Below are 47,890 nucleotides of genomic sequence, written 5' to 3'. Positions count from 1 at the left end.
CCTCGACCACGCGGGCCGACACCTCGACCGGGATGCCGCTGTCATCGCATCTGCGCGAGGCGCGCACGCGCTCTCTCCGCGCGGTGGCGGCGCTCCTGGTCGGAGTGGCGGTCGGCTATCTCCTCTCCGACCAGGTCATGGAGATCGTGCGGGCGCCGATCACGGCTCTCGCCGAATCCCGCGACGCGAGCCTGAACTACGACAGCATCACCGGAGCCTTCGACCTCAAGCTCAAGATCGCGCTCTTCGGCGGCATCGCGCTGTCGAGCCCTGTCTGGATGTACGAGCTGTTCGCCTTCCTCGCCCCCGGACTGAACCGGCGGGAGAAGAAGTACACATTCGGGTTCCTCGCGGCGTCCGTCCCGCTCTTCGCGAGCGGGTGCGTCACGGGCTTCCTGCTGTTCCCGCACATGGTGGAGATGCTCGCCGGCTTCGCCTCGACGGAGGACAGCACCCTTCTCCAGGCCTCGTACTACGTGGACTTCATCCTCAAGATCGTTCTCGCCACCGGTGTCGCCTTCGTGCTCCCCGTGTTCCTCGTGATGCTGAATCTGCTCGGCATCCTGTCGGCACGGGCGATCGCGCGCAGCTGGCGGATCGTCGTCGTCGCGATCGTCCTCTTCAGCGCGATCGTGACACCGGCCGCCGACGTGCTGTCGATGTTCCTCATCGCAGTGCCCATGACCGCGCTGTTCCTCGTGGCGCTTCTCATCGCCTGGCTCCACGATCGGGCGGCGAGCCGCCGCCTCTCCGCGATCTCCGCAGACATCTCGCGCAGGGAGGAGGAGTGACGATGTTCGGACTCACGATCGAGAAGCTCTTCCTCGTCGCACTGCTCGCCGCGGTCATCATCGGTCCTCGGCGGCTGCCGGAGTACGCGGGGAGGCTGGGCGCGCTGATCCGTCGACTCACCGTGCTGGCCGGAGACGCCGCCCGTCGCGCGGAGCAGGAGACCGGAGTGGCGGCCATCCGAGAGGACTGGACCGCGCTGGACCCTCGACAGTACGACCCTCGGCGCATCATCCGCGAAGCGTGGGCCGCATCCGACGCGGAGGGTTCGACGGTCGAGGCGGCCTCTTCACCGGCCGAGGTGCCGGTGCCTGCGATGAGCCCCCCGGATGCTCCGGAGGGCGAGCCCTCCGCGCCCGCCGGATCCTGGGTCATGGCGGGATCGTCGGGGCATCCCCGTCGCGTGTGGGTGCCCGAGGAGAGCTGAACCGCGTTCGGAAGACGGCGATCTGTTAGACTGATGGAGCAACGTGTGTTCTGGCCCCCCTCTAGGCCACCACGGAGCCACTGATCAGGGCCATCACGGACCAAGCGCATCGATGCGCGCGGCATCCGCCCTCGATCTCATCATCTTGCGGGTCGCGACAGCGCGTGCCCGTCACACAGCAATGAGTATGACCATGAGCATGACCACTTTTCCTCCTTCTGATCCGTTGACCTGGAAACAGGCCGACACCGACGTGCACGTCGCGACCCGCGCCGGTGAATTCGCCGGTTTCGTCGAGTTCGACGGCACCACCCACCTCGCCCGCGATCAGCGGGGTACGGAGCTCGGCTCGTTCGAGTCCCTCGACGATGCCCGCGACGCCCTGGAGGGCGCGAACACGCCTGAACGGCGCCCGTCGGCGTTCTCGCGGCGGCTGCGTCAGGTGCTGCGGCGCGGCCCGCATCGGGCGCGCGCCTGACCATCGCCTGTGACGTGCCACAGAGTCGTCACAGAGTCCGCGACGTATTCCCCACAGTGCATGTGCGGGGGGTTATGTTGAGGTAAGCGTTGGGCGATCTGCCTTGGGCTTTCCACAGCTCAAGGGCTCCAATCGACAGGAGAGCATCATCTCCATTGCACAGGTCGAAAAGACCGCAGCCACCCTCGGCCCCGTACGTCAGACGTATTCGGGCAACGCAGACATCCCGCCGATGACCCACGCCTACAAGCAGGTGTCGCAGGTCATCCGCGAGACCGGCCTGCTGCAGCGCGCCGGATGGTTCTACATCTTCGTCGCAGCCGGCCTCGCCGTCGCCCTCGGCGGTGTCGTCACCGGCTTCATCCTGCTCGGCGACAGCTGGTTCCAGCTCCTGATGGCCGGGGCGCTCGGCATCATCCTCACTCAGGTGGCGTTCCTCGCCCATGAGGCCGCCCACCGCCAGATCCTCTCGACGGGCCCGGCGAACTTCCGCCTCGCCCGCATCCTCGCCGCAGGCGTGGTCGGTATCAGCTACTCCTGGTGGGACTCCAAGCACACCAAGCACCACGGCAACCCGAACCAGGTCGGCAAGGACCCCGACATCGAGGTCGACACGATCTCGTTCCTCGAGACGGATGCTGCGCAGTCGCGCGGCCTGGTCCGTCTCATCACGCGCAAGCAGGGATGGTTCTTCTTCCCGCTGCTCACGCTCGAGGGACTGAACCTGCACTACCTCGGCGTCAAGCACCTCGTGACCAGCAAGAAGGCCAAGGGCCGCTGGATCGAGCTCGGGCTCATCGCCCTCCGCTTCGCGATCGTGCTCGTCCCGGTCTTCCTGATGCTGCCGCTCGGCATGGCTTTCGCCTTCATGGGCGTCCAGCTCGCGGTCTTCGGCGTCTACATGGGCGCGTCGTTCGCGCCGAACCACAAGGGCATGCCGATCATCGACCCGAGCGCCCGCCTCGACTTCTTCTCGAAGCAGGTGCGCACCTCGCGCAACATCCGTGGCGGATGGTGGGCCACCTGGCTCATGGGCGGACTCAACTACCAGGTCGAGCACCACCTGTTCCCGAACATGCCCCGCCCGCACCTCTCGAAGGCCCGCGAGGTCGTCCGCGACTACTGCGCAGCCAACAACGTGCCGTACACCGAGACCAGCCTCGGCCGGTCGTACGCGATCGTCATCCAGTACCTCAACCGCGTCGGTCTCGCCGCCGGTGCCGATCCGTTCGACTGCCCCGCAGCCGCACAGTTCGTCCGCGCGTAGACACCCGGCGCGAGTCGTCGAAAGGCCCCCATCCTTCGGGATGGGGGCCTTTCGCGTTGCGAAGCGAGGTGTCAGTCGCGTCGGATCCAGCGGAAGGTCGCGCGGCTCAGGATGATCCCGGCCACGAGCCAGACCGCGAGGGCGATGGCGACGAGTCCGAGCTCCCACCCGCCGTTCGGCTCCGCCGCCCCGAAGGAATCGGGGAGGATGGCTGCGCGCATGCCCTGGGCGATCCACTTGAGCGGGAACGCGGAGGCGACGTTCTGGAGCCACTCGGGGAGCGAGGAGAAGGCGATGTAGACGCCGGAGATGAACTGCAGCAGCAGCACGACCGGGATCACCACGGCTGAGGCGGTCTTGCCCGAGCGAGGCAGGGCCGACAGCGCGATCCCGAGCATCGTGCAGGTCAGGAGCCCCAGGACGAACACCCAGGCGAACCGGCCCCAGGCGTCGGCATCGGAGGGAAGTTCGACACCGTAGAGGACGACCGCGACGATCAGCAGCAGCGAGATCTGGAGGATGGCGGTGACGAAGACCTCTCCGATCTTGCCGATGAAGTACGTCACGGGCGAGATGGGCGTGCTGCCGAGACGCTTCAGCGTGCCGTCGCTCTTCTCGACCGCGATCTCGATCGACAGACCCTGCATCCCGGAGAGGAAGATCCCGCCGGCGACGAGGCCCGGAAGGTAGTAGGTCGCCATGCTGATCTTGTCGGTACCCTGGCCGACGTCTCCGGTGAAGATCGTCGCGAAGATCAGGTACATCAGCGTCGGGAAGAGGAACGTGAAGAAGACCTGGTCGCTCGCGCGGAAGTACTGGCGCAGTTCGAAGCCGATGCGCCGGATGCCGAGGCGCACCGTCCGTGACGGGCCGAAGGCGACGGGTGTGCTCTCGGCGTTCATGCCGGCTCCTTCACATCGGCGCGCAGATCGTCGGTCGGATCCTCGTCGGCATCCGCGCTGTGCTCGCGGATGAGACCGAGGTAGATGTCCTCGAGCGTGGGCCGCACCACTTCGAGGCCGTCGGGCTCGCCTCCGGCCTCGTGGAGCGCCGACACGACCGCGCCGGGAGTCGTCGTGCGCCGCTCATGACGGGTGCCCTGCGCATCCAGCCAGCGCACCACCGGCGTTCGGGCGTCGGTTCCGCCGATCTCGTCGATCGGCCCGATCGCGACGATGACACCGTTCGTGATCACAGCGGCACGGTCGCCGAGCTGGGCCGCCTCATCGAGGTAGTGCGTGGTGAGCAGTATGGTGGTGCCCTCAGCCTTGAGCGTGCGGATGAGTCCCCAGAACTGACGTCGAGCTTCCGGATCGAACCCCGTGGTCGGCTCGTCGAGGAAGAGCAGTTCGGGGCGACCGATGATCCCCAGTGCCACGTCGAGGCGGCGCTGCTGACCGCCCGAGAGCTTGCCCGCCCTCGCTCGTTGCTTGGTCTCCAGGCCGACCGCGGCGATCACCTCGTCGACGTCTCGAGGATTCGGGTAGTACCCCGCGAACTCGGTCAGCAGCTCGCGCACCGTGAAGTTGCCGGCCTCGCCCGTCGACTGCAGCACGATGCCGAGGCGCGCCTTCCACTCCAGGCCGCCGCGCTGCGGATCCACACCGAGAACTCGCACATCGCCGGACGTGCGATGCCGGTATCCCTCGAGGATCTCGATCGTCGTCGACTTGCCGGCGCCGTTGGGTCCGAGCAGCGCGAAGGTCTCACCCCGGCGGATGTCGAAACTGATGCCGTCGACGGCGGTGAACCCGCCGTAGTCCTTGCGCAGGTCCCGCACCGCGATCACGCTGTCTGTCATGAGTACAGCGTGCCCTGGGCGGCGCGTGAGCGGAAGCCGTGGAACGGCGAAGCGGTGCATCCACCGGGCGGCAGATGCACCGGAGACGGCTCGGGGCGCAGACGGATGATCCGCCTGCGCCCCGAGATGTCAGGAGAGGATGCTCAGCGCGATGCCTTCTCGTCGCTCTCGACGACCTCGATCGTGATCTTGCCGTCGATGGTCTCCGCGTCGTCGTCGAGAAGCTCGTCATCGAGTGCCTCGTCGCCGCGGAATCCCTCGTCGCCGTGGAACTCCTCAGCGGACTCGGTGTCGTCGGACTCGTCGATCAGCTCGGCATCCACGGTGTCGAGCTCGGCGTCCTCGTCGGCATCCGCTGCCTTCGTGACGGCTCCGAGTGTCGACGCCTCGTCGCTGAAGATGCCGTCGGGGCGGATCAGCTCGCGCACCTCGGCCATGAAGCTGGCGAGCTGCTGCTGCTGCCACCGCAGCTGACGGGCGTGGTCCTCGGCGTCGCGGAGCACCGTCGAGGTGTGGCTCGTGACGGAGTCGACGATCTTCTGCGACTTCACCCGAGCGCGGTCGAGCGTGTCGCGCGCGCGCACCTGAGCATCCGCCTCGATGGTCTGCGCCTGCGAGCGCATCAGGCGCTCGTAGTCGTCGGCCTTGCCGGAGATGCGCTGCGCGTGCTCGAGCGACGCCGCGACCTGCTCGTTGGCGTCGGTGGTGATGCGCTCGGCGTGGGCAACGGCCTGGTTGTGCAGCACGAGGAACTCCTGCTGCGCGTCGTCCTGGCGACGGGTGAGCGTCTCTTCGAACTCGAGCACTCGGGCGTTCATCTCGCGTACCTCGCGCTCGGCGTCCGCGCGCAGCTGGGTGGTCTCCCGTGTGACGAGGGAGCGCAGCGCCGCAGCGCCCTTCTCGGCCTCGGTGCGGATGGCCGTGGCCTCCTGCGTCGCCTGGTGCACCTTCTCAGCGGCGTGCGCGGCTTCGCGTTCGAGCGTCGCCTCATGCGCGGTGTACTCGGTGTCGATCTTGAGGCGCACCTGGTCGGCGTCGTGCTGAGCCTGGGCGATGATGCGCGTGACATCGGCATCCGCCTCGGCGCGCTGCGTGGTGACCTCTTCGCGAGCGGCGGCCATCAGCCGGTCGGCCTGCACCGCCGCGTTCTGGATCAGGACGTTCGCCTGCTCCTCGGCGACACGGAGGATGGCCTCGAACTGCTCGCGCGAGGGGGCGTCCTGGCCGTCGGCGCGGGGAGTGTCGACGAGCTCGTTCGTGAGCGTGGCGACCTGCTGCTCGGTCTCGGCGGCCTTGGCCTTGGCGGCGAGCAGCTCGGCCTCGAGCTCCTCGCGAGCGATGCGCTCCTCGTCGCGGAGAGCCTCGACCGCGTCCTCATGACGTGCCTCTGTCGCGGCGAGATCGGCCTTCGCCTGCTTCAGCTGATTGCGCAGGGTGCTGAGAGCCGAGTCGACCTCGGCCTTGTCGTAGCCGCGGAACGAGGCCGTGAAGCCGGACTGCTCACGCGGGTTCTCTTCGATCAGCTTGTCGAAGAAGTCGGGGGTGCGGTCGTTCTCGGGAGTTTCACTCATGGGTCAGCCTTTCCGGCGCAGGTCACAGGGACTGAGGACTGTGATGAGAAGTGATGCCGCCGCTGCCCGCCCGAAAAGGGGGCCGGACGCGTCGTTGGCAATACCACAGCCTAGTTGCGCCGGCTGTGAGATGCACCCGGTTCGCCGACTACTGCAGGGTCCAGGATCCGGTGGTGTCGTCGCGACGGTGACGGACATCTCGTCCTGCCTCCGCCACGATGCTCCGAGCGGTCGCCGCAGCGACGACCTGCGAACGCAGCTCCGCCCAGAACTGAGTGGTCTTCGGCGCTCCCAGGTATTCGCGGAACCCCTCGACCTGAAGATGCGTGCCGTCTTCGGCCTCGATGAGGCGCACGACGGTGTCGTCGGGTTCGACGAAGCGGATGCCGTAGCCGCCGTCGGGCAGCACAGTGAACTTCCGCGGCTGCTGCAGCACGATGCCGTCGACGATCTCGCGGGTCACGGCCTCGGGCGCGTGGAGCACGATGGTGGTCCCGAGCTCGCGGAGGGTCTCGTCGAGCCGGGATGTGCTGATTCGCCGGCTCTCGCGGTCTCCGGCCGAGCCGCTCGACCGCCGGACCCACCGGGGCAGGAAGACCGCCAGCACGATGACGGCGATGATCACCACGATGAAGAAGAGCGGGTTGTCCACGGCTCCAACCTACGGGGCGCTCATCGAGAGAAACTCATTGGAGTAATTTAGCTACAGTGCTAGATTCGGAATATGACGATCATCCGCGATGTCCGAGCCCAGCTCCGCAGGCGACTCCTGATCAGCTACCGCGTCGACCCCGAGGTGGCCTCTTCGCTGCTCCCCGAGGGGTTCCGCCCCCAGCTGGTCGGCGGATCCGCGCTCGCCGGGGTGTGCGTCCTCGGACTGGAATCGATCAGGCCGAGCCGGATGCCGCGTCGCTGGGGCCTTCGTTCCGAGAACGCCGCTCATCGGATCGCCGTCGAATGGGACGGCCCCGACGGCGTCGAGCGCGGCGTGTTCATCGTCGGGCGGCACAGTTCGGCGTGGCATCCGGTGCTCTTCGGTGGGCGACTGTTCCCCGGGGTGCATCGCAAGGCGCGATTCCGCACTGAGGAGTCGGGCGACCGGTACGCCGTCACGATGCAGGCGGGGGAGCACAGCCTGGACGCGGATGTCGAAGTGAGCGGTGACTGGTCGAGCGGGGTCTTCGAATCCCTCGATGCGGCATCCGCCTTCTATCGTGCGGGGCAGATCGGGTGGTCACTGGGGCGAGACGGGCGCAGCGTCGAACCCGTCGCACTCGAGACCGACGCCTGGAACGTCGAGGCGGCGCAGCTGCACCACCTCCGGTCGTCGTTCTTCGACGCCCTCCCCGAGGGATCCGCCGTCTTCGACAGCGTGGTCGTCATGCGCGACCTTCCGCTCGTCCTGTCAGACGCGGGCAGACGGCGTGAGTCCGGGAGCCTCAGCCCAGCAGGAACATGATCAGGACCAGCACGGGAAGGCATCCGAGCGTGGTCAGGAACACGGTGTCGCGTGAGATCGTCTCGCCGATGTCGTAGCGCTGCGAGTAGTTGAACACGTTCTGCGCGGTCGGGAGAGCGGCGAGGATGACGACGATCAGCACCTCGGAGGGCGAGAGGCCGAAGACGAGATCGGCCACGACCCAGGCGACCACGGGCATCGCGATGAGCTTGAGCGTCGTCGCGAGGATGATGTCGCGGCGATGCCCCGGGGCCCCGAGGACCCGCTGGCCGTGCAGCGAGATGCCGTAGCTGATGAGCAGCACGGGCACCGCGGCGTCCGCGATCAGCTGTGCCGGCTGCATCACGATCGGCGGCAGGGTGATGCCCAGCACCGACACGAGCGTCCCGAGCAGGGAGGCGATGATGATCGGGTTCGTCGCGGTGCGCACGAGCGTCCTGCGCAGGGAGACGCGGTCGCTGGTGACCGCGTCGAGGATCGTCAGCGAGATCGGCGTGAACACCAGCAGCTGCATCAGGACGACGGGAGCGGGGTAGGCCGCGCTGCCCAGAAGGTACAGCGACAGCGGGATGCCGATGTTGTTCGAGTTGACCTGGCCCGCGGAGAGTGCGCCGATCAGCGTCTCACCGACGGAACGCCTCCACCACAGCCGGGCGATGAGCGCGTAGACGGCGATGATGGCGACCGCGGCGATCGCCGAGACCGGCAGAAGGGAGGAGAAGAGCATCTTCGCATCGGCGTGGGCGAGCACCGTGAACAGCAGGAAGGGGGAGAGCACGAAGAAGATCAGACGACCCAGCACATGCCGGGCGTGCGGACCGAGCAGATCGATCCGCCCGAGCACATAACCCAGGGCGATCGCGACACCCACGACGGCGAATCCGGTGAGCGTGTCGAGCATGATTCGAGCGTATACATTCGGTCGGATGTTTGCGGATCACGAGACTTTCCATACGTTTGTACTCATGAATCAATCGAATCGCCGCTCAGGGACCTCTGCGCCTCGCTCGTCCCGGCTGCTCGTGGGGGCAATCGCGGCGATCGCCATCGTGGTCGGGTCTCTCATCCCGGCGCCTGCGGCGCAGGCAGCCTCTCAGTTCGTCACCCCCGTGAGTGGGCGGGTCGCGGACATCGTCCGGGGGTGTCCTGCAGGGGCTCGCCCCACCCATGCCGGCGTCGACATCAATCAGAACGCCAACGCCAACGTGTACTCGACCGCTGCGGGAACGGTCACCACTGCCGTCAACTCCAACGCGACCACGGGCTACGGGAGCCAGGTCGTGATCACGCACGCCAACGGCTACACGACGCGCTACGCGCACCTCGTCTACGGAACGGTGAAGCTGAAGGTGGGTGCGACCGTGGCGCAGGGGGCGCTGCTCGGGAAGGTCGGGAGTACCGGCAACAGCACGGGTGCGCACCTGCACTTCGAGTTGCTCCGCAACGGCGTCAACCTCACCAACACCTACTTCTCGTGCGGTCAGCGCAACGTCACGGCTCTGGCCCCGCTCACTCCACGGCCGTCGACCTCCGTGAACGCCGACATCAACGGCGATGCCAAGGCCGACCTCATCGCCCTCTCCTCAGCGGGACGGATGTCGGTTTACAACGGCAACGGCAAGGGCGGATGGGCGACCGTCACGCTCGGCACCGGCTGGGGCTCGACGAGGGCGATCGTGCACGGAGACTTCAACGGCGACGGCAAGGGCGATTTCGTGGCCGTGCGCACGGACGGGAACCTCTGGTTCTACCGTGGTGCGGGGAAGAATTCCTTCACGGCCACGCTCGTCGGTGCCGGCTGGAACAGCGCCAGGATCGTCGCCGGCGGCGCCGACTTCAACGGCGACGGGCGGATGGACCTCGTCAGCATCGCGGCGGACGGATACCTCTATCTGCACTCGGGCAACGGCGACGGGACCTTCGCCTCTCCGATACAGATCGACTACGGCTGGGGTGACATCGACACGATCGTCGTCGGCGACTTCGGCCTGGACGGGATCGCGGATGTCGTCGGGCGCGACGCGGGCGGCAGGCTGCTGCTGGCTTCGGGGAACGGCTCAGGAGTGTCCGCGCGGGTGCAGATCGGGAAGGGCTGGAGCAGCCTGACCGCTCTCACCGGCGGCGCCGACTACAACGGCGACGGTTACCCCGACCTCATCGCGCGCGACGCCGCGGGAGTCCTGTGGCTCTACCCGTGGCGTGGATCAGGGTTCGGTGCGAGGGTGAAGGCCGGCACCGGCTGGAACGGGCATCGCCTCATCCACTGACACGGCGAGGATCTCGTCCTGGCAGCTCGGGATCGAACGGCGCTCGGCGCGTATCAGTCTGAGCGGGCCCGCGTCAACGGTCGAGCGCCGATGAGCGTGAATCGGGCGGCCGCCTTACGCTGGCAGTACAGACGAGCCGCGTCACGCCGCTCTCCGTCGGTCGAACCAGACGGTGCCCTCGAGTTCTCTCGGTCTTGAGCGCCCACATGGGGGTGGGTGCGCTTGCGGACCTTCTCATCGACTGCTCCGGTCCTCCCCGTTCGGGCGCGGGAGGACCGGAACTACGTCTTCGATTCTGCTACTTGAAGCGGAGCATCCGCTGGACAGCCTTCACGCCGGCGTTCGCGCTGCGGGCGCGCATCGCCGATTCGAGCTCTTCGAGCGATTCCCTCGTGTCCACGCGGGGTGCGCCGAGGTAGAGGTCGCGGAACACGAGGTACCAGAAGTCGCTCAGCATCAGGCGGTACAGATCGTTGAGGGCGCGGTCGGTGAGGAACTCGAAGAGTTCGACGTGGGCCTCGATCCACCCTTCGCCCGACTCGACAGACTCGATCGCCTGTTGGATCAGGTCGCAGGCGATGACGAGGTCGCTGTCGGACAGTGCGAGGGCGGCCTCTCGGATGATCTCGCCGCCCTGTGACGCCGCGAACTCACGCGTGATGCGCGAACGCTCGTCGGTGATGTCAGTGACCATCGAGTAGCGATTCGCGTGCACCTCCATGAGGCCTGCGCGCGCGAGGCGCTGCACGGCTTCGCGGACCGGAGTGCGCGTGACGCCGAGATCGTCGGCGATCGCCTTGTCGCTCAGCTTCGCGCCGGGGGCGTACGTGCCGTCCGCGATCGACGTCGCGAGGCGACGGAAGAGCTCGTCCGGCCCCAGGTTCCGCTGCGCCCCAGGCGCAACGGGCAGTTCAGGTCCCATATCGATATTTTAGGGTGCTTAACAAAGAAATCGCTGAGGATACGGTATGCGTCTTCGTGGTCGCCGTTGCCGGGCGGCTCTGCGGAGGGCGTCACACGGCCGGGGCGGGATGGCGCGGGGAGTGGCTCAGACGCAGTCTTCGCCCGGGCAAGGCAAAACCCCCGCCATGTAGAAGCTAGGCGAGGGTTTCTGGGACCGTTGTAACGACGGTCCTTGTGGCTCCGACGGGCGTCGATCCCGTGACCTCACGATTTTCAGTCGTGCGCTCTACCAACTGAGCTACAGAGCCGTGCGACCGGCGAACCTGTCGCACCTAGGCGAAAGGCCCTTCTCGAAGAAAAGGGCCCGTCGCTTAGAGCGACCCTGACGGGACTTGAACCCGCGACCTCCGCCGTGACAGGGCGGCACGCTAACCAACTGCGCTACAGGGCCATACTTGTTTTCAATTGTACCGGAAGGAGTGACCCCAACGGGATTCGAACCCGTGCTACCGCCGTGAAAGGGCGGCGTCCTAGGCCGCTAAACGATGGGGCCGAAGTCTGTCCCGGGGGACTTCCTTGCCGACGCTCAAGCATAAGGGACGATTCGGGCAAAACGCGAATCGAGGGCGAGCCTGCTGTCTCCCGGGCGTGTTCGGGAGGACGATGGAGTCGTATCACTGTGCCCGTGAACACTGTCCGCTGCCTGGTGCGGATGTGAAGGATGTTGTTAGTGTGGCATTTGTGAAACCGGCGGAAGGGGCCGTGTGAACGACAAGCACTCCACGACGGATGCTGCTGCGGCGGCATCCGACGATTGCGGCTGCGCGCCCACGGCCGCGGAGAGTCGCGGCTTCTGGAAGAACGGCTCGGTCAGCCGTCGCAGCGCCATCACTCTCGGCGCCCTCAGCGTCGTCGCGCTCAGCGCCTTCGGCGTCTCCTCCGGCGTGACCGCCGCGTACGCGGCGTCGTACCCCAGCTGGGACGACGTGCAGAACGCCATGAAGAACGAGTCGGCGAAGGCATCCGAGGTCACACGCATCGAGGGGCTCATCCAGTCGCTCAAGCAGCGGGTGGCCGATGCGCAGGCCAAGGCCCAGCTCGCGGGCGAGGAGTACAACGCCGCGCAGCTGGCGTACTTCGACGCGATCGCCGTGGCAGAGGAGCTGCAGGGCCAGGCCGACGCGCAGGCCGTCGTCGCAGATGACGCCACCACGAAGGCTGCGCAGCTCGCTGCGCAGATCTATCGCAACGGCGGCGACGACACCGCCCTCGAGCTCTTCTTCGCCGGGTCCGCCGACAACGCCGACGAGCTGCTCTCGCGCCTCGGCACGATGGACAAGGTCTACCAGTACAACCAGACGGTGCACGACAACGCGGTCGCCGCGCGCAACTCCGCGCAGTCGCTCAGCGATCAGGCCGTCGTCGCCCGCACCGAGCGCGACCGCCTGCAGCAGCTCGCCGAGCAGAAGATGATCGAGGCTCAGGCCGCCGCCGACGCCGCCCAGGTGGCCCTCGACGAGCAGTCGGCGAACCTCGCCACGATGCAGGCGCAGCTCGCCGCGCTCAAGAGCAAGACGGCGACCACCGTCGCCAGCTACAAAGAGGGCGTGCGCAAGGCCGAGGAGGAGCGCAAGCGTCGGGAGGCGGCCGAGGCCGCAGCCGCCGCGGCAGGGAACGGCGGCGGAGGCGGAGGCGGCGGAACCGGAGGGTCGGCCGGCACCGGCGGCTGGGTCCGCCCGCACGGTGGGCACCGGAGCGCGGGCTTCGGATCGCGTCCGCGGCCCTGCCCGGCCTGCTCCGCCTTCCACTACGGCGTCGATCTCGCCAACGGCTGCGGTGCGGCGATCTACGCGGCCCACGCGGGCACGGTCGACTACGCGGGGCCCAACGGCAACTACGGCAACTACATCCGCATCCAGCACGGTGGCGGAGTCGCATCCGGCTACGCGCACATCAGGGACGGCGGATTCGCGGTGCGCAACGGCTCACGGGTGAGCGCCGGTCAGGTCATCGCGTACGCGGGCAACACGGGAGCATCCGTGGGCTGCCACCTCCACTTCGAGGTCTACATCAACGGGGCGTACACGAACCCGATCACGTTCCTCGCCAACCGCGGGATCTCGGTCTGAGATCTCGCCGTCGGAACGAGAAAGACCCCCGGCCGCTGAGCGGAACCGGGGGTCTTCTTCGTCGTCAGAGGGTCAGTGACCCTGCTCGCCGAAACGGACGATCGCCTCGTCGAGGATGCGCTGCGCCTCTGCGGCGTCGCCCCACTCGTCGACCTTGACCCACTTGTTGGGCTCGAGGTCCTTGTAGTGCTCGAAGAAGTGCGAGATCTCCTTCTTCGTGTACTCGGCGATGTCGTCGATGTCCTGGATGTGAGCCCAGCGAGGGTCCTTCGACAGCACGGCGACGAGCTTGTCGTCTCCGCCGGCCTCGTCGCTCATCTTCAGCACGGCGACGGGGCGGACCTCGACGACGACGCCCGGGTAGATGGCGTGGTCGAGGAGCACGAGCACGTCGAGCGGATCGCCGTCCTCGCCGAGCGTGTTGTCGAAGTAGCCGTAGTCGGCGGGGTACCCGAAGGTCGTGTAGAGCACGCGGTCGAGGTGCACTCGTCCGGTCTCGTGGTCGACCTCGTACTTCACGCGGCTGCCGCGCGGGATCTCGATGACGGCGTCGTGTGCGCCCATGCGTGTGCTCCTCAGAAATGACGGTTGGATGCCGCGCACTAGCCTAGCCGGGGGTGGCCGAGCACCTCGGACCTCTTCCGCAGCGAGACGGTCATCCCACTGTGGGGCGGCGCCGCGCGACCCGGTCCAGCAGCTTCGTCACCACGCCGCTCAGGAGCAGGACGAGCAGTCCTGCATACCCGTAGGGCTGGACGAAGACCGCGATCGCGAGGGCGACGAGGAACAGGATGATGGCGGCAAGATCGCCGATGACTCCCGCCCGCAGCGTCTCGACCGGGGTGGTGGTGAAATCGGGGTGGCGCAGCAGGAACACCCAGCCGGCGAGAGTCGTGACCTGGGTGAGGATCAGGGTGCCGATGTAGACCACCGGCTGCAGCAGGTCGGTGTCCATCTGGCCGATCATCGCGGTCGGCACGGGCAGCCAGACGATCGTCGCCATCCACGCGACGTTGATCCACAGCAGGGGGCTCGTGATCCATTCCACGTCGCGGTACTGGCGGTGATGTCCCATCCAGAACGTCGCGATGAGGACGAAGCTGAGCCCGAAGCTCAGCAGTTGGCCGGAGTGCTCGTCGAAGAACTCCGCGGTGCTCAGCCTGTTCGACGCGGCATCCGACACCGACTCCATGAGCGGCAGGATCAGCAGCGTCATCGCGATCGCCACCACCGCGTCGACGAACGCCTTGAACCGCTCGGTCCGGAACCGCACTGTGTGATCAGTCACGGCGTCAGGTTAGAACCACACGAGTGCTCAGCGCGACCGTCACGCCGCGATCCCTCGTGGTGATCTACCGTGGAGCCGTGCCCTCGCTCTCACCTGTCATCGCCGAGATCCGACTCGCCGTGCGCACCGCGCTCGCCGACCTGCCCGAGGGGTCGACCGTCGTCGTCGCTCTCTCCGGGGGCGCGGATTCTCTCGCGCTCGCCGCGGCGGCCGCATTCGAAGGACCCAAGCTCGGGGTGCGTGTGCGGACCGTCACGGTCGACCACGGTCTGCAGGCCGACTCGGATGCCGTCGCCGCGCGTGCGGCGAGCACGGCGACCGCTCTCGGGGTGGAGGCCGGCATCGTCCGCGTCGAGGTGGGGGGCGAAGGCGGGCCCGAGGCCGCGGCGCGAGACGCCCGCTACCGGGCACTGAAGGACGCCGCGACGGATGCCCGTGCTGTCGCCGTGCTGCTCGGCCACACACTCGACGACCAGGCCGAGACGGTGCTGCTCGGCCTCGCCCGCGGCTCCGGTGCCGCCAGCCTGCAGGGGATGGCCCCGGTGCGCGAGGACGACGACGGCGTCCGTTGGGTGCGTCCGCTGCTCGGAGTCCGGCGCGCGACGACCCGGGCATTCTGCACGGCATCCGCTCTCGACTTCTGGGACGACCCCCACAACTCCGAGGAGCGCTTCGCTCGGGTGCGCGTCCGTGACCGTGTGCTGCCGGTTCTCGAATCCGAACTCGGACCGGGCATCGCCGAGGCGCTCGTGCGCACGGCGGAACAGCTGCGCGAGGATGCCGAGGCGTTCGACGAGATGATCCACGAGACCATCGAGGACATCGTCGAGCACGCCGAGGCGGGGATATCCGTCAGCGTCGCGGCGCTCGCCGCCAATCCCGCGGCACTGCGCAACCGCATCATCCGCCTCGTCGTCGACAGTGAGTTCGGCGTGAGTCTGACGCGATTGCAGACCCTCGAGGTGGCCCGTCTCGTGACGGACTGGTCGGGTCAGGGACCCATCGATCTTCCGGAGTGCTCCGCCGCTCGACAGGGCGGGCGCATCGTCTTCACCGCGCGCTGAATCGCGGCCTCTGGCGGCTACTTCTTGCCGCCGCCGAGGAGTCCGCCGAGCAGGTCGCCGATTCCGCCGCCGCCCGAAGAGTTGCCGCCGCCGAGGAGTCCGCCGAGCAGGTCGCCGATTCCGCCGCCGCCCGAAGAGTTGCCGCCGCCGAGCAGTCCGCCGATCACATCGCCGATGCCGCCGCCGCCCGACTCCGCCTCTGCCGTCCCGGACTTCGTGGAGGTGCCCTTGTTCGCGTTGGCGATCAGGCCCATCACGATCGGAGCGAGGATCGGGAGGAGCTTGCCGAAGTCGATGCCCGCGGTCTCCTTCGACTCGGTGAGCTTCTGAGTGACCTTCTTCTCGTCGGCGCCGAGGATATGCGAGACGATCTTGCCGCCGTCGGCCTGGTCGATGTCGTCGACCTTCGCTGCGCCGGTCGTGCCTTCGTGGCGCTTGAGCGCGTTCTCGATCGCGGAGGAGCCCTCGGCGGTGGACGCGTTCTTCGCCAGGCCGCCGAGCAGCACCGCACCGCCCTGCTCGACCGCGGACTTGGCGACGTCGGGGGAGACTCCGAGCTTCGCGGCGATGTCGTCGATCGGCACCTGCTTCAGGATGTCGTCAAGAGCCATGGAGATTCCTTCCGTCTGGGGCATCCGCCCGTGTCACGGCTCAGAGTAGTGCGGATGCGGGCGGTGCACCCGGAATTCTGGTTGCCGATCTGCGGATCCTGTGCGGGAGCATCGGTGCGCGTCACCTAAAATCGATCCATGCGCGCCGCGGAAATCCAGGACGACCTTGCTCAGATCCTCGTCACCGAGGAGGAGATCATCGCGAAGCTCGATGAGCTCGCGACTCAGGTCGCCGTCGACTACGAGGGCAAGGAGCTCATCCTCGTGGGCGTGCTCAAGGGGGCGGTGATGGTCATGGCCGACTTCGCCCGTGCGCTGCCCTTCCACGCTCCGATGGACTGGATGGCGGTGTCGAGCTACGGCGCCAGCACCAAGTCGAGCGGCGTGGTGCAGATCCGCAAGGACCTCGACACCGACCTCAACGGCAAGCACGTGCTGATCGTCGAGGACATCATCGACTCGGGGCTCACCCTCAGCTGGCTGCTCGAGAACTTCGAGTCGCGGGGAGCCGAGTCGATCGAGGTGCTCGCGCTGCTGCGCAAGCCCGAGGCCGCGAAGGTGGTCATCGACTGCAAGTACGTCGGCTTCGACATCCCCACCGACTTCGTCGTGGGCTACGGCCTCGACTACGACGAGCGCTACCGCAACCTGCGCGACGTCGCCGTGCTCGCGCCGCACGTCTACAGCTGACGCACTCCCGCGGCGTGCCGATACGCCGTGGGTGAACGCACAGCGGCCACTTAGGGCACGCGCGATACGCTGATCCGACCATGGATGTCAAGAAGCTCACTCGGAATCCGCTGATCTACGTCGCCCTGATCGGTCTGCTGCTGTTCGGCGGCTTCCTGCTGATCTCGAACCTCGGCGCGCCGAAGCAGATCACGACCCAGGAGGGTCTGAAGCTGCTCGCCGGCGAGTCGGTCACCGAGGTCGTCAACACCGACGGCGACCAGCGGGTCGACATGACGCTGTCGAAGGCGTTCGAAGGCTCCGAGAACGTGCAGTTCTACTACGTCGACGCCCGAGCCGACGAGGTCGTCAAGGCGATCAACGACGCCGATCCGAAGGACGGCTTCAACGACGCCGTGCCGCGTGCGACCTGGTTCGACGGCATCCTCTCCCTTCTTCTTCCCCTGGTGCTGCTCGGCCTGCTGTTCTGGTGGCTGCTGTCGTCGATGCAGGGCGGCGGTGGCAAGGTCATGCAGTTCGGCAAGTCCAAGGCCAAGCTCGTCAACAAGGAGACACCGACGGTCACCTTCGCCGACGTCGCCGGTGCGGACGAGGCGATCGAGGAGCTCCACGAGATCAAGGAGTTCCTGCAGGACCCGGCCAAGTTCCAGGCCATCGGCGCCCGCATCCCGAAGGGCGTGCTGCTGTACGGCCCTCCCGGAACCGGAAAGACGCTGCTCGCCCGAGCCGTCGCCGGCGAGGCCGGAGCGCCGTTCTACTCGATCTCGGGTTCTGACTTCGTCGAGATGTTCGTCGGTGTCGGCGCATCCCGCGTGCGAGACCTCTTCAACGTGGCCAAGGAGAACTCTCCCGCGATCATCTTCATCGACGAGATCGATGCAGTCGGTCGCCACCGCGGTGCCGGCATGGGCGGCGGAAACGACGAGCGCGAGCAGACGCTCAACCAGATGCTCGTCGAGATGGACGGGTTCGACCCGAACGCGAACGTCATCGTGATCGCGGCGACGAACCGCCCCGACATCCTCGACCCCGCCCTGCTGCGCCCCGGTCGCTTCGACCGCCAGATCGGCGTCGACGCCCCCGACCTCCGCGGTCGCCAGAAGATCCTCGAGGTGCACAGCAAGGGAAAGCCGCTGGCCAAGAGCGTCGACCTCGAGGTCGTCGCCCGCAAGACTCCCGGATTCACCGGTGCAGACCTCGCCAACGTGCTCAACGAGGCCGCTCTGCTGACGGCGCGCTCGAACGCGCAGCTGGTCGACAACCGCGCCCTCGACGAGGCGATCGACCGCGTGATCGCCGGTCCTCAGCGCCGCACCCGCGTCATGAAGGACAAGGAGAAGCTCATCACCGCGTACCACGAGGGCGGCCATGCCCTCGCAGCTGCGGCGATGAACTACACCGACCCCGTGACGAAGATCACCATCCTTCCCCGGGGCAAGGCGCTCGGATACACGATGGTGCTGCCGCTCGATGACAAGTACTCCGTCACACGCAACGAGCTGCAGGATCAGCTCACCTACGCCATGGGCGGACGCGTCGCCGAGGAGATCATCTTCCACGACCCGACCACCGGCGCCTCGAACGACATCGAGAAGGCGACGTCGATCGCCCGCAAGATGGTCATCGAGTACGGCATGACCACCCAGGTCGGTCCGGTCAAGCTCGGTTCCGAGGGTGGCGACATGTTCGTCGCACGCGACATGGGACGCGGCCGCGAGTACTCCGAGAAGGTTGCGGAGCGGGTGGATGCCGAGGTGCGAGCGCTCATCGAGCAGGCGCACAACGAGGCCTACGAGGTCATCAGCGCCAACCGCGACATCCTCGACCGGCTCGCGCTGGCCCTGCTCGAGGAGGAGACGCTCGATCACAACCAGATCGCGGAGATCTTCACCGAGGTCAAGAAGCTCCCCGAGCGTCCGCTCTGGCTCTCCAGCGAGGCCCGCCCGGTGTCGGAGCGGCCTCCGATCGAGGTCCCGAAGAAGGACGTCTCGCTCGCCGCCTCGGTCGAGGCTCCCTCGGCGGCTGCGCGCACGCAGCAGGGATCCGCGAACGCCGGTCAGGCACGACCCGCGACGGCCTGACCCGTGTCTGTCGACCGTGCACGTGTCGAGCGGCTCACACGGGAACTGCTCGAGGCGATCGGGGAGGACCCGGACCGCCCCGGTCTGAAGCAGACTCCCTCGCGCATGGGCGAGCTGTACGCGGAGTTCTTCGCCGGAGTCGGAGAGGATGCCGCGGCACCCCTCGCGCACACGATCAGCGTGGCCCGCGGCCCTGCGCCCGACACGCTTCCGTCCGGCGCGGTGCTGCTGCGTGACATCCGCTTCCGCTCGGTGTGCGAGCACCACCTGCTGCCGTTCGCCGGTCGCGCGCACATCGCGTATCTTCCGGGCGAGCAGGTCGTCGGCCTCGGGGCGCTGGTGCGCGTGGTCGAGACGCTCGCCGCGCGGCCGCAGGTGCAGGAGCGACTCGGCGAGCAGATCGCCGACACGATCGCCGAGCACCTCGACACCCGCGGCGTGCTGGTCGTGCTCGACGCGAGCCACGGCTGCGTCACGATGCGCGGCGGACGCCAGCCCGAGGCATCGACCCTGACCATCGCCGCGCGCGGTGAGTACACGGATGCGGTCGCGCGGGCAGAGCTCATCGCCCTCATCGGCGCATCACCGGGTTCGGGAGCGGCGCACGCATGACCGGTATCTGGGGCATCGTCAACGTCACCCCCGACTCGTTCAGCGACGGCGGGCGGTATCTCGACGTCGACCATGGTGTCGCGCACGGCCTGCGGCTGCGCGCCGAGGGAGCCACCGTGCTCGACATCGGTGGCGAGTCGACGAGGCCCGGCGCCGAGCGGGTGGGAACCGCGGAGGAGCAGAGACGCGTGCTGCCCGTGATCGAGCGGCTGGCCGCCGAGGGCGTGCCCGTGAGCATCGACACGCTCAACGCGTCGACTGCCGCGGCAGCCGTGCGGGCCGGAGCGCGGATCGTGAACGACGTCTCCGGCGGCCTCGCCGACCCGGAGATGCTCGCGGCCGTCGCCGAATCCGGCGCCGACTATGCGATCGGCCACTGGCGGGACTTCTCCGACGACATGTACGCCCACGCCGAGTACCGCCGTGCCGCCCGAGAAGTCGCGGGGGAGCTGCAGGAGCGCATGGGAGCCGCCGCCGCTGCCGGGATCGCCCCGTCTCGACTCATCGTCGATCCGGGCATCGGCTTCTCGAAGAAGGGCGGGCAGAACTGGGGCGTCCTTCGAGGACTCGACCAGATCGTCGCTCTGGGACCGCGCGTCCTCATCGGCACCTCCCGTAAGAGGTTCCTCGCCGAGACGCTCGGAGCCGACCCCGCCGAGGTCTCGGAAGCCCGCCGCGACCTCGCGACCGCCGTGACGAGCGCGCTGGCGGCGCGAGCGGGCGTCTGGGCCGTGCGGGTGCACGATGTCGGTGCCACGCGCGATGCTCTCGCCATCGCGCACGCCTGGGAGGGTTAGAGCATGGATTTCCTCGATGAGATCGTCCTGACGGGGCTCACGGTGTTCGGCCGGCACGGCGTCTACGATCACGAGCGCGAGAACGGGCAGGAGTTCACGATCGATCTGCGCCTGATGATGCCGCTCGGCGCCGCCGCGGCATCCGACGACGTGCTCGACACCGTGCACTACGGCGAGCTCGCCGAGAAGGTGGCCGCCGTGGTCGCCGGGGAGCCCGTCAACCTCATCGAGACGCTGGCGGAGCGCATCGCCGACGTCGCTCTGTCGGACTCGCGCGTGCACTCCGTGAGCGTGACGGTACACAAGCCGCACGCCCCGATCGCCCTCACCTTCAGCGACGTCGCCGTGACGGTGCACCGCGCGCAGAAGCACCCGACCGTGGAGTCCTCGCGATGAGCCGCAACCTGGCGAACCCGCCGAGCATCCCCGGTCCGCGCCCCGGCAGGGGAGACGCGGTGGCCGTGGTCGCCTTCGGAGCGAACCTCGGCGACCGTGAGCGTACGATCCGCGCGGCCGCCGAGCGTATCTCGAGATTGCCTCTGGTCAGCGACGTCCGTCTGTCCCCGCTCGTCGAGACGGTCGCTCTTCGTCTCGACGGCCCAGACCCCGAGGCCCCCGGATACGTCAACGCGGTGGCGCTGGTCACCACACGGCTCGCGCCCGGCATCCTGCTGGGGATGCTGCACGCGATCGAGGACGAGCACGGCAGGGAGCGTCACGAGCGCTGGGGTGACCGCACGCTCGACCTGGATCTGATCGCGTACGGCGATGAGAGATCCGACGATGACCGCCTTCAGCTGCCGCATCCGCGGGCCTTCGAGCGACTCTTCGTGCTCGAGCCCTGGCTTGCGCTCGATGCCGGGGCAGTGCTTCCCGACCACGGCAGGGTCGCCGACCTGGTCGCCCGCCTGCACGATCAGGGGGAGCGATGAAGCGCACCTCCGTCGGTCTGCTCGTGGTCCTCGCGATTCTCGCGGGGGCTGCGGGCTTCGTGCTCGACCACATGCTCACCGCGATGGGGCGCACCACCTTCACGCCGTCGCTCCTGCTGCCCGTGCTGCTGCTGCTGATCGCGGCCGCCTCGCTCGCAGTGGCGTGGCCCGTGCGGTCGAGCGTGCGCAACGGCGTCCGCATCGATCCCTTCCGTGCGACCAGAGCGGTCACCCTCGCCCGGGCGTCCAGCCTGGTGGGAGCGATCATGGCGGGCTTCGGTGCGGGGCTTCTGGTCTTCCTTCTGACCAGGCCGATAGATCCCCCGGTAGGGTCGACTGTGGCGATGCTGGCACTGATCGGAAGCGCGATCGTGCTCGCGGTCGCCGCGCTCATCGCCGAACAGTTCTGCATACTTCCGAAGGATCCTGATGACTCAGAACCCAGAGATCGAGCCGGGGATCCCGGCCCCGCTGAACTCGGCGGAGGTCACTGACCTCACGGCCCTCGACCAGGGGACGTACGCGCAGCTGCGCACCGCCCGCAGCGAGGCGAGACTCGAGCTCGACGGAAGCTGGCACCAGATCTCGCCGCGCTACGTCGTGTCGCAGATCGTGCAGAACCTGATCTTCGTGGCATTCGTGCTCGCCGTCGCGCTGGTTCTCGCGCTCGTGCTGCACCAGACGTGGGTGTGGATCCCCGCCGGTGTCGTCGTGCTCATCACGCTGATCACCCTGGTCATCCTGCCGCGTCAGGCGAAGGCCATCGGCTACATGCTGCGCACCGACGACATCGTCTTCCGCAAGGGCATCCTGTGGCAGCGCATGATCGCGGTGCCGTACGGACGCATGCAGCTCGTCGACATCACCCAGGGCCCTCTCGACCGCGCCTTCGGAGTCACCCAGCTCAAGATGGTGACGGCCGCCGCGACGACCGGCGTGCAGATCCCCGGCCTCACCCAGGCCGCAGCCGAGGCGCTGCGAGACACCCTCATCCACGTGGCCGAGACCCGCCGGACGGGCCTGTGAGCGAGCAGCAGCTCCCGGCGCCCCCGAACTCGGGCGGGCCGGCGGAGGGGGATCCGACGACGCTCGCAGACGGCGAGTGGCATCGGATGCATCCGCTCACGCCGCTCTTCAAGGGCGGCCTGGCGCTCATCATCGTCGCCGGTATCGCGATCGCGAACCTGCGCGACCGTCTCATCGCCTGGTTCGTGGATCTCTTCACCCCGGAAGAGGCGCACTACGACGACTACACCGGCGGCGATCCGGTCGACTGGGTGCTCGCCAACAACCTGGTGCTCGTCGTCCTGCTCGGCGTGCTGGCGCTGGCGGTGGTGCTGGTCGCGATCTTCTGGTTCGTATGGCGCTTCCAGCAGTTCCGCATCACGGGTGACCACGTCGAGGTGCGCAAGGGCATCGTGTTCCGCTCCCACCGGCGGGCGCCGCTCGACCGCGTGCAGGGTGTCAACCTCACGCGGCCCTTCCCCGCGCGCATCATCGGGCTCGCGAAGCTCGAGGTCGTCGGCGCGGGCACCGACTCGAACGTCGAGCTCGAGTACCTCGCCACGCCTCGCGCGGAGTCCGTGCGTGCCGACATCCTGCGGCTCGCCTCGGGTGCTCGCGCCGCGCGGCAGACGGCGGCGGACGCGGCATCCGGGGTGCACGCGCCTGCCTCGCCCGCAGCAGCTCCGGGCGCTCCCGGCGGTCCCTCGTCGACCCGGGCTCAGCTCGTCGGATCCGTGAACGCCGGCGTGAACGGACTCATCGGCGGCGTCGACCTCGCCGACGTCGAACCCGAGAGCGTGGTGAAGATCCCCGCAGGGCGCCTGATCGGATCCCAGGTGATCTCGAGTGTGCTGTGGCTGGTGTTCTTCGGTTTGATCTTCGGCGTGGCGGTCGGCGGCGTGGCGATCGGGTCGCTGGTCGACGGGGATCCGATCGAAGGGTTCCTCGGTCTCGGGATCACGCTCGGAATCGGAATCCCGATGATCATCGCGGTCGTGGGTATCACGTGGGCGCAGATCTCGAAGTCGCTGCGCTACTCGATCGCACCGACGCCGGACGGCGTGCGCATCACGTACGGCCTGCTGACCACCGTCACCGAGACGCTGCCGCCGGGGCGGATCTTCGCGGTCGAGGTCACGCAGTCGCTGCTGTGGCGCCCGTTCGGCTGGTGGACGATCAAGATCAACCGCATGAGCGGCAAGAGCGCGGCGCAGCAGTCGTCGAGCTCCGCGCAGCAGTTCAACGTGGTGCTCCCCGTCGGCAAGCGCGCCGATGTCGAACGGGTGCTCGCGCTGATCCTTCCCGACGCGCCGGTCGCCGACATCCCGCTCGTGTGGGAGCACGGGATCCTCGGCCCCGTCGAGGGAGACCCGTACCGGACGATGGCGCGCCGGGCCTGGTGGCGCAGGCCCCTGTCGTGGAAGCGGCACGGATATGCGCTCACCGACTTCGGTCTGCTGCTTCGGCGGGGAACGGTCTGGCGCAAGCTGGCGATCTTCCCGCTCGCGCGGCTGCAGGGCGTCTCGCTCTCGCAGGGACCGATCGACCGCGCACAGCGCGTGTCGGGCGCCCAGGTGCACTCGGTCCAAGGCCTCATCACCGGATATCTCTCGGGCCTGGAGCGTGACGACGCCCTGTTCCTTCTCGACGGCGTGAGCTCGGCCGCCGTCGCTGCGGCGGCCCGCGACCACACGCACCGCTGGGGCGAGTACGTGACGGATGCCGAGGGCGAGCAGGTTCCCGGCGGGTATCCGGGGGCCGGCAGCGAGGTCGGGGTCGGTGAGCTCGGTGCGCCGCCCGTGGCATCACCCGTACAGCCGTCGATGCCGCCCGCACCGTATGGGGCGCCGCCTGCTCCACCCGCGCCTCCGGTCGCGCCTCCTGTTCCTCCTGTGTCTTCGCCTGTGCCACCCGCGCCGGCGGCGCAGCCGCCCGCGCCGCCGGTGGTCCCGCCCGCTGCTCCGCCTGCTCCGCCGGTCTCGCCGGTACAGCTGCCGCCGGCCCCGCCGGTACAGCTGCCGCCTGCCCCGCCGGCGCCCCCGGCTCCGAACCGTGAGTGATCCGTCGCGCCGTGACGGGCGCCTCGGGGTCGGCATCATCGGAGCCGGTCGTGTCGGCCCGGTCATCGGTGCGGCGCTCGCCGGCGCCGGCCACGCAGTCACGGGCATCACGAGCGGCTCGGACGACGATCGTGCGTCGGCCGTGCTGCCCGACGTGCCGATCCTGGACGCGCTCGAAGTCGTGCGGCGCAGCGAACTCGTCGTCGTCGCCGTTCCTCATGACGAGCTGCCCGCTCTGATCGCGGGTATCGCCGAGGTCGGCGGCTGGCAGCTCGGCCAGCTCGTGCTGCACACCGACCCCGGGCACGGGATCGAGGTGCTCCGCCCCGCCGCCGAGCGCGGGGCGATCCCTCTCGCCGTGCACCCGGCCATCACGTTCACGGGCACGACGATCGACCTGCGCCAGCTGCAGGCGAGCTACGCCGCGGTGACAGCGCCCGCCGCCGTGCTCCCGATCGCCCAGGCGCTGGCGGTCGAGATGGGATGCGAGCCCGTCGTCATCGCCGAGGCCGATCGTGCGGCGTACGCCGATGCGATCCAGGCGGCGACCGAATTCTCGCGGTCGATCATCGTGCAGTCGACCACCCGCCTCGGTGAGATCGGCGTCGAGAACCCCGGTGGATACCTGTCGGCTCTGGTGCAGTCGACCGTCGAGAGGGCGCTGCGCGACGCATCCGGCCCCTCGCCCCTGCTCTGAGGCCAGACGTCCGCGCCGCCCCGCTGAGGTCGGATGCCCCCTTGAGGTCAGATGCCCCTCTGCGGTCAGCGGCCTCCCGAGAAGCCGCCGCCTCCTCCGCCGCCGGAGAAGCCCCCGCCGAACGATCCGCCGGCGCTCGACGAGCTGCTCGCGCTCGGTGCCGAGTAGGTCGCGGCAGCGTTCGACGAGGCGGCGAAAGCCACGAGCTGCCCTCGGACGAACGGTGCGGTGGGGTCACCGATCCAGGTCGCCCCGCGCTGCGCGGAGGCGTACGCCGTCTCGAGCACCTGGCCCCACTCGTCCTCCATCCCGAACAGCATCGCGTAGGGCAGAAGACGCTCGTAGACGACGATCACGTTCGCGTCGCCGTCCTGACGGCGTTCCGCACCCGAGTACGACTGCAGCATCCGCAGTCGATCGGCTTCTGCCACGCGGATGAATTCCCTGACCCCCATGAGGTACTCGTACTGTCGGGCTCCTTCTGCGGTGAGCACCGTGTGCTTCGAGAAGCTGTAGAGCGACGAGAGCAGCACGAGGAACAGCCCGAACGCGATCGCGACGAAGGCGGGCATCGCGGTGACCCTCCCCGCGATGATCCCCCACAGGCCGAGTCCGAACCCCGTGACGACGACGGCGATCGCGCACCACTGCAGGATCATCGCGCCGCGGCTTCGCGCCTTCGTCACCAGCCCCCGAGACTCTGCCGCCTCGGCGCCGCTCTTCGACAGGGCCGTCATACGTGCGGCGAACTCCTCACTCGAGGTCGGGAGTTCGGCGACGCCGTCGGCGTCGGCATCCGTGAACAGGGCATCGAGCGCTTCGACATCCAGCTGATCGGGAATGCGGCCTCCGGGGAGGCGCCGTAGCCGCGGTTCCTCGGCCTCCGTCCCCTCTTCGATGCGCACCGTGCCACGCACCGCGAGGTGGACGATCTCAGCGGGGATCGCAGCCTTCGCCCCCGGCACGATCGCTGCGGCGAGCAGGGGTGGCAGGGAATCCGGCACGTCGTACTGGGCGACGACGATGCCGTCGGCGGTTCGTCGGGACCTCTTGAACGACGACACGGCGAACCAGGCGCCGACCGAGAGACCGAGTCCGCCGAGCGCGGCGATCGCGGGCACGGTGTCGGTCACAGGATCGGGCTCACGAGCTGACGGCTGTGCGGCGGTGCCCGCGTCGAAGCCGACCGCGACGGTGACTCCCTGCCCCGGGGACAGCTCGTTCGCCTCGACATGGAACGCTGATCCGTCGGCCGACTCAGTGAGCGGGCATTCGTCGGTCGAACCCGCATACCCCACGTAGCAGCGCGTGGCGCCTGTCATCCGGTCTGTCATCTGCGCGTCGAACACGACGTCGGCGCGGAACTCCTCGACGGGCTGCGTGCTGTCGAGGGGGAGGAGATCCCAGTAGAACTCGTCGACGCCGGTGTCGGCCGCGAGGACGACATCGCGCATCTCGTACTCGATGACGTAGGTCTGAGTGCCCTGCACATAGTCGTCGTCGCCTGTGAGGACATAGAGCAGACCGTCGTCCTCGTCGGTCTCGTACGGCACGTCGGCGCCGCTTCCGTCGGTCACCGACAGGATCTGCAGTTCGAGCCACGCATTCTCGTAGCTGGTCGGCATTCCGCGGACTATGCCCTTGTTCTGATCGAAGTCCGGGAACCTCGCCGTCAGCGTCTCGGTGACGTGCATCCGCGCACGGCCTTCGTCGTCGAGCGACACGTCGAAACGCGCGTCCCACGATTCATACGAGAAGTCGTCCACATCGGCGCTCGCGGACCTCGCGTCGGCGAGCATGCCGGTGTTGTCGGCGGCGGATGCGGCCGCCGAGGCAGCCGGGGCCGCAACCGCGGCGGCAGCCGGGGTGACCGCCGCGGCGACGCCGATCTGGCCAGTCCGATGGTGGCGAGGGTGCGGGCGAGTCTGATGGCTGCCATGCATCGAGGCTACCCAGGCTCGACCGCGGGACGAGCGACTCGACCTCGGTAAACTGGAGACGACTTTTCAAGGAGCCCCGAATGACTGACGCGTCTGCCGCGCCCGAGACGGCCACGGCCGCCACCGAAGAAGACGTCCACGAGCAGAAGGCCGTGCGTCTCGCCAAGCGCGAGCGCCTGGTCGCGAATCGAACGGATGCCGGTGGGGGAGCGTTCCCCGTGGGTGTTCCGGTGACGCATCAGATCCCCGCCCTGCGTGCCGAGTACGGCGAGCTCGAGGCCGGCGCCGAGACCGGCGTCGTGGTCGGCGTCGCGGGCCGTGTGGTCTTCAGTCGCAACACCGGCAAGCTGTGCTTCGCGACCCTCCAGGCGGGCGACGGTTCGCGCATCCAGGCGATGATCTCGCTCGCGAACGTCGGTGAGGAGTCGCTCGCCGACTGGAAGGAATACGTCGACCTGGGCGACCACGTGTTCGTCCATGGCGAGGTCATCTCCAGCCGCCGAGGCGAGCTTTCGATCATGGCCGACGGATGGGCGATCGCCTCGAAGGCGATCCTGCCGCTTCCGAACGCGTACTCCGAGCTCAGCGAAGAGGGTCGCGTGCGCAGCCGGTACCTCGACCTGATCGTCCGCGAGCAGGCGCGCACCACGGTCCGCGCCCGTGCCGCGGTCAATGCCAGCCTGCGCGCGACGTTCGGCAGCCACGACTACCTCGAGGTCGAGACACCCATGCTGCAGGTGCAGCACGGAGGTGCCTCGGCTCGTCCGTTCGTCACGCACTCCAACGCGTTCGACACCGAGCTGTACCTGCGCATCGCGCCGGAGCTCTACCTGAAGCGCGCCGTCGTCGGCGGCATCGAGCGGGTCTACGAGATCAACCGCAACTTCCGCAACGAGGGCGCAGACTCCACGCACAGCCCCGAGTTCGCGATGCTCGAGGCGTACCAGGCCTACGGCGATTACAACCAGATGGCCGCGCTCACGCAGGAGCTGGTGCAGAAGGCGGCGATCGCGGTGTCGGGTTCGACGACCGTGACCTGGGCCGACGGCACCGAGTACGACCTGGGTGGCGAGTGGGACCGCATCTCAATGTACGAGTCGCTGTCGGCCGCATCCGGTCGCACGGTCACCCCGGGCGATTCGGTGGAGGACCTCATCGCGTTCGCCGAGGCCAACGGCGTCGACCTTCCGGCTCAGGCGACGCACGGCAAGCTCGTCGAGGAGCTGTGGGAGCACTTCGTGAAGGGCGACCTCGTGCGCCCGACCTTCGTGATGGACTTCCCTGTCGACACGTCGCCCCTGGTCCGCGAGCACCGTTCGATCGACGGCGTGGTCGAGAAGTGGGACCTGTACATCCGCGGCTTCGAACTCGCGACCGGATACTCAGAGCTCGTCGACCCCGTCATCCAGCGCGAGCGTTTCGTCGAGCAGGCGAAGCTCGCCGCGCGAGGCGACGTCGAGGCGATGCCGGTCGATGAGGAGTTCCTGCGGGCTCTCGAGCACGGCATGCCGCCGTCCGGTGGCATGGGCATGGGGATCGATCGCCTGCTGATGGCGATCACCGGGCTCGGAATCCGCGAGACCATCCTCTTCCCCCTGGTCAAGTAGTCGAGGTCGCGCCGCGGCGGAACGCCCACTCGGGCAGCACTGCGGCGTTGATCATCGTGTCGAGCAGGGCGGCGAGGCCGTAGCGGGGATCGATCTCGCGCACGAGCTCGAGGTAATGGGCGGCGTGGCTCGCTCGGCCGAGCGCCCACGACAGCCACGCCGCGGCGGTGAGCGGGCCGGGCCGGGAGGCCAGTGGTGCGCGAGCCGCCGTCGCGCGCGCGAGCGTCAGTGCGCGGCGAAGGCGATCGGGGTCGGGCGACGGCCCCCTGCCGAGGAACACATCCCCGAGGTCGTCGGGCACAGCCGTGCGAGCGTCGGCGAAGGCGAGCTGCGCGGCAAGGGTCCGAGCGCCGCCGACGGCGTCCGTCGCCCACTGCGTCAGGGCGACGTCGCGGAAAAGGGGCCGGTCCAGACACCAGAGCAGCGCCGCGGTCGCGAACGGCGGCAGATCGTCGGATGGCGAGAGGACCGCCTCGAAGAATGCGGGGATGTCTTCGAGGAGCACGAGGGCGGCGATCGCCTGCGGATTCCGTCGACCGGCGAGGGCATCGCTCCTGGTGCCTTCGAGCAGATCGGAGATCTCGCGGAGTGCCCGGCCGACGCGTTCCTTCTCCGCGAAGTCGACCGTCGGCAGCGCGACGCCCGACAGCTGGTCGCCCGAGACATCGCCGATGCCCGGCACCGCAGGGGGCGCCTCGTCGAGACGCCGCACCTCGGGGTCGCGATCGAGATAGCTCGACCAGCCGGACGGCGTGACGCAGAGGGCATCGACGATGCGCAGGCCGGCATCTTCGGCGCGACCCAGCAACTCGTCGACTTCGACCGCGAGCGGCAGGACGATCCCGTCGCGGGTCTCGTGCACCTCGTCATCGGTGTAGACGACGACGGCGACCGCATCCGTTCCGTCGACGCGCGAGACGAGACCGATCGACGCGTCGACGTAGTCGTGGAGCGAGACGTCGTCGTCGGGGAGGTCGAGCCGCATCGCCCCGCACGTACGAGTGCCGTGGAACGGCAGCAGGACGAGACTGTCGGTGGGGGTGAAGCCGGCGAGGGACGGGACGATGCTGAGGAACTCAGCGGAGCCGGAGGCTCTGAGCAGTGTGGTCATCCTGCGAGTGTCATCGCGAGGGAGCTTCCGAACCCGCGTTTCCACAGGGCTGGCCCGGTGCCTCCGTGGACCCGCGAATGTGGAGGAGCAGTGGGTCGCGCACCGCGTACCATGGAGTCATGGAGAACTTCTGGCTCGCCGCCGCATGGTCGATCATCCCGACCATCGGGGTGAGCGTCGTGTTCTTCTTCGTGCTGCGCGGGATCCTTCGCTTCGATCGGACCGAGCGCAAGGTGCACGCCCGCATCGAGGCCGAGGAGCGGGCCGCTCGCGGCCTGCCGCCGCGGTCCTGAGCGGCGTCCGCACCATCGGCTACTGTGTAGCCAGCGCACCCCTGCAGGTGCCCACGAAGGCGCTCGTCGCCGATGTGCCGACCCGCCGAGAGGACGAGGGATGACACCCGAGACCTGGGCGTGGTGGATCACGGCTTTCCTGGTCGCTCTCGACCTGACCATCCGCATCACCGCGATCATCGTGATCCCGCGCAACCGGCGACCCACCGCGGCGATGGCCTGGCTGCTCGCCGTGTTCTTCATCCCGTTCGTCGGGGTGTTCCTCTTCCTGCTGATCGGCAACCCGCGACTGCCGCGCGCACGCCGCCGCAAGCAGGACCAGATCAACGAGTACATCGCCGAGACGAGCGAGCACCTGCACTTCGGCACGCTGCGACCGAACGCCCCGAGCTGGTTCCCTCCGCTCGTCGAGATGAACCATCGACTCGGTGCCCTTCCGATCTCGGGCGACAACGGCGCCCATCTGATCTCGGGGTACCAGGAGTCGCTCGACGCGATGGCCGAAGAGATCCGCAAGGCGGAGGACTACGTCCACGTCGAGTTCTACATCCTGCAGTCCGACGCGTCGACCGACAACTTCTTCCGGGCGATGGAAGAGGTCGCCGCACGCGGGGTGCAGGTGCGAGTGCTGCTGGACCACTGGGCGAACCGGTGGAAGCCGAAGTACCGTGACACGATCGCGCGCCTCAATCGGATGGGGGCGAACTGGCACCTGATGCTGCCGGTGCAGCCGCTCAAGGGGCGCATGCAGCGCCCCGACCTCCGCAACCACCGCAAGCTCCTCGTCGTCGACGGCAAGGTCGCGTTCCTCGGTTCGCAGAACGTCACCGATTCGACGTACAACCTGCCGAAGAACATCAAACGCGGGCTGCACTGGGTCGACCTCATGGTGCGCATCGACGGTCCGGTCGTCCTGAGCGTGAACGCGATCTTCCTCAGCGACTGGTACAGCGAGACCGACGAGGTGCTGCAGGAGATCGACATCTCGCATGCGGAGGCCGGGTCGGGCGATCTCGACTGCCAGGTCGTGCCGTCCGGGCCGGGGTTCGAGGTCGAGAACAACCTGCGTCTGTTCCTCGGGCTGCTGTATGCGGCCAAGGACAGGATCATGATCGTCAGCCCCTATTTCGTCCCCGACGAGGCGCTGCTGCTCGCGGTGACCGCCGCGGTCGACCGTGGCGTCGAGGTCGAGCTGTTCGTCTCCGAAGAGGGCGACCAGGCGATGGTCTACCACGCGCAGCGCAGCTACTACGAGGTGCTGCTGAAGGCGGGAGTCCGTATCTGGATGTACCGCAAACCGTACATCCTGCACACGAAGAGCCTGACGATCGACGACCAGGTCGCGGTGATCGGTTCGAGCAACATGGACATGCGATCGTTCGGTCTCAACCTCGAGGTCTCGATGCTCGTGCGCGGCGAGGAGTTCGTCGCCGAGATGCGCGAGGTCGAAGACGAGTACCGCTCGCTCAGCCGGGAGCTGACGCTGGACGAGTGGATGCAGCAGCCGCTGCGCTCGACCGTGCTCGACAACCTCGCACGCCTCACCTCGGCACTTCAGTAGACCTTTCAGGCATGTGCGCGGGGGTGCCCGCGGGTCGCACCGGCCGGTACCCTGTTGTGCATGGCCACCCCCACTCGCGTCATCGCCGCTCTCTCCGCGCTCGCGGCCGCCCTGCTGATCGCAGGATGCACCTCGACTCCCGGTGCGGATGCCCCCACCGACGCGCCGTCCACCTCGCCCACGGCGGGGAGCACGGATGACGCCGATGACATCGAGGGGGTCCTTCTCGACGACGGCCGGATGTTCGGCGTCGTCACCTGGGGGTCCTCGACATGCGTTCCGCAGGTCGACCAGGTGTCGGCCGAAGGGCAGACCGTCACGGCGGCCCTCGTCGACTCCGAGGACGCCGACAAGGCCTGCACGGCCGATCTCGCTCCTCGTGCGAGTGTCGGAGCGGTTCCTGAGGGAGTCGACCCGACGAAGGGGATCACGCTGAAGGTGACCTACGGCGACGTCGTGGACGACGTCGATCTCGACGGCGACCCGTCGTTCACGGGCACCCCTGGGTCATCGACCGAGTACACGCCGAGCGCCGGCTGGTTCGACGACGGCTCGCTCGTGCTTCTCACGTGGGGCTCGTCGAGCTGCGCTCCGGTCGTCGAGAGCCTCGAGGGCTCGGGCGCGACGGGCACGGCCACCTTCGTCACCGATGACACCCAGGTGTGCACGATGGACATGGCGCCTCGGGCGACGATCATCGCGTTCGGCGATGACGCGGTCGACGACGACGACTTCACCCTGACTCTCGTCGGAGGAGGCCTGGACGGCACCGTCCAGGTTCGCTGATCCGGACCGAGCGCTGATCGGACAAGGGTGCCGCGATGGTTCGTCGCGGCGCTCTCAGAGTGCGGCGACCGGATGTCCGGCGGGCAGAGCGAGCAGCAGCGCGCCCGGGTCCGCCCTGCAGGTGACGCGCACCGCGAGGCCGAACTCGTCGCCGTCGAGTTCGATCGGGATCGGTCGGGGAGCTGCCGCCTCGGCGACCAGTCCCCGGAAGTAGTGCACCGACGCATCCCTGCCCCGGCGCTCGAGCACGCGGCGTCCTGCACGGGAGCGTCGGAGCACCGAGTTGTCCCACCAGATCTTGCGCCACACGCCGAGCCATCCCAGCACGCCCGTCGGCTGGATCACGGCGACGTCGAGGATGCCGTCTGCGATGGAGGCATCGGGGATCAGGGCGATACCGGCCGGCAGAGTGCCGCAATTGGCGAACAGGATGCTGTGCACCTTCGTGGTGTGCAGACGTCCGTCGTCGATCTGGAACACTGCTCGGAACGGCTCCGCGGACACCAGCGACCGTGCGGCGCCGTCGACGTACGCGATCCACCCGACCGACTTCTTCAGGTCGGAGCGGGTGTTGGCGATCATGTCGGCGTCGAGGCCGATACCGGCCAGGACCACGTAGGCGTGCTCTTCGTGCTCGCCGCTCTCGCGGGTGAGTCGCGCCCACCCGATGTCGATCGCATGTCGGAAACCGCCCAGGGCCGCTCTGATCATCTCGTCGGAGTCGCCGAGCGGGAGGTTGAGATTGCGGGCGAGGAGGTTGCCGGTGCCGCTGGGGAGGATCGCGAGCGGAACACCGGTGTTCGCGATGGCCTCGGACACCGCGCGCACCGTGCCATCGCCTCCGGCGACCAGCACGACGTCGACTCCGCGCTCGAGCGCCTGCGCCGTCGCCCGCTGGCCCGGATCCGCGACGGTCGTCGGATAGAACGCCGGATGCTCCCATCCGGCTTCGCTCGACAGGGTGCGGACCCTGGCGCGCAGATGCTTCTCGTCGACCTTGATGGGGTTGTACACGAGCGCCGCCTGTCGCCGGGCGGGGGCGCTCATCGTCATGGCGCTACTCTAGTGCGGCGGATGCGCCGTGCCGGCCGCGGCGGACGCGCCCGGCACGCACCATAGACTTGGTGGATGATCGACCTCGCACTCCTCCGCGAAAACCCGGAGATCGTCCGCCGTTCTCAGGCCGCCCGTGGCAACGACCAGGGCACCGTCGACATCGCACTCGAGGCCGACCGATCGCGCCGAGCGGCACTCTCCGCATTCGAAGAGCTGCGTGCCGAGCAGAACGCGTTCGGCAAGCAGGTCGCGAAGGCCCCCAAAGAGGAGAAGGCCGCGCTCGTCGCGCAGGTGAAGGACCTCGCCGAGCGCGTCAAGCAGGCGCAGCAGAGCGCGAACGAGGCGTCAGAGGCGGCATCCGCTGCACTCGCCCGCATCGAGAACGTCGTCGTCGACGGCGTCCCCGCCGGCGGTGAGGCGGACTTCGTCGAACTCCGCCGCGTCGGCGACGTGCCGGCCTTCGATTTCGAACCGCGCGATCACCTCGAACTGGGCGAGATCCTCGGTGCGATCGACATGGAGCGCGGCGCGAAGGTCTCGGGTGCCCGCTTCTACTTCCTGCGCGGCATCGGGGCGCGCCTCGAGATCGCCCTCATGAACCTCGCGCTCGACAAGGCTCTGCAGAACGGCTTCGTGCCGCTGATCACGCCCACCCTGGTGCGACCGGAGATCATGCAGGGCACCGGGTTCCTCGGCGAGCACGCCGACGAGGTCTACCACCTCGACAAGGATGATGATCTCTACCTGGTCGGCACCAGCGAGGTCGCGCTCGCCGGGTACCACAAGGACGAGATCCTCGACCTCGGAAAGGGCGCGCTGCGCTACGCCGGCTGGTCGACGTGCTACCGGCGCGAGGCGGGTTCGCACGGCAAGGACACCCGCGGCATCATCCGAGTGCACCAGTTCAACAAGCTCGAGATGTTCGTCTACACGAACCCCGAGGATGCCGAGGCGGAGCACCTGCGTCTCGTCGCACTGCAGGAGGAGATGCTGACCTCTCTCGGTCTCGCGTACCGCGTCATCGACGTGGCGGCGGGCGACCTCGGGTCGAGCGCCGCACGCAAGTACGACATCGAGGCGTGGGTTCCGACGCAGGGTGCCTTCCGTGAGCTGACCTCCACCTCGAACTGCACCACGTATCAGGCTCGCCGCCTCGACATCCGCCACCGGCCGGAGGCGCAAGACGGTCAGACCGCGAAGACGCAGCCGGTGGCCACGCTCAACGGCACCCTCGCGACCACCCGATGGATCGTCGCGCTGCTCGAGACGCACCAGCAGGCCGACGGTTCCGTGCGGGTGCCCGAGGTGCTGCGGCCCTACCTGGGCGGACTCGAGGTCCTGGAGCCCGAGGCATGACCGCTCCCTGGCTCGTCGGCCTCGACGTCGACGGTACGATCCTGCTGCAGGACGAGACGATGAGCCCCGGGGTGCCTGAAGCCGTCGCTCGGCTGCGTGACGCCGGGCACGAGGTGACCATCGCCACCGGACGCAGCTGGATGGCGACGCGTCGATATGTGGAGATGCTCGGCCTGACGGCGGAGTACGTCGTGTGCTCGAACGGTGCCGTGACGATGCGGCGTGTCGGTGACGAGTGGGAGCGGTGGCACATCGAGGTCTTCGACCCCGCGCCCGTTCTCGCGCTGCTGCGCGAGCGGCTGCCGGAGGCGCGGTACATGGTGGAGCTCGGGTCGGGCCAGCGGCTCTACACCGAGCACATGGACGACTGGACGCTCGATGCAGGCCGGCAGGTGAGTTTCGAGGAGCTCGCGGCCGAGCCGGTCTCGCGCATCGTGGTCGTCTCTCCCGGTCACGACGAGGACGACTTCCACCGACTCGTCGCCGACGCAGGACTCAACGAGGTCTCGTACGCGATCGGCTGGACGGCGTGGCTCGACATCGCGCCGCAGGGCGTCGACAAGGGAACGGCCCTGGAGCGCGTGCGCACCGAGCTGGGATTCGAGCGGGGCCAGGTGCTCGTCGCCGGAGACGGCCGCAACGACATCGGCATGTTCGGGTGGGCGCTCGGGCTCGACGGTCGTGCTGTGGCGATGGGGCAGGCGCCCGACGAGGTCAAGGACGCCGCCGGCGAGGTGACGGCGGACGTCGAGGACGGCGGGCTGGCGACAGCGCTGAACACGCTTCCAGCACCTGCCCAGGTCAGCGCGGGAGAATAGAACTCGGCTAGACTCACGGCTTGTCGGCAGATTGTTCTGTCGGGAGGGTTGTCCGAGCGGCCGATGGAGCTGGTCTTGAAAACCAGTGGGCAGAGATGTCTCGTGGGTTCGAATCCCACACCCTCCGCATTCCAGGGAACGGTGTCCCCCCGCACCGCACGCTGACCGAAAGGCCCCGAGTGAGTCCTAGCACCCGACGCCGTCGCACCATCGCGCGCCATGGTCAGTTGCGCACGCCGGGTCCGCTCAGCCAGCTTCTGACCTTCGTCGCGATCGGTCTCGCCGTCGTCCTCGTCAGCGGCTTCAGCATCGCGGCATACGTCTTCTACGATCTCTCCAGCACGGTCACGGCTAACGCGGTCGAGCTCGACACGACGACGGAACTGCCGCCCGACATCGGAGAATACAAGGAGGGATTCAACCTCCTCCTGACCGGCGTCGACACGTGCGAAGAGGAGTATGCGGAGTACTTCGGAGATCGGTGCGACGGAGCCGACTCCGAGGGCACGCTGAATGATGTCAACCTGCTCGTGCACGTCTCGCAGGAGCCTCGCCGCATCACGGTCGTGAGCTTCCCCCGCGACCTGATGCTCTCGATCCCGGAGTGCGAAGACGCCCAGGGCAACGTCCATTCGGCGATGAGCAAGCAGCCCCTGAACGTCGCCTACACCGACGGCGGCCTCAACTGCGTCGCGAAGACGATCACGGAGCTCACCGGCCAGGAGATCCAGTTCGCGGCGTCCGTGACCTTCGGCGGCGTGATCGAGATCACCAACGCGATCGGCGGCGTCGACGTCTGCCTCGCGACGCCGATCAAGGACCGATACACGGGCCTCGACATGACCGCGGGCACGCACACGGTGAAGGGACTCGAGGCTCTTCAGTTCCTGCGCACCCGCCACGGTGTCGGTGACGGCAGCGACCTCGGCCGCATCGGCAACCAGCAGCAGTACATGTCGAGCCTCGTGCGCAAGCTGATCAGCAGCGAGACCCTCGGAAACGTCCCGATGATGCTCAAGCTCGCCAACACGGGACTCAGCAACGTCGAGGCCAGCACGTCGCTCGCCGACCCCATGAAGATCGTGCAGATCGCTCTCGCGGTGAAGTCCGTGCCGTTCGAGGACATCGTCTTCCTGCAGTACCCGACCGGCGCGGACTGGGACAACGCCAACAAGGTCGTGGCGAACGAATCCGCCGCGCAGGAGATGTGGGACGCGATCAACGCGAACGCCCAGCTGCAGGTCACGCATGAGAACACCGAGAGCGACGGCGTCGTCGTGACCGAGCCCACGCCCGCTGATGCGGGCGCGGCCACCCCCGATCCTGCGGCCACGCCCGACAACGTCGTGGCGCTCCCCGACTCGATCAAGGGCAACTCCGCCGCGCAGCAGACCTGCTCGAACGGAAACGTCAACTGACTCGCGCGTTCTGATCGGAGAGCCGCCCCATCCCTGCCGGGAGAGGGCGGTTCTCTCGTTCAGTCCTCGTGCGCCCCCGCGGGCGGTGGCGTCGCTCCCGGAGCCGGCGGGTAGAGCACGTCCATCAGCGACTCGATGATGCCGGGCATGTCGACGGTCGGGTCGATCATCCACTGCAGCTGGAGCCCGTCGGAGACGGCCTGGATCACCCTGGCCATGGTGTCGGGGTCGAGGGTCGCGCGCCGCTGCTCGTCGCGCTCGAACGCGACCGCGATGCTCTCCCGGAGTCGTTCGCTGCGATCGAGGAAGTAGCGGTGGGCGGGATGCTCCGGATCGACGGCATCCACAGCCAGGCGGGAGAACAGTTCGACGACGCCCGGGACTTCGGCGTTGCGGCGGATCACGTCGACGAACGCGGCTTTCGCGTCGACCGGATCCACCGGTTGCGGAGTGTTGAGGTCGTGCTCGTCGCGTGTGCGGAGCACTTCGGTGAACAGCTCCTCCTTGCTCCCGAAGTAGTGCAGGAGCGCTGCCGGGGTGACCCCGACGACCTCGGCGATCTGTTTGAGCGACGCATTCTGGTATCCCTTGCGTCCGATCACATCGAGCGCGCTCTCGAGGATCTCTCCGCGTCTGGCGACGCCCTTCGCATATGAACCTCGTCGTGCCATCTCTCGAGACTAATCCTGAACAACGTTTGAAATCCAATACCTACTCGCATATAGTTTTCGCAAGACACTGCCGTCGCCTGCGAAAGGAAGACCATGACCGAGATCTCGGCATCCGACCTCACCCTCGAAGAGAAGGCATCGCTCACGAGCGGCGCGGACTTCTGGACGACCAAGTCGATCGATCGCGTCGGGCTTGCGTCGATCATGATGACCGACGGCCCGCACGGCCTCCGCAAGCAATCCGGGAGCACGGATCACCTCGGTCTCGCGAGCAGTGTCCCCGCCACCTGCTTCCCGCCGGCCGTCGGCATCGGTTCATCGTTCGACCCCGAGATCATCGAGCGCGTCGGCGCGGCCATCGGCGTCGAAGCGGCCATCGAGGATGTCGCGATCGTGCTCGGCCCCGGCATCAACATCAAGCGCTCGCCGCTGTGCGGACGCAACTTCGAGTACTTCTCCGAGGACCCCATCGTGTCGGGCATCCTCGGGGCGGCGTCGGTGCGCGGCGTGCAGTCGCAGGGAGTCGGCTCCTCGCTCAAGCACTTCGCGGCGAACAACCAGGAGTTCGATCGGATGCGCGCGAGCTCCGACGTCGATCCTCGTCCGCTGCACGAGATCTACCTGCGCGGCTTCGAACGCGTCGTCACGGACGCTCAGCCATGGACCGTCATGTGCTCGTACAACCGTCTCAACGGCGTGTACACCTCGGAGGACCCGTGGCTGCTCACGCAGGTGCTGCGCGACGACTGGGGCTTCGACGGGCTCGTGGTCTCCGACTGGGGTGCGGTGAACGACCGGGTTGCCGGCGTCGCCGCGGGACTCGACCTGGAGATGCCCTCGTCAGGCGGCCGCACGGATGCCCAGCTCGTCGCCGCCGTGCGCGCGGGTGAGCTCGCCGAGAGCGTGCTCGACACCGCGGCCGCCCGCGCGATCGACCTGGTGCGCAAGGCCGGTCGGCGCCCGGCCGTGTCGGGTCCGCTGGACGTCGACGCGCACCACGCACTCGCACGAGAGGCCGCCGGCCGTTCCATCGTCCTGCTGAAGAACGACGGCGACGTGCTTCCGCTCGGTGCGGGACAGAAGATCGCCGTCATCGGAGCGTTCGCCACCGAACCGCGCTTCCAGGGCGCGGGCTCGTCTCTGATCAACCCGACCCGGGTCGACGGGGCGCTCGACGAGCTGCGCGCCGTCGCCGGCGACGACGTCTCGTACGCACCGGGCTTCGCGGTCGCGGGCGGGGCCGTCGCAGCATCCGGACGCTCCGACGACGACCTGCGCGACGAGGCCGTGGCCGTGGCATCCGCAGCCGATGTGGCGGTCGTCTTCCTCGGGCTTCCCGCCGCGGAGGAGTCGGAGGGCTTCGACCGTGAGCACATCGACCTTCCTGCCGACCAGCTCGCGCTGCTCGACGCCGTGATCCAGGCGAACCCCACGACCGTGGTCGTGCTCTCGAACGGCGGCGTCGTGGCGCTGCCCTTCGCCGACCGGGTGCCCGCGATCGTCGAGACCTGGCTGCTGGGGCAGGCAGGCGGCGGTGCCGTCGCGGACGTGCTGTACGGCGCCGTGAACCCGTCGGGCAAGCTCACCGAGACCGTTCCGGTGCGGCTCGAGGACAACCCCTCTTTCGGCAACTTCCCCGGCGAGTTCGGTCACGTCCGCTACGGCGAGGGCGTTCTCGTGGGCTACCGCTGGTACGACGCGAAGGGCCTCGAGGTCGCCTACCCGTTCGGCCACGGCCTTTCTTACACGACGTTCGCGTACGGGGAGGCCTCGGTGTCGGTCACAGCTGACGGCGACATCGCCGTGACCGTCGAGGTCACCAACACGGGCGTGCGCGACGGCCGCGAGGTCGTGCAGGTGTACGTCGCCCCGGTGCGCTCCGTCGTGCAGCGTGCACCGCGTGAGCTCAAGGCGTTCTCGTCCGTGGCGCTGGCCGCAGGGGAGACCCGCGCTGTCGAGCTCGTCGTCCGCCGCGCGGACCTCGCCTACTGGGACGTCCGCGTCGATCGGTTCATCGTCGAGGGCGGCGAGTACACGGTCGAGGTCGCCGCATCCAGCCGCGACATCCGCTCGTCGTCGACGGTCGAGGTCGAGGGAGACGCCGTCGCGCTGCCCCTCACCATGAACTCCTCGATCGGCGACGTCGTCGCCCACCCGGTCGCGGGCCCGATCGTGATGGGAGCGCTCGGTGGCGTGATGGACGGACTCACCGGAGCCGACTCATCGGCCGCATCGATGATGCCGAATGACGAGGCGATGGAGAAGATGATGGCGTCGTTCCCGATCGGACGCCTCATCGGTTTCCCGGGTGTCGACGTGACGTACGAGCAGATCGAGCAGCTGCTCGCCGGGGCGAACGCGGGAGTGCTGCCGCAGAGCTGACTCGCACCCCGGATGCCGAGACGCCCTCCCCGTCGCGCGACGGGGAGGGCGTTTCGATCTCTCCCGGGTGCTTCCGTTCGGCTGAGGTCAGGCGGGGAGTACGAGCACGCCGTTGCGGCGGTGCGGCAGGCGAGCGAGCGAATCGTCGCGCAGCACCTCAGGGAGCAGCGACTCCGGAGCGTCCTGGAATGCCAGCGGGCGCAGGAAGCGGCGGATCGCGGATGCGCCGACAGACGTGTGCAGCGATGTCGTCGCCGGCCACGGTCCGCCGTGCTGTTGCGACCAGGTCACGGCGACCCCGGTCGGCCAGCCGGCGAAGAGCACGCGTCCCGCACGCTCCTGCAGCGATTCGAGGGTCGCGGTGGAGTCTTCGCCGGGCTCGGAGTGCAGGGTCGCGGTGAGGCTGCCCGGAACCGTCGCGAGCGCCGCGTGCAGGTCGGACTGCGAGTCGTAGCGCACGATGAGGGTGACCGGCCCGAAGCACTCCTCGAGCAGCACCTCCGGGCGCTCGGCGACAGCACGCGCGTCCGTGCGGAGCGCGACAGGGCGGACCCCGTCCACCTCGGCTCCCTCCGCGACGATCGAGACCGAAGGGTCTTCCTCGAGGTGGGCGAGCCCGGTCGGGAACGCCTCGGTGATGCGGTCGGTGAGAAGCGGGCCGCCCGCAGTCGCGGGGAGGGCTGACGCGACGGCATCCTCGAAACCAGAATCCGCCGGTACGAAGACCACGCCCGGCTTGGTGCAGAACTGGCCGATGCCGAGGGTGAAGGACCCGACGAGCCCCTGAGCGAGCGATTCCGCTCGTGCGGCGGCCGCGGCCTCGGTGATCACGACCGGGTTGATGCTGCCGAGCTCGCCGTAGAACGGGATGGGATCGGGGCGGTCGGAGGCGAGGTCGAACAGCGCGCGTCCGCCCGACACCGAACCCGTGAAGCCTGCGGCGCGGATGAGCGGATGCTGCACGAGCGCGTTACCTGCCTCTCGCCCCTCCACGAGTGCGAGCGAGCCGGCAGGTGCTCCCGCGTCTTCGAGCGCGGCTGCCACGAGCTCGGCCGTGCGGATCGACAGGCGAGGGTGGCCCGAGTGCGCCTTCACGACGACGGGGTTGCCGGCGGCCAGGGCCGAGGCCGTGTCGCCGCCCGCGACGGAGAACGCGAACGGGAAGTTCGAGGCCGAGAACACCGCCACCGGGCCCAGCGCGGTGAGCAGGCGGCGCAGCTCGGGTCGCGGCGGCGTCGCCGTGGCATCCGCGTCGTCGATCGTGAGCTCGAGGTAGGAGCCCTCCTCGACGACCGTCGCGAAGAGTCGCAGCTGACCGCTCGTGCGGGCGACCTCGCCGGTCAGGCGGGTGGCGCCCAGACGGGTCTCCTCGTCGGCGAGCGCGACGAGCTCCGTGACGTTCGCGTCGAGCGCATCGGCGGCGGCACGCAGCCAGCGCGCACGATCCGCGGCCGACGAGCGCCGCCAGATCGGGGCGGCGGCGGCTGCGGCGTGGACGATCGCGTCGAGATCTTCGGAAGACGTGGTCACGAGGGGTCCTTTCCTGCGGTGAACGCGGGGTCGTCGATGCGTGCGGGGTCATCGGTGAGCAGAGGGGCGAAGCGGATGCCGAGTCCGTCGTGCGCGTTCTCGGTGAGCCAGCCGTCGGCGATCGTCACCGGCGCGGGGTCGACCAGGGCGCCCAGCGCGCCGAACCCGGCGTCCTCGACATCTTCGACGAGCACCTCGGATGCAGTGTCGGGCAGAGTCAGCGCGAGCTGCCCCGAGAGCTCGGGGAGCAGATGCGGGTGCAGGGCGGCGCCGTGCGATGCGGCCAGTTCGGCGATGCGGAGGAACGGGGTGATGCCGCCGACGCGCACGATGTTGGGCTGCACGATCTGCGCCGCACCCGAGCGCAGGAAGTCGCCGAAGCGGTGCACGGTGTGCAGGTTCTCGCCGAGCGCGATCGGCACATCGATGCGTCGTGCGAGTTCCGTGTGGCCGTCGAGGTCGTCGGCTCGCAGCGGTTCCTCGATCCAGGCGAGGTCGAAACGCGACAGCGCGTCGACCGACATGGCCGCCCGGTCGAGATCCCACCGCTGGTTCGCGTCGATCATCAGCGATCGATCCGGTCCCAACAGCTCGCGGACGGCGGCGACGCGGTCGAGGTCCTCGGCGATATCGGGCTTGCCGACCTTGATCTTCACGGCGTCGAACCCCGAATCGATCCACCGCTGCACCTGCGCGAGCAGGTCATCGAGCGGATAGTGCAGGTTCACCCCCGAGCCGTAGGCGCGCACGCGATCGCGGCGGCGGCCGATCGATCCGGACACCGTGCCCCCGGCTGACCGAGCCGCGGCGTCCCACAGCGCGAGATCGAGTCCGGCGAGCGCGATGGTCGTGATCCCTCCGCCTCCGGCTTCATGCAGGTGCTCCCACAGACCCTGCCAGGCTTCGCCGGGGACTGCCGACCGCCCGACTGCGGCCGGTGCGATGTCGTGTTCGAGCAGAGCGTTCACCGCAGGCGCCCCGATCTGCGGGCTCCACGAGAATCCCCAGCCCTCGGCTCCGTCGGAGCGGACGACATGCGTCGCGATGACGCCGACGGAGGTGACATCGGCAGCCCACGGGCGCGTCAACGACACCCGCTGCAGACGCGTCGTCAGACTCCGGATCGTGGTCACAGCAGTGCGCGTCCTGCCGCGAGGATCTCGGCGAGGCGTGCCTCCTGCGCGGGAGTCGGGTCGACGAGCGGTGCGCGGACCGACCCGACCGCGAGGCCGGAGAGCCGCAGGCCCGCCTTGATGAGGGAGACCCCGAACCCCGGGGTCTCGTCGCGCAGCTCGACGAGAGGTCGATAGAAGCCGTCGAGCAGAGCGAGGCGCCGCGCTTCGTCACCGTCCGCATAGGCCCGGTAGTAGGCGTCGGCGATGTCAGGCGCCATCGCGAAGGCGGCCGAGGAATACAGGGGCACGCCGATGCCGCGATACGCCCCCTGGGTGAGCTCGGCCGTGAGCAGGCCGTTGAAGAACGCGAAGTCCGAGCGGCCCTCCTCGGCCACGGCGCGGACGATCAGCTGCGTCGTGCCGATGTCGCCGGTGCCGTCCTTGAAGCCCACGACCTTCGGATTGGCGACCAGCCGGCGAACCGTCTCGACCGAGTACTGCGCGCTTCCGCGGTGGTAGATGATCACGGGCAGGCTCGCTGCCTCGACGATCTGCTCGACATAGGCGGCGAGCCCCGCCTGCGTGCCGCCGACGAGATAGGGCGGCAGCACGAGAAGACCGTCGGCGCCGGCATCGGCTGCGGCCGTCGCGACCTCGATCGCGTGGCCGAGCGGGCCGCCAGCGCCGGCGATCACCGGGACGCGTCCGGCCACAGCGGTGACAGCCGTGCGGGTGACCGCGGCGGCTTCGCTCGCCGACAGGGCGTGGAACTCGCCCGTGCCGCACGCGGGGAACACCCCGCCGGCCCCGGCCTCGACGCCGGTCGCGACATGGGCGGCGAGCAGGTCATGGTCGATCGTGCCGTCCGTGGCGAACGGGGTCACCGGGAAGAAGAGGATTCCATCGAAGTCCATGTCGAGCCTTTCAGGAGACGGATGCGGCGGCGGATGCGGTGGCGGGGTCGAGCTCCGTCCGCCAGCTGCGGGTCGGGCGCCAGCCGAGCAGGCGGGCGGCCTTCGCCGACGAGAAGGCGGGGGAGTTGCCGGTCAATGCAGCAGCCGCGCGCTCGCTGCCGGGGTGGAAGCGGGGGAGCAGCTCGCTCAGAGGACGACGGGCGAGCGCATCGTCGGCGCCGACGAAGAAGACCTCGCCGTTCGGGATGTCGTCGAGAGCGGCGAGCAGGGTGTCGGCGAAGCCGGCAACGTCCCGGGCATCGACGTAGTTGAACAGAGCGGGGGCCGACAGCGCCGGGTCATCGAGCCTGTCGAGCACGGTGTGCCCCTGCTGCGTCGGAGCGCCGGCCCACTCTTCCGGGGCGATCACGTAGCAGGGGCGGAAGGACGCGAAGCGCACGTCGTCGCCGGCCTGGCGCCGCAGCATGTCCACGGTCTGCTCGATGAGCAGCTTCGACAGGGCATAGGCGTTCCACGGCTCGGCGGGCGAAGCCTCATCGAGGGGCAGCCGCTCGGGCGTCCACCCGCGCGGAGCGCCGTAGCCGATCACGGTCGGGCTGGAGGCGGCGACCACGCGGTGGATGCCGGCGCGGACTGCTCCGCCGAGCACCGACTGCGCGAGCGCGCCGTTGGTGCGCAGGATGACGTCCTCCGGCGCGCTGAACGGCACAGCGATCGCTGCGAGGTGGATCAGTGCATCGGCTGAGGCGCCCGCGAGCGCCGATGCCGTGGCATCCGCATCGGTCAGGTCGAGCGAGAACTGGGTGATTCCCGGGCGATCGAGGTCGTCGGTCGGCTCTCGGTCGATCGAGACGATCTCGTGCCCCGCCTCGGCGAGACCCGCGGACAGCGATCGCCCGAGTCGGCCGGATCCTCCGGTGACGACGATCCTCATCAGTGCTCCAGCAGCGCGATGCCGAGCTCCGAGACCTTCACCGGCAGGCCCGTCTCGAGCGAACGGTTGCCGGCGATACCGACCGCGATCGAACGGATGCCGTCGGTCCAGTCGGCGGGGCGCGCGAGCGGGTCGTCGCCAGGGCCCTCGAAGACATCCGAGAGAAGCAGTTCGTCGCCGCCGCCGTGGCCGCCGTCGCCGCCGTCGATCGAGACCTCGTAGGCCTCTTCCCAGTGCCGCTGCACGAGCAGTCGCTCGCCCTCCGGGCGCAGGGAGGTGGTGCCGTCGCTGCCCGAGAGGCTGGGGTCGATGTGCGGATGCAGGCCCTCGCCGGCGAGAACGGCGCCTCGCTCGACGACCTCGAGCTCGACCCGGCCGAGCGTGCCGTTGACCGCGACGCGGTAGCCCTCCCACGGCGAGTGCGCGTTCAACGAGTACGACATGGTCGCACCCGAGGCGTAGTCGACCACGAGTGCGAGGTTGTCCTCGATCGTGATCCCCTCGCTGAACACGTCGAGATCGCGCTTGTATCCGTCATGCTCCTCGGCGTCGAGGTACAGCGCGGCGAGGCGCTCGTCGGTGCGGAGATCGAGCTCGAAGACGTCGCCGCCGTCGTGGGTGCCGCGGGCGGGGCGCTCGCCCAGTCCGCGGGTCCTCGCGTTCTCGGCACCGTAGAACCGCAGACCGCCCGAGGCGAAGACACGGGTCGGCTGCGAGCGGATCCACCAGTTCACCAGATCGAAGTGATGACTCGACTTGTGCACGAGCAGTCCGCCCGAGTTCATCTTCTCGCGGTGCCAGCGGCGGAAGTAGTCGGCGCCGTGGTTGGTGTCGAGCATCCACGAGAAGTCCACCGAGGTGATCTGGCCGATCGTGCCGTCCTGGAGCACCTGGCGCAGCGCGCTGTTGCGCGGCGAGTAGCGGTAGTTGAAGGTCAGGACGACCTGACGGCCCGTGCGCTCGACGGCGTCTTCGATGCGGGCCGCGCTCGCCGCGTCGATCGTGAGCGGCTTCTCGACGACGACGTCGGCGCCCGCCTCGAGCGATCGGACGATCAGTTCGGCGTGCAGGTCGTCACGGGAGCAGATGATGACCCGGTCGACGCGCTCGTCGCGGATCACCTGCTCGAGCTCGTCAGGCGTCGCGAGCCGGGGAGCGGGCGCCCCGACCTCGGCGATGCGGTCGGCGTAGTACGCGGCGCGCACCGGGTTCGGTTCGACGATCGCCACGAGCTCGGCGCGATCACGGTGGGCGCCGAGGATCCCCTCGATGTACATCTGGGCGCGGGCTCCGGCTCCGGCGAGGGCGTAGCGGGTCTTCGTCATCGTGATCCTTCTTTGATCTCGGACTCAGGAAACGTTTTCTCGACGATAGCACAGGGCCGCGGTGGAGGCGCGGGCGAGCTCTGCTCAGAGGTCGTGCGGGGCTGCGGTGCTTCCGCGCACGACCAGGGTCGGGGTCAGGGTGAGAGCCGGAGTGGGCTCGCCGCCCGTGAGCTGAGCGTGCATCGCCGACCAGGCGGCCGCGCCGATCTCGACAGCGGGAACGGCTGCCGTCGTGAGCGGCGGCGAGGTGTAGGCGGCGAACGGGATGTCGTCGAAGCCCGTGATCGAGAGACGCTCCGGCACGTCGACCCTCCGCACCGTGAGCGCGGAGAGCAGGCCCATCGCCACGAGGTCGTTGTAGGCGATGACCGCCGTGGCTCCGCTCGCGAGCACCTGGTCGGCCACAGCGGTGCCGCTGTCGAAATCCACCCCGGCGGTGATCTCCTCGACGTCGAGTCCCGCTGTTCTCGAGACCGCTGCGGCGATCGCCTCCTGTCGAGCTCTGTGTGTCACGCTGCGGGTCGCGCCGGCGAGATACACCAGCCGACGGTGACCGAGCGAGGTGAGGTGGTCGACGATCTCACGCATGCCCGACCCGTAGTCGGCGCCGACGACGGGAGTGCTGACCTGCGGACCCCGGTTGATCACGACGGCGGGGGAGAGTGCGGGAAGAAGCGTCGCGAGTTCCTCCTCGGGCATGCGCGGTGCGCAGAGGATCACCCCGTCGGTGCGCAGCCTGGTGGCCCTGGCGAGGGCGTGCTCCTCGTCGAGGTCTTCGCGCGAATCGGCGATGAGCACGTGATAGCCGTCGGAGGTGGCTGCGCGGCTGAGTCCGCGGAGGATCGCCTGGAACGTCGGGTTCTCGAGATCCGGGATCACGACGGCGACGGTCTGCGTGCGGCCGAGAACGAGGCTGCGGGCCACAGGGTTGGCGGTGTATCCGAGTTCGGCGGCGGCGGCCCGCACGCGCTCGGCGAGGGCGGGGTCGACGGTCGGGTTGCCGTTCATCGCGCGAGACACGGTCGACAGCGAGACACCGGCGAGTCTCGCGACGTCGGTGATGCCCGGGCGTGACGAGTCGCGTGCCATCAGCATCCCTTCGTTCCGCGATCGGTCGCGGCTGTCGTCATACTACGAGAAAACGTTTTGCAGGGGAGAGTCGCATGGTCGGAGCATCCGAGGACCGTATCGAGAAGCAGGAGCGTGTCGCCCGAGTGCGCCGTCATTTCGATGACAGCCCACTCGTGCTCGCCTCGCACGAGGCCGTGTCGTGGTATCTCGACGGCGTGCGCACGCACGTGTCGCTTGCGGGCCCGCCGGTGCTCGCGGTGCGGGCGGAGGAGGGCGGCGACGTGCTCTTCGTCGCCGACAACGAGGCCGACCGGATGATCGCGGAGGAGCTGCTGCCCGAGGATGCCGAACGCATCGTCCGTGTGCCCTGGTGGATCCCCCCGGCAGTGGCCGCCGCCGAAGAGGCAGGGGTGTCGGAATCGCAGGCGGCGCCTCTGCTGCGTGCGGCGAGGGCCCGGATGCTGCCGGCCGAGACTGCGAGATATCGGTCACTGGGGCGTGAGACGGCCGAAACCCTGACCGATGTGCTCAGCCGGGTCGGGCCGGAGCAGACCGAGCGGACTGTCGCGGCGGTCGTCGCTGCCGAGCTCATCGCCCGCGGCATCGATCCGCTCGTCGTGCTCGTCTCGGGCGCGGGTCGCGGTGCGTACCGGCATCCGCTTCCGACCGCCGGTGTTCTGGGCGATCGCGCGATGATCGTCGTCTGCAGTCGCCGCGACGGGCTCATCGCCAACGCGACACGATGGGTCGGCGCATCCGTCGATGAGGAGCCGATCCTCGGAGTCGAGCGCGCATTTCTCGACGCCTCCGTTCCCGGCGCTCACCTCGATGACGCCTTCGCAGCCGGCACGGCGGCATACGCCCGCTTCGGGTTCGACGTCGACGAGTGGCAGCGGCACCACCAGGGAGGGCCGACCGGCTATGCCGGACGCGACCCCCGCGCCACGGCATCCACGGCCGATCTGCTCGTCGAGGATCAGGCGTTCGCCTGGAACCCGACCGCGCCGGGGGTCAAGGTCGAGGACACGATGCTGCGCACCTCGGCGGGTTGGGAGGTGCTCACGGTCGACGAGC

Annotated in this window: 46 protein-coding genes and 4 tRNA genes (1 of these 50 only partly in view); 28 read left to right on the top strand and 22 right to left on the bottom strand. The window is 68.6% G+C overall.

Annotated elements, in window-relative coordinates; all coding sequences use genetic code 11:
• From tatC to ACTJKH_RS16410, 4 genes are all read left to right on the top strand, one after another.
• Positions 1 to 791 (top strand): twin-arginine translocase subunit TatC (gene tatC, locus ACTJKH_RS16425; protein ID WP_440737799.1); only part of this gene is annotated, 791 nt, incomplete at its 5' end.
• Positions 792 to 793: 2 nt separating this feature from the next.
• A complete protein-coding gene (locus ACTJKH_RS16420) occupies positions 794 to 1,216 on the top strand; it encodes a Sec-independent protein translocase subunit TatA/TatB (RefSeq protein ID WP_440737798.1) in 423 nt (140 codons plus the stop codon).
• A gap of 193 nt (positions 1,217 to 1,409) precedes the next feature.
• Positions 1,410 to 1,694: a hypothetical protein gene (locus ACTJKH_RS16415; protein WP_210096956.1), complete on the top strand. Its 285-nt coding sequence runs from the start codon at positions 1,410 to 1,412 to the stop codon at positions 1,692 to 1,694.
• A gap of 145 nt (positions 1,695 to 1,839) precedes the next feature.
• The gene (locus tag ACTJKH_RS16410; RefSeq protein WP_440737801.1) at positions 1,840 to 2,961 is read left to right on the top strand and encodes a fatty acid desaturase family protein; all 1,122 of its coding nucleotides are present in this window, start codon (positions 1,840 to 1,842) and stop codon (positions 2,959 to 2,961) included.
• A gap of 71 nt (positions 2,962 to 3,032) precedes the next feature.
• Here the strand turns inward: ACTJKH_RS16410 and ACTJKH_RS16405 are convergent, their stop codons facing one another.
• From ACTJKH_RS16405 to ACTJKH_RS16390, 4 genes are all read right to left on the bottom strand, one after another.
• A complete protein-coding gene (locus ACTJKH_RS16405; RefSeq protein WP_440737797.1) occupies positions 3,033 to 3,863 on the bottom strand; it encodes an ABC transporter permease in 831 nt (276 codons plus the stop codon).
• Complete coding sequence (locus ACTJKH_RS16400; RefSeq protein ID WP_440737796.1) at positions 3,860 to 4,762, bottom strand: ABC transporter ATP-binding protein; 903 nt, start codon at positions 4,760 to 4,762, stop codon at positions 3,860 to 3,862. The genes ACTJKH_RS16405 and ACTJKH_RS16400 overlap by 4 nt, the downstream gene beginning before the upstream one ends.
• 143 nt (positions 4,763 to 4,905) lie before the next feature.
• A complete protein-coding gene (locus tag ACTJKH_RS16395; protein WP_440737795.1) occupies positions 4,906 to 6,333 on the bottom strand; it encodes a cell division initiation protein in 1,428 nt (475 codons plus the stop codon).
• A 148-nt stretch (positions 6,334 to 6,481) separates the two neighbouring features.
• Positions 6,482 to 6,985, bottom strand: a complete 504-nt coding sequence (locus ACTJKH_RS16390) for a hypothetical protein (RefSeq protein ID WP_440737794.1) — start codon at positions 6,983 to 6,985, stop codon at positions 6,482 to 6,484.
• Positions 6,986 to 7,057: 72 nt separating this feature from the next.
• On the opposite strand from ACTJKH_RS16390, the gene ACTJKH_RS16385 reads away from it, so the two are divergent.
• Entirely contained in the window at positions 7,058 to 7,792 is a 735-nt protein-coding gene (locus ACTJKH_RS16385) for a DUF2071 domain-containing protein (RefSeq protein ID WP_440737793.1), read from the top strand.
• On the opposite strand, the gene ACTJKH_RS16380 is transcribed toward ACTJKH_RS16385, so the two are convergent.
• Positions 7,773 to 8,693, bottom strand: coding sequence for an AEC family transporter (locus ACTJKH_RS16380; protein ID WP_440737792.1), 921 nt, complete (start codon positions 8,691 to 8,693; stop codon positions 7,773 to 7,775). The genes ACTJKH_RS16385 and ACTJKH_RS16380 overlap by 20 nt on opposite strands.
• Positions 8,694 to 8,814: 121 nt before the next feature.
• Between ACTJKH_RS16380 and ACTJKH_RS16375 the strand changes: the two genes are divergently transcribed.
• The gene (locus tag ACTJKH_RS16375) at positions 8,815 to 10,059 is read left to right on the top strand and encodes an FG-GAP-like repeat-containing protein (RefSeq protein ID WP_440737791.1); all 1,245 of its coding nucleotides are present in this window, start codon (positions 8,815 to 8,817) and stop codon (positions 10,057 to 10,059) included.
• Between the two features lie 298 nt (positions 10,060 to 10,357).
• Here ACTJKH_RS16375 and ACTJKH_RS16370 read toward each other — a convergent pair whose 3' ends face one another.
• The 4 genes from ACTJKH_RS16370 to ACTJKH_RS16355 form a co-directional block, all read right to left on the bottom strand.
• Positions 10,358 to 10,981, bottom strand: a complete 624-nt coding sequence (locus ACTJKH_RS16370) for a GntR family transcriptional regulator (protein WP_440737790.1) — start codon at positions 10,979 to 10,981, stop codon at positions 10,358 to 10,360.
• 216 nt (positions 10,982 to 11,197) lie between these two features.
• Positions 11,198 to 11,270 (bottom strand) — tRNA-Phe (locus ACTJKH_RS16365).
• 69 nt (positions 11,271 to 11,339) lie between these two features.
• Positions 11,340 to 11,413 (bottom strand) — tRNA-Asp (locus ACTJKH_RS16360).
• Positions 11,414 to 11,442: 29 nt separating this feature from the next.
• Positions 11,443 to 11,515 (bottom strand) — tRNA-Glu (locus ACTJKH_RS16355).
• Between the two features lie 211 nt (positions 11,516 to 11,726).
• Here ACTJKH_RS16355 and ACTJKH_RS16350 point away from each other — a divergent pair.
• The gene (locus tag ACTJKH_RS16350) at positions 11,727 to 13,091 is read left to right on the top strand and encodes a peptidoglycan DD-metalloendopeptidase family protein (protein WP_440737789.1); all 1,365 of its coding nucleotides are present in this window, start codon (positions 11,727 to 11,729) and stop codon (positions 13,089 to 13,091) included.
• Between the two features lie 72 nt (positions 13,092 to 13,163).
• Here the strand turns inward: ACTJKH_RS16350 and ACTJKH_RS16345 are convergent, their stop codons facing one another.
• Together ACTJKH_RS16345 and ACTJKH_RS16340 are read right to left on the bottom strand one after the other, a co-directional pair.
• Positions 13,164 to 13,655: an inorganic diphosphatase gene (locus ACTJKH_RS16345; RefSeq protein WP_215168831.1), complete on the bottom strand. Its 492-nt coding sequence runs from the start codon at positions 13,653 to 13,655 to the stop codon at positions 13,164 to 13,166.
• Positions 13,656 to 13,746: 91 nt separating this feature from the next.
• On the bottom strand, positions 13,747 to 14,379 hold the full coding sequence (locus ACTJKH_RS16340; protein ID WP_440737788.1) for a TMEM175 family protein: 633 nt from the start codon (positions 14,377 to 14,379) through the stop codon (positions 13,747 to 13,749).
• Between the two features lie 77 nt (positions 14,380 to 14,456).
• Here ACTJKH_RS16340 and tilS point away from each other — a divergent pair, with 77 nt between their 5' ends.
• On the top strand, positions 14,457 to 15,443 hold the full coding sequence (gene tilS, locus ACTJKH_RS16335) for a tRNA lysidine(34) synthetase TilS (RefSeq protein WP_440737787.1): 987 nt from the start codon (positions 14,457 to 14,459) through the stop codon (positions 15,441 to 15,443).
• A 17-nt stretch (positions 15,444 to 15,460) separates the two neighbouring features.
• On the opposite strand, the gene ACTJKH_RS16330 is transcribed toward tilS, so the two are convergent.
• A complete protein-coding gene (locus ACTJKH_RS16330) occupies positions 15,461 to 16,054 on the bottom strand; it encodes a DUF937 domain-containing protein (RefSeq protein WP_440737786.1) in 594 nt (197 codons plus the stop codon).
• A 138-nt stretch (positions 16,055 to 16,192) separates the two neighbouring features.
• Between ACTJKH_RS16330 and hpt the strand changes: the two genes are divergently transcribed.
• The 10 genes from hpt to ACTJKH_RS16280 all read left to right on the top strand — a co-directional run bounded on the left by hpt (position 16,193) and on the right by ACTJKH_RS16280 (position 24,928).
• Positions 16,193 to 16,744 (top strand): hypoxanthine phosphoribosyltransferase, encoded by a 552-nt coding sequence (gene hpt / locus ACTJKH_RS16325; RefSeq protein ID WP_440737785.1) that lies wholly within the window; start codon positions 16,193 to 16,195, stop codon positions 16,742 to 16,744.
• A gap of 80 nt (positions 16,745 to 16,824) precedes the next feature.
• Positions 16,825 to 18,825 carry an ATP-dependent zinc metalloprotease FtsH gene (ftsH, locus tag ACTJKH_RS16320; protein ID WP_259160442.1) on the top strand — a complete coding sequence of 667 codons (2,001 nt, stop codon included), beginning with the start codon at positions 16,825 to 16,827 and terminating at the stop codon, positions 18,823 to 18,825.
• 3 nt (positions 18,826 to 18,828) lie between these two features.
• Complete coding sequence (gene folE / locus ACTJKH_RS16315) at positions 18,829 to 19,437, top strand: GTP cyclohydrolase I (protein ID WP_440737784.1); 609 nt, start codon at positions 18,829 to 18,831, stop codon at positions 19,435 to 19,437.
• Positions 19,434 to 20,234: a dihydropteroate synthase gene (gene folP / locus ACTJKH_RS16310; protein WP_440737783.1), complete on the top strand. Its 801-nt coding sequence runs from the start codon at positions 19,434 to 19,436 to the stop codon at positions 20,232 to 20,234. The genes folE and folP overlap by 4 nt, the downstream gene beginning before the upstream one ends.
• Positions 20,235 to 20,237: 3 nt before the next feature.
• Complete coding sequence (gene folB, locus ACTJKH_RS16305) at positions 20,238 to 20,630, top strand: dihydroneopterin aldolase (RefSeq protein WP_440737782.1); 393 nt, start codon at positions 20,238 to 20,240, stop codon at positions 20,628 to 20,630.
• Positions 20,627 to 21,166, top strand: coding sequence for a 2-amino-4-hydroxy-6-hydroxymethyldihydropteridine diphosphokinase (folK, locus tag ACTJKH_RS16300; protein WP_210096975.1), 540 nt, complete (start codon positions 20,627 to 20,629; stop codon positions 21,164 to 21,166). Before folB ends, folK begins: the two co-directional genes overlap by 4 nt.
• The gene (locus ACTJKH_RS16295) at positions 21,163 to 21,660 is read left to right on the top strand and encodes a DUF3180 domain-containing protein (protein ID WP_440737781.1); all 498 of its coding nucleotides are present in this window, start codon (positions 21,163 to 21,165) and stop codon (positions 21,658 to 21,660) included. Before folK ends, ACTJKH_RS16295 begins: the two co-directional genes overlap by 4 nt.
• Positions 21,596 to 22,192, top strand: a complete 597-nt coding sequence (locus ACTJKH_RS16290; protein WP_210096977.1) for a PH domain-containing protein — start codon at positions 21,596 to 21,598, stop codon at positions 22,190 to 22,192. Before ACTJKH_RS16295 ends, ACTJKH_RS16290 begins: the two co-directional genes overlap by 65 nt.
• Complete coding sequence (locus ACTJKH_RS16285; protein ID WP_440737780.1) at positions 22,189 to 24,231, top strand: PH domain-containing protein; 2,043 nt, start codon at positions 22,189 to 22,191, stop codon at positions 24,229 to 24,231. The genes ACTJKH_RS16290 and ACTJKH_RS16285 overlap by 4 nt, the downstream gene beginning before the upstream one ends.
• Positions 24,224 to 24,928: a DUF2520 domain-containing protein gene (locus tag ACTJKH_RS16280; protein WP_210096979.1), complete on the top strand. Its 705-nt coding sequence runs from the start codon at positions 24,224 to 24,226 to the stop codon at positions 24,926 to 24,928. Before ACTJKH_RS16285 ends, ACTJKH_RS16280 begins: the two co-directional genes overlap by 8 nt.
• Before the next feature lie 65 nt (positions 24,929 to 24,993).
• Here the strand turns inward: ACTJKH_RS16280 and ACTJKH_RS16275 are convergent, their stop codons facing one another.
• A complete protein-coding gene (locus ACTJKH_RS16275; RefSeq protein ID WP_440737779.1) occupies positions 24,994 to 26,871 on the bottom strand; it encodes a DUF2207 domain-containing protein in 1,878 nt (625 codons plus the stop codon).
• Positions 26,872 to 26,948: 77 nt separating this feature from the next.
• On the opposite strand from ACTJKH_RS16275, the gene lysS reads away from it, so the two are divergent.
• Entirely contained in the window at positions 26,949 to 28,475 is a 1,527-nt protein-coding gene (gene lysS / locus ACTJKH_RS16270; RefSeq protein WP_440737778.1) for a lysine--tRNA ligase, read from the top strand.
• Here the strand turns inward: lysS and ACTJKH_RS16265 are convergent.
• Complete coding sequence (locus ACTJKH_RS16265; protein ID WP_440737777.1) at positions 28,468 to 29,586, bottom strand: DUF4192 family protein; 1,119 nt, start codon at positions 29,584 to 29,586, stop codon at positions 28,468 to 28,470. The two genes, lysS and ACTJKH_RS16265, sit on opposite strands and share 8 nt — an antisense overlap.
• Before the next feature lie 119 nt (positions 29,587 to 29,705).
• Between ACTJKH_RS16265 and ACTJKH_RS16260 the strand changes: the two genes are divergently transcribed.
• From ACTJKH_RS16260 to ACTJKH_RS16250, 3 genes are all read left to right on the top strand, one after another.
• The gene (locus ACTJKH_RS16260; protein WP_164481682.1) at positions 29,706 to 29,879 is read left to right on the top strand and encodes a hypothetical protein; all 174 of its coding nucleotides are present in this window, start codon (positions 29,706 to 29,708) and stop codon (positions 29,877 to 29,879) included.
• A gap of 100 nt (positions 29,880 to 29,979) precedes the next feature.
• A complete protein-coding gene (cls, locus tag ACTJKH_RS16255) occupies positions 29,980 to 31,440 on the top strand; it encodes a cardiolipin synthase (protein ID WP_440737776.1) in 1,461 nt (486 codons plus the stop codon).
• A 60-nt stretch (positions 31,441 to 31,500) separates the two neighbouring features.
• Positions 31,501 to 32,226, top strand: coding sequence for a hypothetical protein (locus ACTJKH_RS16250; protein ID WP_440737775.1), 726 nt, complete (start codon positions 31,501 to 31,503; stop codon positions 32,224 to 32,226).
• Positions 32,227 to 32,280: 54 nt separating this feature from the next.
• On the opposite strand, the gene ACTJKH_RS16245 is transcribed toward ACTJKH_RS16250, so the two are convergent.
• A complete protein-coding gene (locus ACTJKH_RS16245) occupies positions 32,281 to 33,279 on the bottom strand; it encodes a diacylglycerol/lipid kinase family protein (protein ID WP_440737774.1) in 999 nt (332 codons plus the stop codon).
• Between the two features lie 75 nt (positions 33,280 to 33,354).
• Between ACTJKH_RS16245 and serS the strand changes: the two genes are divergently transcribed.
• The 4 genes from serS (at position 33,355) to ACTJKH_RS16225 (ending at position 36,874) form a co-directional block, all read left to right on the top strand.
• Entirely contained in the window at positions 33,355 to 34,638 is a 1,284-nt protein-coding gene (gene serS / locus ACTJKH_RS16240; RefSeq protein ID WP_259160432.1) for a serine--tRNA ligase, read from the top strand.
• Positions 34,635 to 35,456 (top strand): HAD family hydrolase, encoded by an 822-nt coding sequence (locus ACTJKH_RS16235; RefSeq protein WP_440737773.1) that lies wholly within the window; start codon positions 34,635 to 34,637, stop codon positions 35,454 to 35,456. The genes serS and ACTJKH_RS16235 overlap by 4 nt, the downstream gene beginning before the upstream one ends.
• A gap of 42 nt (positions 35,457 to 35,498) precedes the next feature.
• Positions 35,499 to 35,583, top strand: a tRNA-Ser gene (locus ACTJKH_RS16230).
• Between the two features lie 52 nt (positions 35,584 to 35,635).
• Entirely contained in the window at positions 35,636 to 36,874 is a 1,239-nt protein-coding gene (locus tag ACTJKH_RS16225) for an LCP family protein (protein WP_440737772.1), read from the top strand.
• Between the two features lie 59 nt (positions 36,875 to 36,933).
• On the opposite strand, the gene ACTJKH_RS16220 is transcribed toward ACTJKH_RS16225, so the two are convergent.
• Positions 36,934 to 37,545 carry a TetR/AcrR family transcriptional regulator gene (locus tag ACTJKH_RS16220; protein ID WP_440737771.1) on the bottom strand — a complete coding sequence of 204 codons (612 nt, stop codon included), beginning with the start codon at positions 37,543 to 37,545 and terminating at the stop codon, positions 36,934 to 36,936.
• Between the two features lie 93 nt (positions 37,546 to 37,638).
• Between ACTJKH_RS16220 and ACTJKH_RS16215 the strand changes: the two genes are divergently transcribed.
• Positions 37,639 to 39,927 (top strand): glycoside hydrolase family 3 C-terminal domain-containing protein, encoded by a 2,289-nt coding sequence (locus ACTJKH_RS16215; RefSeq protein ID WP_440737770.1) that lies wholly within the window; start codon positions 37,639 to 37,641, stop codon positions 39,925 to 39,927.
• Between the two features lie 87 nt (positions 39,928 to 40,014).
• Here ACTJKH_RS16215 and ACTJKH_RS16210 read toward each other — a convergent pair whose 3' ends face one another.
• The 6 genes from ACTJKH_RS16210 to ACTJKH_RS16185 all read right to left on the bottom strand — a co-directional run bounded on the left by ACTJKH_RS16210 (position 40,015) and on the right by ACTJKH_RS16185 (position 46,834).
• Complete coding sequence (locus ACTJKH_RS16210) at positions 40,015 to 41,457, bottom strand: aldehyde dehydrogenase (NADP(+)) (protein WP_440737769.1); 1,443 nt, start codon at positions 41,455 to 41,457, stop codon at positions 40,015 to 40,017.
• Positions 41,454 to 42,590: a mandelate racemase/muconate lactonizing enzyme family protein gene (locus ACTJKH_RS16205; protein WP_440737768.1), complete on the bottom strand. Its 1,137-nt coding sequence runs from the start codon at positions 42,588 to 42,590 to the stop codon at positions 41,454 to 41,456. Before ACTJKH_RS16205 ends, ACTJKH_RS16210 begins: the two co-directional genes overlap by 4 nt.
• Positions 42,587 to 43,486 (bottom strand): 5-dehydro-4-deoxyglucarate dehydratase, encoded by a 900-nt coding sequence (locus ACTJKH_RS16200; protein ID WP_440737767.1) that lies wholly within the window; start codon positions 43,484 to 43,486, stop codon positions 42,587 to 42,589. Before ACTJKH_RS16200 ends, ACTJKH_RS16205 begins: the two co-directional genes overlap by 4 nt.
• 10 nt (positions 43,487 to 43,496) lie before the next feature.
• Positions 43,497 to 44,423, bottom strand: coding sequence for an NAD-dependent epimerase/dehydratase family protein (locus ACTJKH_RS16195; protein WP_440737800.1), 927 nt, complete (start codon positions 44,421 to 44,423; stop codon positions 43,497 to 43,499).
• The gene (locus ACTJKH_RS16190) at positions 44,420 to 45,745 is read right to left on the bottom strand and encodes a Gfo/Idh/MocA family protein (RefSeq protein WP_440737766.1); all 1,326 of its coding nucleotides are present in this window, start codon (positions 45,743 to 45,745) and stop codon (positions 44,420 to 44,422) included. The genes ACTJKH_RS16195 and ACTJKH_RS16190 overlap by 4 nt, the downstream gene beginning before the upstream one ends.
• A gap of 84 nt (positions 45,746 to 45,829) precedes the next feature.
• Positions 45,830 to 46,834, bottom strand: a complete 1,005-nt coding sequence (locus ACTJKH_RS16185) for a LacI family DNA-binding transcriptional regulator (protein ID WP_440737765.1) — start codon at positions 46,832 to 46,834, stop codon at positions 45,830 to 45,832.
• A gap of 74 nt (positions 46,835 to 46,908) precedes the next feature.
• On the opposite strand from ACTJKH_RS16185, the gene ACTJKH_RS16180 reads away from it, so the two are divergent.
• A protein-coding gene (locus ACTJKH_RS16180; protein ID WP_440737764.1) for a M24 family metallopeptidase crosses the window boundary here: on the top strand, positions 46,909 to 47,890 show its 5' portion. It continues 62 nt past the right edge of the window; 982 of the gene's 1,044 nt are visible here — the first part of the coding sequence; it begins with the start codon at positions 46,909 to 46,911; the stop codon falls past the right edge of the window.

The organism is Microbacterium sp. 22215, from assembly GCF_052045655.1.
Classification (GTDB): domain Bacteria; phylum Actinomycetota; class Actinomycetes; order Actinomycetales; family Microbacteriaceae; genus Microbacterium; species Microbacterium phyllosphaerae.
The sequence above is the reverse complement of the archived record's forward strand: the minus strand, read 5'-3'. Positions and strand labels throughout refer to the sequence as shown.

Coding starts and splice junctions, on each gene's coding strand:
- lysS (WP_440737778.1), top strand. CDS start 26,949: ATGACTGACGCGTCTGCCGCGCCCGAGACGGCCACGGCCGCCACCGAA.
- ACTJKH_RS16295 (WP_440737781.1), top strand. CDS start 21,163: ATGAAGCGCACCTCCGTCGGTCTGCTCGTGGTCCTCGCGATTCTCGCG.
- folP (WP_440737783.1), top strand. CDS start 19,434: ATGACCGGTATCTGGGGCATCGTCAACGTCACCCCCGACTCGTTCAGC.
- ACTJKH_RS16370 (WP_440737790.1), bottom strand. CDS start 10,981: ATGGGACCTGAACTGCCCGTTGCGCCTGGGGCGCAGCGGAACCTGGGG.
- ACTJKH_RS16190 (WP_440737766.1), bottom strand. CDS start 45,745: ATGACGAAGACCCGCTACGCCCTCGCCGGAGCCGGAGCCCGCGCCCAG.
- ACTJKH_RS16235 (WP_440737773.1), top strand. CDS start 34,635: ATGACCGCTCCCTGGCTCGTCGGCCTCGACGTCGACGGTACGATCCTG.
- ACTJKH_RS16420 (WP_440737798.1), top strand. CDS start 794: ATGTTCGGACTCACGATCGAGAAGCTCTTCCTCGTCGCACTGCTCGCC.
- hpt (WP_440737785.1), top strand. CDS start 16,193: ATGCGCGCCGCGGAAATCCAGGACGACCTTGCTCAGATCCTCGTCACC.
- ACTJKH_RS16185 (WP_440737765.1), bottom strand. CDS start 46,834: ATGGCACGCGACTCGTCACGCCCGGGCATCACCGACGTCGCGAGACTC.
- ACTJKH_RS16200 (WP_440737767.1), bottom strand. CDS start 43,486: ATGGACTTCGATGGAATCCTCTTCTTCCCGGTGACCCCGTTCGCCACG.
- ACTJKH_RS16260 (WP_164481682.1), top strand. CDS start 29,706: ATGGAGAACTTCTGGCTCGCCGCCGCATGGTCGATCATCCCGACCATC.
- ACTJKH_RS16245 (WP_440737774.1), bottom strand. CDS start 33,279: ATGACGATGAGCGCCCCCGCCCGGCGACAGGCGGCGCTCGTGTACAAC.
- folB (WP_440737782.1), top strand. CDS start 20,238: ATGGATTTCCTCGATGAGATCGTCCTGACGGGGCTCACGGTGTTCGGC.
- ACTJKH_RS16380 (WP_440737792.1), bottom strand. CDS start 8,693: ATGCTCGACACGCTCACCGGATTCGCCGTCGTGGGTGTCGCGATCGCC.
- ACTJKH_RS16405 (WP_440737797.1), bottom strand. CDS start 3,863: ATGAACGCCGAGAGCACACCCGTCGCCTTCGGCCCGTCACGGACGGTG.
- cls (WP_440737776.1), top strand. CDS start 29,980: ATGACACCCGAGACCTGGGCGTGGTGGATCACGGCTTTCCTGGTCGCT.
- ACTJKH_RS16345 (WP_215168831.1), bottom strand. CDS start 13,655: ATGGGCGCACACGACGCCGTCATCGAGATCCCGCGCGGCAGCCGCGTG.
- ACTJKH_RS16290 (WP_210096977.1), top strand. CDS start 21,596: ATGACTCAGAACCCAGAGATCGAGCCGGGGATCCCGGCCCCGCTGAAC.
- serS (WP_259160432.1), top strand. CDS start 33,355: ATGATCGACCTCGCACTCCTCCGCGAAAACCCGGAGATCGTCCGCCGT.
- ftsH (WP_259160442.1), top strand. CDS start 16,825: ATGGATGTCAAGAAGCTCACTCGGAATCCGCTGATCTACGTCGCCCTG.
- ACTJKH_RS16400 (WP_440737796.1), bottom strand. CDS start 4,762: ATGACAGACAGCGTGATCGCGGTGCGGGACCTGCGCAAGGACTACGGC.
- ACTJKH_RS16220 (WP_440737771.1), bottom strand. CDS start 37,545: ATGGCACGACGAGGTTCATATGCGAAGGGCGTCGCCAGACGCGGAGAG.
- ACTJKH_RS16415 (WP_210096956.1), top strand. CDS start 1,410: ATGAGCATGACCACTTTTCCTCCTTCTGATCCGTTGACCTGGAAACAG.
- ACTJKH_RS16385 (WP_440737793.1), top strand. CDS start 7,058: ATGACGATCATCCGCGATGTCCGAGCCCAGCTCCGCAGGCGACTCCTG.
- ACTJKH_RS16250 (WP_440737775.1), top strand. CDS start 31,501: ATGGCCACCCCCACTCGCGTCATCGCCGCTCTCTCCGCGCTCGCGGCC.
- ACTJKH_RS16265 (WP_440737777.1), bottom strand. CDS start 29,586: ATGACCACACTGCTCAGAGCCTCCGGCTCCGCTGAGTTCCTCAGCATC.
- folK (WP_210096975.1), top strand. CDS start 20,627: ATGAGCCGCAACCTGGCGAACCCGCCGAGCATCCCCGGTCCGCGCCCC.
- ACTJKH_RS16330 (WP_440737786.1), bottom strand. CDS start 16,054: ATGGCTCTTGACGACATCCTGAAGCAGGTGCCGATCGACGACATCGCC.
- ACTJKH_RS16395 (WP_440737795.1), bottom strand. CDS start 6,333: ATGAGTGAAACTCCCGAGAACGACCGCACCCCCGACTTCTTCGACAAG.
- ACTJKH_RS16275 (WP_440737779.1), bottom strand. CDS start 26,871: ATGCATGGCAGCCATCAGACTCGCCCGCACCCTCGCCACCATCGGACT.
- ACTJKH_RS16215 (WP_440737770.1), top strand. CDS start 37,639: ATGACCGAGATCTCGGCATCCGACCTCACCCTCGAAGAGAAGGCATCG.